Here is a 57083-nt window from a genome sequence, read left to right as displayed (position 1 = left end):
ATCCTTCGGCACCAGGCTATCGAGCGTCACCATCTCAAGAGCCGTCTGGGTGGGGGCAGGTTTCTTCAACATGTCCCAATGAATCATAAACCCCTGGACGGTGCCAGGGGTTTGTCAGCAGTCTGACTCCGCCGGAGAGGCGGAGTTCTTGTCATCAGGAGTGGTGTGTTAGGCCGAGGGTCAGTTCGGCAGGACGGTCGAGCCCATCAGTGCCTCGTCGATCGCGCGTGCCGCCTGGCGGCCCTCGCGGATTGCCCAGACCACCAGCGACTGGCCACGGCGCACGTCGCCCGCTGTCCAGAACTTGTCGATCGAGGTCTTGTAGTCGCGGTCGTTGGCGACGACGTTGGTCGAGCCGCGCTTGTCGGTGTTGAGCGTCAGCTTGCCTTCCAGTTCCTTCAGCACGCTTGTTGTGAACGGGCCGCGGAAGCCGATAGCGATGAAGGCGAGATCGGCGCGGATCACGAATTCCGTGCCCGGCACCGGACGCCGGCGCTCATCGACTTCGCAGCACTTGACGCCCGTCAGCACGCCATCTTCGCCGACGAATTCGAGTGTCGCCACCTGGAATTCGCGCACGGCGCCCTCGGCCTGCGAGGAGGAGGTGCGCATTTTCGTCGCCCAGAAGGGCCAGACGGCCAGCTTGTCTTCCTTCTCCGGAGGCTGCGGCCGGATGTCGAGCTGGGTGACCTTAACGGCGCCCTGGCGGAACGCCGTGCCGACACAGTCCGACGCCGTATCGCCGCCACCGACGACGACGACATGCTTGGCGCCGGCAAGGATCGGGTCCGACGGCCAGCCGACGCTGTCAATGTTTTCGCGCCCGACACGGCGGTTCTGCTGCACGAGATAGGGCATCGCATCATGCACCCCGGCAAGATCCGCGCCCGGAATGCCAGCCTCGCGCGGGGTCTCGGAGCCGCCGCAGTAAAGAACGGCGTCGTGATCTGCGAGCAGTTGTTCGACCTTGACGTCGACGCCGACATTGACGCCGCAATGGAAGGTGACACCCTCGCCCTTCATCTGCTCGACGCGGCGGTCGATGAAGTTCTTCTCCATCTTGAAATCGGGAATGCCGTAGCGCAGCAGGCCACCCGGCTTGGTCTCGCGCTCATAGACATGCACATCATGACCGGCGCGGCCGAGCTGCTGGGCAGCCGCCATGCCGGCAGGGCCTGAGCCGATGACGGCGACCTTCTTGCCAGTATGCACTGTGGCCGGCTGCGGCCTTATAAAACCGAGCTCATAGGCCTTGTCGGCGATCGCCTGCTCGACCGTCTTGATCGCGACCGGTGCATCCTCGAGATTCAGCGTGCAGGCTTCCTCGCAAGGAGCGGGGCAGACGCGGCCGGTGAACTCAGGGAAGTTGTTGGTCGAATGCAGGTTCTGGATCGCCGCTTCCCAGTTGTTGTTGTAGACGAGGTCGTTCCAGTCCGGAATCTGGTTGTGCACCGGGCAGCCGGTGGGGCCATGGCAATAAGGAATGCCACAGTCCATGCAGCGCGCGGCCTGTTTCTGCACTTCCGGGTCCGACATCGGGATCGTGAACTCGCGGAAATGACGGATGCGATCCGACGCCGGCTGATACTTCGCCACCTGCCGGTCGATTTCCAGAAACCCTGTTACCTTACCCATGTCTTCGTCCCTTACCCTCATGACCGCCTCGCCCGCGGCCAGTTGTCTGTCATCAGTCCCGGTATCCCGGGCGGGTTGCTTTCTCTCGACCGTCATAGGCGCATATCCCCTGAAGGATCCCGCGTGATCTGGATGGCTTTCCGCCATCGGCATGATCGTCACGGGTCATCGAGATATTCGCCATCCGTCACACCATCTCAGCAGGTGACGGATGGCACGGTGCAAATCATTCCGCCGCAATGCCCATCCGGCTGCGTTCCATTTCCTCGAGCGCACGCCGGTATTCGACCGGCATGACCTTGCGGAACTTCGGACGGTAGTCGGCCCAGTTGTCGAGGATCTGCTTGGCGCGGGCCGAGTCCGTGTAGTGCAGATGGTTGGAGATCAGCTGGTAGAGGCGCTCTTCGTCATGGCGGGTCATGTCACCGGAGACGTCGACACGCCCCTTGTGCATGAGATCGCCGCCGTGATGATGCAGCTTCTCCAGCATATCGTCCTCCTCCGGAACCGGTTCGAGCTCGACCATCGCCATGTTGCAGCGGCTGGCGAAATCGCCGGTTTCATCGAGCACGTAGGCCACGCCACCGGACATGCCGGCCGCGAAATTGCGGCCCGTGGCGCCGAGCACGACGACGACGCCGCCGGTCATGTATTCGCAGCCATGGTCACCGACACCTTCGACGATGGCGATCGCGCCCGAATTGCGCACGGCGAAACGTTCGCCCGCCACGCCGCGGAAGTAGCATTCGCCCTCGGTCGCACCGTAAAGCACGGTGTTGCCGACGATGATCGAGTTCTCGGCCACGATCCTCGAATTCTCCGGCGGCCGGATGATGATCTTGCCGCCCGAAAGCCCCTTGCCGACATAGTCGTTACCGTCGCCGATTAGGTTGAAGGTGACGCCGCGCGCCAGGAAAGCGCCGAAGCTCTGCCCCGCCGTGCCGCGAAGCGTCACATTGATCGTGTCTTCCTTCAGCCCGCGATGATTGAAGCGTTTGGCGACCTCGCCTGAAAGCATGGCGCCTGCCGAACGGTCGACGTTCCTGATGCCGACCTCGAAGGCAACGGGGGTCTTGGCGGTCAGCGCCGGCTGTGCCTGCTCGATCAGCACGCGGTCGAGAATATCGTCGATCGGATGCTGCTGCCGGCTCGTCCAGAACGTCTCCTGCTTCGGAGCATCGACCTTGTGGAAGATGCGGTTGAAGTCGAGGCCCTTCGCCTTCCAGTGCGCCAGCATCTCGTCCTTCTCCAGGAACTCCGAGGCGCCGATGATGTCGTCGAGCCGGGTGAACCCGAGCGAGGCGAGGATTTCGCGCACTTCGTTGGCGACGAAGAAGAAGTAGTTGATGACGTGCTCCGGCGTGCCCTTGAAGCGCTTGCGCAACACAGGGTCCTGCGTCGCCACACCCACCGGACAGGTGTTGAGATGGCACTTGCGCATCATGATGCAGCCGGCCGCGATCAGCGGCGCGGTGGCGAAGCCGAACTCGTCGGCGCCGAGCAGCGCCCCGATGATGACGTCGCGGCCGGTCTTGAGACCGCCGTCCACCTGTAGCGCGACGCGCGAACGCAGGCCGTTCAGCACCAGCGTCTGCTGGGTCTCGGCAAGGCCGATCTCCCAAGGACTGCCGGCATGCTTCAGCGAGGTCAGCGGCGAGGCACCCGTGCCGCCGTCGAAGCCAGCGACAGTGATATGGTCGGCGCGCGCCTTGGCGACACCGGCTGCAACCGTACCGACGCCGACTTCCGAGACGAGCTTGACCGAAATGTCAGCGGTCGGGTTGACGTTCTTCAGGTCGTAGATCAGCTGCGCCAGATCTTCGATCGAATAGATGTCGTGGTGTGGCGGCGGCGAGATCAGGCCGACGCCCGGCGTCGAGTGGCGGGTCTTGGCAACGGTCGCGTCAACCTTGTGGCCCGGCAGCTGGCCGCCTTCGCCGGGCTTTGCGCCCTGCGCCACCTTGATCTGCAACACATCGGCATTGACGAGATATTCGGTGGTGACGCCGAAGCGGCCCGACGCGATCTGCTTGATCGCCGAGCGTTCCGGGTTCATCGAACCATCGTGCAGCGGCATATAGCGGTCGGATTCCTCGCCGCCCTCGCCGGTGTTCGACTTGCCGCCGATCCGGTTCATGGCGATCGCCAGCGTCGTATGCGCCTCCCTCGAGATCGAGCCGAAGGACATCGCCCCCGTCGAGAAACGCTTGACGATATCGACCGCCGGCTCGACCTCGTCGATCGATACCGGCTTGCGGCCGAGAGCCTCGGCGCTCTTGATGTTGAACAGCCCACGGATCGTGTTCATGCGCAGCGCCGAATTGTTCACCATGTCGGCGAATTCGCGGTAGCGGTCCTCGGCATTGCCGCGCACGGCATGCTGGAGGGCGGCAACCGCATCCGGCGTCCAGGCATGGCTTTCTCCGCGCATGCGGTAGGCATATTCGCCGCCGATATCGAGCGTCGTCGCAAGCAGCGGATCCTTGCCGAAGGCAGCGGTATGACGGGCGACGGTCTCTGCGGCGATCGCTTCGAGGCCGATGCCTTCGATCATCGTCGCGGTTCCGAAGAAATACTTGTCGACGAGTTCCGATGCGAGGCCGATCGCATCGAATATCTGCGCTCCGCAATAGGACTGATAGGTCGAGATGCCCATCTTCGACATGACCTTGAGGATGCCTTTGCCGACCGCCTTGATGTAGCGGTAGACGACCTCGGAGGCATCCACTTCCTTCGGGAATTCGCCCTTGGCATGCATGTCGAGCAGCGTGTCAAAGGCGAGATAAGGGTTGATCGCCTCGGCGCCGTAGCCGGCGAGCAGGCAGAAATGATGCACTTCGCGCGGTTCGCCGGTCTCCACCACGAGACCGACCGAGGTGCGAAGCCCCTTGCGGATCAGGTGGTGGTGCACGGCAGCCGTCGCCAGCAAAGCCGGAATAGCGATCCGGTCAGGCCCGATCTGACGGTCGGAGAGCACGATGATGTTGTAACCGCCCTTGACCGCCGCCTCCGCGCGCTCGCAGAGCCGGTCGAGCATCTCAGGCATGCCTTCAGCGCCACGCTCGATGTCATAGGTGAAATCGAGCGTCTTGGTGTCGAAGCGGTCTTCCGTATGGCCGATCGAGCGGATCTTTTCGAGATCGCCATTGGTCAGGATCGGCTGGCGAACCTCGAGGCGCTTGGCGTTCGCCATGCCTTCGTGGTCGAGAATGTTCGGACGCGGGCCGATGAAGGAGACAAGGCTCATCACCAGTTCCTCGCGGATCGGATCGATCGGCGGGTTGGTCACCTGCGCGAAGTTCTGCTTGAAATAGGTGTAGAGCAGCTTCGGCTTTTCCGACATCGCCGAGATCGGCGTGTCTGTGCCCATCGAGCCGATCGCCTCCTGCCCCGTCGTCGCCATCGGCGACATCAGGATGCGGGTATCCTCGGTCGTGTAGCCGAAGGCCTGCTGACGGTCGAGCAGCGACACGTCGCGGCGCAGCGCCCGCGGCTCCACCGGCTTCAGCTCTTCGAGGATGAGCTGGGTGCGATCGAGCCAGCTGCGATAGGGATGCGCCGTCGCAAGCTGCGACTTCACCTCGTCGTCGGAGATGATGCGGCCTTCTTCCATGTCGATCAGCAGCATCTTGCCCGGCTGCAGGCGCCACTTCTGGATGATCTTTTCCTCAGGAACGGGCAGCACGCCGGCCTCCGACGCCATGATGACACGGTCGTCGTCGGTAACGAGGTAGCGCGCCGGCCGCAGGCCGTTGCGGTCAAGCGTCGCACCGATCTGCCGGCCGTCGGTGAAGGCAACGGCAGCCGGGCCATCCCACGGCTCCATCAGCGCAGCGTGATATTCGTAGAAAGCCTTGCGTTCGGCGGCCATCGACTGGTTGCCGGCCCAGGCCTCCGGGATCAGCATCATCACCGCATGCGCCAGCGAATAACCGCCGCGCACCAGGAATTCGAGCGCGTTGTCGAAGCAGGCCGTGTCCGATTGTCCTTCGTAGGAAATCGGCCAGAGCTTGGAGATATCCTCGCCGAACAGCGGCGAGGAGACTGACGCCTGCCGCGCCGCCATCCAGTTGACGTTGCCGCGCAGCGTGTTGATCTCGCCATTGTGGGCGACCATGCGATAGGGATGCGCAAGCTTCCACGATGGGAAGGTGTTGGTCGAGAAGCGCTGGTGCACGAGAGCGACCGCGCTTTGGAAACGCGGATCCGAAAGGTCCTTATAATAGGCGCCGACCTGATAGGCCAGGAACATGCCCTTGTAGACCACCGTCGCCGACGACAGCGATACCGGATAGAAATTGCTCTCCTCGCCGTCGAACTCATCATAGATGCGGTTGGAGATCACCTTGCGGAGGGTGAACAGCCGGCGCTCGAACTCGTCGTTGTTTTCGGCATCCTCACCGGCGCCGATGAAGACCTGCACGTGATGCGGCTCGGTCGCGGCGATGTCAGGCGCCTTGGAAAGCGAGGAGTTATCAACAGGCACATCGCGGAAGCCGATGAAGACCTGGCCTTCTTCGACGATGACGTCCTTGATGACCTTCTTGAAGTGCTCGATCTGCTTCTCGTCGCGCGGCATGAAGATATGGCCGACGCCATATTCGCCGACCGGCGGCAGGGTGATGCCCTGTGCGACCATCTCCTCGCGGAAGAACCCGTCGGGGATCTGCACCAGAATGCCGGCGCCGTCACCCATCAGCGGATCGGCGCCGACGGCGCCGCGATGCGTCAGGTTCTCGAGGATGAAGAGACCGTCCTTGACGATCTGATGCGACTTCTCACCCTTCAGATGCGCGACGAAGCCGACGCCACAGGCATCATGTTCGTTGCGCGGATCATAGAGGCCCTGTTTCTTCGGCAGGCCGGAGGCGGATTTGGACATATTGGCCGTCGCGCGCACCTTGGCAGCAGCAAACTGGTCAAATTCCATGGATGGCGTCTTCGTCATCGTCTTTCCTCCTGTCGAAGCCCGCGGGGCTGCGGGCGGCTTTTCGTCCGGCGCCGCAACCCGAAAATAGGTCCGGCGCATGACAGCGCTGTTGCATTGTGAAGATCGGTCGCAGACATCTGCTTGGGAAAGCAAACCGTCGCGTTCCGCGCCTGCCATTCGCCTCCGCGCGCCGCCCGTCCATGGGGTTTGGCGCTCGGAAGAACTATAGCGTGAAAGCCGTTCTGTTCCAGGGCTTTCGGCGCCTCTTCGGCCGCAAAGGCCAAAATAGGACAGCAACACTGTCCTAATTCATCTGTTCTATGCCAGAAAGCATCCAGCTCCGCAAGAGCGCGCCGTCAAAAAACGTCAATTTGCGACGGAAGATTACCGCAGCAGCGAGCGCAGCGAAATAAAATTACGAAAAACAGGATCATTTTGTTTATTGATTGCGTAGTTCAATTTCTGTGATGTGTCCGGGAAGACGACCTTGATCCTGTGAAGCTTTCGCTTAATCTCCGCTCCCGAACCCGCCCGACCCTTCCTTTCCCACGGTTTCCCCATGTTCTTTGCTTCCGATAACTGGGCCGGCGCCCACAGATCCATTGTCGAACGCCTGCTGACGGAATCGAGCGGCTTTGCCCCAGCCTATGGCGCCGGTGACCTCGACAAGAAGGTCGAAGCCCGCTTTTCCGAAATCTTCGAGCGTGAGGTTTCCGTTTTCTTCGTTGCCACCGGCACCGCCGCCAATTCCCTGTCGCTGGCAAGCGTCCAGCGCCCCGGCGGGATCACTTTCTGCCATGCGGAATCTCATGTGATCGAGGATGAATGCGGCGCACCGGAGTTCTTCTCCGGCTCCGCCCGCCTCGTTGCCGTCGACGGCGAAGCCGGCAAGATCGATCCGGCCAAGCTTTCCGCAAGGATCGCGAACTTTCCCGAGGACGCCCTCCGCCATGGCCGCGCCAGCGCGGTGACCATCACCCAGGCGACCGAGATCGGCACCGTCTATTCGCTGCCGGAGATCGGCGAGATCGCCGCCATATCAAGAAAGCGCAATCTGCCGCTCCACATGGACGGCGCCCGCTTCGCCAATGCGCTGGTGGCGCTTGGCGCAACCCCGGCCGAGATGACGTGGAAGCGCGGCGTCGACATGCTTTCTTTCGGCGGCACCAAGAACGGCTGCTGGTGCGCGGAAGCGATCGTCTTCTTCAATCCGGATCAGGCAAAGGAAATGCCCTTCATCCGCAAGCGCGCCGCCCAGCTCTTCTCCAAGTCGCGTTTCATCGCAGCCCAGTTCGATGCCTATTTCGAAAACGGCCTCTGGCTCGATCTCGCCCGCCATTCGAACAGCATGGCCGACCGGTTGCGCGCCGGCATCGGCGCGAGCAGCGCCGCCCGCCTTGCCTGGCCGACCGCATCCAACGAAGTCTTTGCCATCGTCAGCAAAAGTGCTGCAAAGACCGCGGAGGAAAGGGGCGCCAAGTTCTATGAATGGCCTATCCCCGCAGCAATGCCGGAACTCGCTTCCAAAAGTGAGGCTCTGATCCGCCTCGTCACCAGCTTCGCGACGACGGAAGCGGATGTGGACGGCTTCCTGAAGTGCCTCTCCGCCTGACCGCCAGTCGAAATGGCCTGCCGGTGCGGCAGGCCTTTCGGTGACGGCAATGCCTCACCCCGACTTCAACCTTCGCACCTTCTGCAGAATATCTTCCGAAAGCGCCGAAACCAGCGCCTGATCGGCTCCCTTGCGCGGCACCAGCACGAATTCCACATCCTCCAGCACCGGCAACTTTCCTGCGGCGATCTCCTTCAGCCCTGACGGCGCCATGCTGCGGGGCTGCACCAGCACGCCCATGCCGGCTCGTGCCGCCGCCGTCAGCCCACTCAGGCTGCCACAGGTGCAGACGATCCGCCAGGCAACACCATTTCGTCCGAGCGCCTCCAGCGCGATCGCCCGCGTGACGCTCGGCGGCGGAAAGGCGATGAGCGGTAGAAGACCGGAGGCGAGCACATGCTCCGGATCGCGCGCCAGCCAGACGAGTGGCTCGCGATAGACCAGTTTTCCGCGCGCATCGCCAAGCCGGCGCTTGGCGAGCACCAGATCGATCTCGCCATTGTCCTGCATCTCGTAAAGGACGCCGGAAAGCGCCACGGTCAGCTCCAGATCGACGGAAGGATGTGAACGAACGAAATCCTCCAGCACTGCCGGCAGCTGGCTGGTGACGAAATCCTCCGAGACGCCGAGCCGCAGGCTGCCGCGCAGGCTGTTGCTCCTGAACAGCGATTGCACCTGGCCCTCGATCTGAAGCATGGCGCGCGCATGCGAAAGCAGCGCCTCGCCGTCACCGGTCAGCATCACCTTGTGCGTGTCGCGCGCGAGGAGCCTTCGCCCGAGCGTGGTCTCCAGCCGCTGGATGTGCTGGCTGACCGTCGATTGCCCGAGGCCGAGCCTTTCTGCGGCGAGCGTGAAACTGCCCATCTGTTCGACGGCGATGAAACTGCGAAGTTGTGAAAGATCCAGCATGTCGAATCCAATTTCTCGATAACTGTTATTCCTTGCATCCTGGATCATAATGGACGACAGAACAATGACTGTTTATTACGCCGCGAGACCGCCATGCGCCGCTTTCTGCCCGATACCTTCACGATTCTGCTCGTCTGCACCGTCATTCTTGCTTCGCTGCTTCCGGCGCGCGGCAGTTTTGCAGGCTATTTCGGCATCGCCACCGATCTTGCCATTGCGGCACTGTTCTTCCTGCATGGCGCGCGCCTGTCACGAGACGTCGTTATTGCTGGCCTCCTGCACTGGCGCCTGCATCTCGTCATCCTGCTGACGACCTTCGGCATTTTCCCGCTGCTCGGCCTGGCACTCGGATTGGTCCCCGATACGATCCTGCCACAGCCGCTTTATCTCGGCATCCTCTTCCTCTGCGTGCTGCCGTCGACGGTGCAGTCGTCGATCGCCTTCACCTCGATGGCGGGCGGCAATGTGCCAGCGGCCATCTGCTCCGCCTCGGCCTCCAACATCTTCGGCATGTTCCTGACACCGTTGCTCGTCGGTCTGCTCTTTTCCGTCGGCGGCCATGGCGGCTTTTCCTTCGATGCGCTGCAGCAGATCCTCCTCCAGCTGCTTGCACCCTTCATCGTCGGCCAGATCCTGCAGCCCTGGATCGGCGACTGGATCCGCGCCAAGAAGAAGATCCTGATGCCGGTTGACCGCGGCTCGATCCTGATGGTCGTCTATCTCGCCTTCAGCACGGCCGTCGTCGAAGGGCTGTGGCACACCTTCTCGATCGCCGACATCGCCGTTGTCATCGTTGCCGACATCGTCCTTCTGGCGTTGGTCCTTGCTTTGACGATGTTCGGCAGCCGCTGGCTGGGCTTCAACAAGGCTGACGAGATCACCATCACCTTCTGCGGCTCGAAGAAAAGCCTTGCGAGCGGCGTGCCGATGGCCAACGTCATCTTTGCCGGCCAGTCGATCGGCGCGATCGTTCTTCCCCTGATGCTCTTCCACCAGATCCAGCTCATGGCTTGCGCCGTCATCGCCCAGAAATATGCCGCCGCCGCGGCCCGGCGCGCAACGGAACAGCAAATGACGGATGCCGCCAGCCCGGCCTGAGCGACTAGGCCTCCACAGCGACAATAAAAAACGGCGCCCCGATGGGAGCGCCGTTCGTTTTACCCGTAAGGGAATGAGGATCAGCCGTTGATGACCTGCGCCTCGATGGCCTTCGGAGCCTCGATGGGCTCGGCGGCAATCGCGATCTTGCGGGGCTTCATGGCCTCGGGAATATTGCGCAGGAGGTCGATGTGAAGCAGGCCGTTCTTCAGCGAAGCGGCGGTCACCTCAACATGATCGGCAAGCTGGAAGCGGCGCTCGAAGGTGCGCTTGGCAATGCCGCGATAGAGGAATTCGCCGCTTTCCGGGGTTTCCTCGTTCTTTTCACCCTTCACGGCCAGCACATGGGCATGAGCCTCGATCGAGAGTTCGGTCTCGTCGAAACCGGCAACAGCCATGGTGATGCGGTAGGTGTTTTCACCGGTGCGCTCGATATTGTAGGGCGGATAGGTCTGCGCCTGCTCCGGCTGGGCAAGGCTGTCGAGCATGGTGAAGAGCCGGTCGAAACCGACAGTAGAGCGATAAAGGGGAGAGAAGTCTACGTGACGCATAATGTCCTCCTGTGGAAGCGACGTGTTGCGATAAAATGCCCCTGAAACCCCATCTTTGGCGGCCTCGGGACGGTTGCGCAGGCCCTTTTTGGCACCTGCAGGATGGAGATGGTGATGGGATTTGACGAGTTCAAGACCTTTCCGAAATTGCCGCATCCGGCCCGGTGAACCCGGCATGAACGATCGGTTCGGAAGGCATTCAGGCGCATTCGCGTAAGAATCTGGCGTCGGGGAAAATCTGGTCCCGATGGCTGAAGTGCATCGTCCCTTCTTCTTCAGTCTCAAACTCGGCCGGCTGCGGGCACCCTCATGCTCCTGCCGGCCCTTTTCCCGCGCCACAGCGCCGCGCGTCTGAAAAGACGCGCAAAGGACGCTGTAACACTTTGAAATGCTGCATAATTTTATCCTTAAATCGATCCCGATTTAGCGAATTACGCAGCCGGCCGCGCCGGCGCCACCGCTTTCCAAGCCGGATGCCATGCGCTATCCCTGATAAGCGAAGCAGTCAGCAGCGGCGCATTGGCAAAGTCATGGATCAGGTTCTCTATTCGACGCCCGACAATCCCGCCCCGGAAAACCGCACGGAGGGGTTCTTCGAAACCCATGACGGTCACCGGCTGCGTTACGCGGTTTTCCGCGCCAGTGCCCAGGTCGCCAAGGGCACGGTCGTCATCCTCCAGGGACGCAACGAATATATCGAGAAATATTTCGAGACGATTCGCGACCTGACCGCCAGGGGTCTCTGGGTCGCGACCTTCGATCTGCGCGGCCAGGGTGGTTCGTCGCGGCTCCTCAAGCGCCGCAACCACGGCCATATCCGCCACTTCACCGACTACGAGCGCGATCTCGACACCTTCCTCGAAAAAGTGGTGCTGCCGGATACCCGCCTGCCCTTCTACCTGCTCGGTCACTCGACGGGCGGGCTGATCGCGCTGTCGGCAGCTCCCTATCTCACCACCCGCATCGATCGCATGGTACTATCAGCCCCCTTCATCGGCCTGATCGGACAGGCGGCCTCGCCCCGCGCCATCCGCACCCTTGCCGGCACGCTGACAGCCGTCGGCCTCGGCTTCATGCCACTGACATCGAAACTGAAGGAACCGGATTTCCGCGACAACCCGCTGACCTCGGACGAAGCCCGCTTCGACCGCAATGTCGCGATGATGAAGGCCCATCCGGAGCTGACGGTTGGACCACCCACAGCCCGCTGGCTGACCGAGGCCTTCCGCACGCAAGAGCGCGTCACCTCGCCCTACCATCTCTTCTCGATCACCATCCCGACCGTCGTCATCGCCCCGACGCGCGACGGCGTCGTGCCTTATACGGCGCAGGAGCGGCTCTCGCGCTATTTCCGCGCCGGCCAGCTGGTGCCGATCAACGGCGCCCGCCACGAGATCTTCCAAGAACGGGATATTTACCGCGCGGCAGCGCTCGCCGCCTTCCACGCCTTCATTCCCGGCAGCGATGCCGAGGAGAACCAGGACGTCGCAGCCCTCGGCACGTAAACGGCCTCAACGCTGCAGGATGGCGATCGCTTGCTCGTAGACTGCCCGGCTGCCGGCAGCGATGATCGAGCCACCATTTTCCGGCCGTCCGCCGTCCCAGGTGGTGATGATGCCCCCCGCCCCTTCGATAACGGGAATGATGCCGCCGACGTCATAGGGTTTGAGACTGTTTTCCACGACGAGATCGATATGGCCGGCAGCCAGCAGCGCATAGGCATAGCAGTCGCATCCGTAGCGGAAGAGCCGCACCTGGCTCTCGATCTCCCGGTATTTCTCCATCTCCTGCCCGGCGAAGAGATGCGGCGACGTCGTGAAGAGAATGGCGTTGGAAAGTGAATCGCACCGGCGCGTCGCCAGCCGTCGCTCGCCTTCCGGCCCGGAATAGATCGAACCGTTCTGGTCGGCGAAATAACGTTCGCCGGTAAACGGCTGCTCGATCATACCCATGATCGCCCGGCCTTGCTTCTGCAGGCCGATCAGCGTCCCCCATACCGGCACACCCGATATGAAGGCGCGCGTGCCGTCGATCGGATCGATCACCCAGACATAGTCGCGGTCGAGCCCGACATTGCCGTGCTCCTCGCCGAGAATGCCGTGGTCCGGGAAATTCTCCTCGATCAGCGCCCGGATGGCGAGTTCGGCCGCCCTATCGCCCTCCGTCACCGGATCGAAACCCGAGGAAAGCTTGTTCGTGACATCGAGGCCGGAGCGGAAGCGTGGCAGGGTTTCGGCCTTTGCGGCCTCCGCCAGGCGGTTGAAGAACGAGCGGTCAGGAAGCATGGTGACACCGTTTGGCTGGCGGGAATATCGCCTTCATAGCGAAAAGCGGGAGGAATGCAATTATGCCCCAAATGCCCAAAGATATCGCAGCGCAATATATTGCTTGACATTTGTGCAATGCAATAGTAGCGTCCTCAGTACAGTCTTTGACTGTAAATACCCTCCTTGGGTGTTTCCTCCCTAGACTAGCCGCGCTCACAAGCGCGGTTTTTTTTGACCAGAGGAACCGAAGGCGGAAGCGATAAGCGGCTTTATTCGGCGGCCAACGCCCGATCGCCGGCGAATTTCTCGACATATTCCGCCATCTGCCGCATGAAGCCGGTGACTGCCTCGGCCACCGCGGCGAAATCCTCGCGCTTCTCCAGCGTCACCTCATCGACATAGATCGCCCGGTTCACTTCGATTTGCAGCGCATGCAGCCCGCGCGAAGGCCGGCCGTAATGTTCGGTGATGAAGCCGCCAGCATAGGGTTTGTTGCGGATCGCCGCGAAACCCATTTCCTCGAGGATGGCGATCGCAGCGCGCGAAAGCTCGGCCGAAGCACTGGTGCCGTAACGATCGCCGATGATGAAATCGGGCCGCGCGGTGCAGCCGGCGACTCGCACGTTGCCGGGCATCGAGTGGCAGTCGATCAGCACGCCGAAGCCGAACTGCACGTGGGTTCGCGCGATCAGCCGGCGCAGCGCCGCATGATAGGGCTTGTAGACCGCTTCGACCCGGTCGAGGCCCTCCTGCACCGGCAGGCGCCGCGCATAGATTTCCATGTTCTCGGCGACGATGCGCGGAATGGTGCCGAGCCCGCCGGCGACCCGCAGCGAATTGATGTTGGCATAGGGCGGCAGCAGCCCGTCGAACATGCGAGGATCGAGCTCGTAGGGCTCGCGGTTGACGTCGAGATAGGCGCGCGGAAAGTTGGCCGCAAGCAGCGGTGCGCCGAGCGCTACGGCCGAGCCGAAGAGCTCGTCGACGTAATGATCCTCGGAACGGCGAATCGCGATGCCCTCGAGCCTGGACTGGGCGATGAATTCCGGTGGATAAATCCGGCCGCTATGGGGAGAGTTGTAGACGAAGGGAATGGTCTGCGACACGGGCTCATGAACCTCAAAAAGCTCGTATTCCCGTATTTCCGGCACTTTCGGCCCTCTTTACCATGTCATGAACTGACTGCTTCGCCCATGTTGCCAGTTGCCTCGCCTCAAGTCCATACTATGTAGAAGGGATGGCGGTCGCAGACAGGCAATTCACCGGTTGTTTACCGGGTAAAGACTAGTGTAAACGGCTGGCAGCCCACCCAAAACCTATTCATCAGCGGTCTGGATTAATGACTCAGAAGATACTTCTCGCCGAAGACGACAACGACATGCGCCGTTTCCTGGTGAAAGCGCTCGAAAAGGCCGGCTACAAGGTCCTTTCGTACGACAACGGCGCCAGCGCCTACGACCGGTTGCGCGAGGAGCCCTTTTCCCTGCTGCTGACCGATATCGTCATGCCCGAAATGGACGGCATCGAGCTGGCGCGCCGCGCCACCGAACTCGACCCGGACCTGAAGGTGATGTTCATCACCGGCTTTGCAGCCGTGGCGCTGAACCCCGATTCGAAGGCGCCGAAGGATGCCAAGGTCCTTTCCAAGCCTTTCCACCTGCGCGACCTCGTCGACGAGGTCAACAAAATGCTTGCCGCATAAGGCTTGCCGGGCGGTGCGTCACAAAACTGAAAAAAGCCTATTGACGGCTCCGAAGGTTTTGTGATCTATGCGCCGCCATCGGATGGGCGTGTAGCTCAGCGGGAGAGCACTACGTTGACATCGTAGGGGTCACAGGTTCAATCCCTGTCACGCCCACCATCCAGATTGCTTGATCTACAAGGCCTTTCGAGAAATCGAGAGGCCTTTTCACATCGTGGTTCACAGGTTTGATAAACCTGTCCGGGGTAGGAGTTCTTCAGCGTGGCACAGGTCATCAAACGACGTAAGACCCTTGTGGTTTCCAGCGACAAGATCTCCCTGGCAAAAGGTATCAGCCTTCCGCAGGGGCGTTACCCCGTCACCGCCGAATATGTCGTATCCCACATGCGCGGCAGGCCGGTCGAGCAAGCCGGCCGTGTCATGCTCCACCTGACGCGACAGAACCTCATTGACTACGGCGTCGACCTGACCGGCAGCACGATGCTCGGTATCGACATCGACGTGAGCGGCAATATTGCGCGCAAGGAAGCCACCCTGGAGTGATTTCCAGAGCATGTCGCACAAAACCGTGCTGTGGGCGATCGCGACATGCTTGAGAAGACAGACCTGAAGTGCGAGGAGCGAATCTGAAAGATTGCGACTTCCAGACCGGGATGCGTTCCCTGCTGACGAATGCGCCAAGCTCTCGTCGCCGCGTTCGACGCCGCCGGGCCGCAAGGACGAGCTTGCGGGCGGCATGCCAACGGCTCGGTCCCTTCATCTTCCCGTCTCCTGCCATGCCCGCCTGCCGCCGAACCTCATCACCTAGTCTTCCTCGATTCGTGCAGATCGCGGTCATGGCATTTTCGCGTATGAGGACATGCTCATGCGAGCATCAATTGCATATCGCAGCGAAGGTTCAGCCCCTCATTGTTCAAGCATCCGCAGGCGCGGCTTTTGGGAAGGCCAGATGACGGTTTTGTGACAAAAATCGTGTTGTTTCAGCAACATAGCGGGTGCGGCCCAATGTCACAATCGAATATCTCGTTGCAGTGCAGCATCCCCTATGTAACTTACGCGGCGAGGCAGGCATCGAGCTAAAAAGGTGCCGCTTCGATCACACGGGGTGAAGATCCGTAGGGACTGCCAATGGCAACGGTCTTCATCCTATTGCATTTGAACTGGAGGTTATTCCATGAACATCAAGAGCCTTCTTCTCGGCTCCGCTGCTGCACTTGCAGCAGTATCCGGCGCTCAGGCTGCTGACGCTATCGTTGCTGCCGAACCGGAACCGGTTGAATACGTTCGCGTCTGCGATGCTTACGGCACCGGCTACTTCTACATCCCGGGCACCGAAACCTGCCTCAAGATCAACGGCTACGTTCGTTTCCAGGTTGACGTTGCTCCGCACGCCAGCTCGATCGGCGCCGGCGGCGGTGGTGCTGTCGCCAACGACTCGGACTGGGACGCCCGCACGCGTGGTCAGGTTCAGTTCACGGCCAAGAGCGACACCGAATACGGTCCGCTGACCGGCGTTATCGTCATGCAGTTCAATGCTGACAACGCTTCTGCCCAGAAGGCCCAGCTGGACTCCGCATATCTCGATATCGCCGGCTTCCGCGCTGGTCTGTTCTACAGCTGGTGGGACGATGGTCTTTCGGGCGAAACCGACGACATCGGCTCTCCGGTAACGCTGCATAACTCCATCCGTTATCAGTACGAAACCGACGCCTTCTACGCTGGCATCAGCGTTGACGAGCTGGAAGACAGCCCGTTCTACAAGGGCGAAACCGCTAACAACTTCGGCGTTGCCGTTGGTCTCGGCGGCAAGGCCGGTATCTTCAGCTACCAGATCACCGCTGGCTACGATGTCGACAACGAAGAAGGCGCCATCCGCGCTATGGGTACGGCTGCTGTCGGCCCGGGCACGCTCGGCCTCGCAGTTGTCTACGCGACCAACCCGAACGCCTACTACAACAAGGCTGAATGGGCGATCGCTGCTGAATACGCCATCAAGGCGACCGACAAGCTGAAGATCACCCCGGCTGTTCAGTACTACGACAAATACGGCGTCACCGCTGGCGAGTTCAACGACGACGTCAACGCCTGGAAGGCCGGCGTCACGATCGACTACCAGATTGTCGAGAACCTCTCGGCAAAGGTTTCGGTTCAGTACCTCGATGCTGATAATGCCGACGACGTAACCTCGGGCTACTTCCGCCTGCAGCGCGCGTTCTGATAAAGGGCTGCCGGCCACTTTGCGCGTCTGAAAAGACGCGCTGCGCTGTAGACCGGCAGCGACCAATTCCTGATCTGACTTGACCTCCGATCGGGAACGAATGGGCCTGGACTTCCCTGCCTGGGCCCATTCCCCTTGACGAGAAGTGCATCCAAGGCGACAGGCGCTCGACGAGCGCCTGTCACGGTCATCCGCATCGATTCGTTGCCGATATCAGGCAGAATCTGCCGTTGCTGAACCTTGCAACCAGCAGGCTCAACCAGCTCATCTGCGGCCGATCGCCGAGCCCGCTTGGCTGCCGGCGAAATCTTTGTCCCACAGGAATAACGAAACCAAATTCGGACACAGAGCCATGCCATGGCGAACTGGGGGCGAGGTAGCGATTCGCCTCGCCAGGACATGGGGTTTGAGATCGAAATGAAGTTATCCGCGCTTGTTGCCGCCGCAATTTTTTCCGCCGCCTTCGCCTTGCCGGCCTCTGCCGCGCCGGCGCCTGCCCCCGAGACATTTCCCGGTGCGCCCGGCGTCATTACGCTTTCCGGCAAGTGCGCCAAGCTCGTCGTCGCCAAGTTCGATGCCACCAAGGGCTGCAAGAACGAGCTTGCCAGCGTCACGCTGGCCAACGGCACGGTGACCTTCATCTTCACCTCGGACGGCAAGGCGCTGGGCTTCCAGGGCGACGGCAGCGGCATCAAGCCCGCCTCCAACGGCAATGCCCGCCTGCCGCTGAGCCTCGTCACGACAGGTGTCGGCAACAAGATGACCGGCCAGGTCAAAGTCGCCGGTTTCTGTACCTTCGGCAATCCTTATGCCGGCAAGCCGTTCGCCATCGAATGCACCGCTGAAAGCAAGGATTCCTCCTTCACCGGCAGCTTCCGCAGCGGCGGCACACTGGTGAAAAAGGACAAGTAAGCCGGGCTATTCTGGCAAAAGCGCGAGAATAAAAAGGGGCGTTTCCCCGCATTTGCGAACCGGAAACGTTCCCGCGTCAGGCGCACCAGGCGCCGCCGGCAGCCCCCGGCTTGCGCGCCAGCCCCTCATTGATCAGTTGTGTGCCGAACGAGCGCCCGTCGCGCGAGACGACGCGCGGCGCGCCGGAGGACTCGGTCTTGCCCGCCGCATTCATGGTGAAGGGTCCGGCGTTCAAAAGCGCCAGCAGACGCGCCTTGGCAGCAAAGGCGACCCTGCGCTCATCATCGCAGCGCGCCCGGTCGACGATCGGGCTTGCCATATCAGCAATCACGATCTTTTCGCCCTTGTACCAGAAGACGCCGCCGTCACCGACGCAGTTGATATGGGCGCCCTGCCCACAATAGCCGAAAGCGGCTGTCCCGGTCTCCGGCGCGGCGGGAGAGGAAATGGACGGTGTCGCCTTGACCGGCTGGACGGTCGGCGTGGGAATAGCTGCCGGCGGCAGCGGCCCCGCCGTCGCCGGTGCGGCTTTCGGCGCCGACACGGCGAGCGCGACCTGCTTCGGCGGCACGTCCTTCCTGACGGCGGACTTCTCCTCCGTCATTTCCCGGATCACCGCGGCCGGTTGCCTGGCGAGCATCGGCTTGATGCTCTTCCAATTGTCGAAGGCGGCGATGCCGGCGATCGCGGCAACACCGATCACCGTCCATGGCAGCAGCCCGCTGCCGCTGCGCGCCCTGCTCTTTCCTCTCGCCGGCGCCTTGCGGCGGCTTCGTGTCGCTGTCTTGGCCATCTGTCCGATTCCCGTGAGGCCGGGATTATCGCCGCCCAATCCTTTCTGAAAGGTTGGCGTAGCCCATCATCTTTGAGGGCAATCGGTATGAACCTTGATAGAAAAGCAAAACGCCCGGCATTATGCCGGGCGTCCATTCATTGACTGCCTGTTGCTCATTCGGTGCGTGCGGCCGAAATTTCGCTTTTCCCAACCGACGCCGGGAGACCAATCGAGGAAGCAGGCTGCTTTGGACGCTGGCCGATATCGATGCGTTCGTCCGCCGCCTCACGGACAGCCTTCCATTCATTCTCGTGCCGGATAAAGATCTCGCGGGGCACAAAATTCACGGTCATATGTTTCTCACCCTGTTTTAAATCTGGAGACTTGCGAAAACCTGTTATTTCTTGCCCTTGATGTCGGGACCGCCCTTGGAAAGATCCGCGCCGGTGACATGGGCCGGCACATGAATGTCATGGTAGACGCCGGGCGTAAGGGTCAGGTCGACATGATGCGGCGGCAGCACCTGCGCCTTCTGCATCCGGTTCGGTCTCGCCCGCTTCATGCGGTCGGATGCCTCGGTGCGTTTGTCGGGAAGATGGGTCGAAGTGTGCATCATCGGCCTCCTTTTTTAAGCTCAACCGATGCCTAACGGACGGGCTGCCGGATGGTTCCCCAAAAAACGCCAATCTTCGTGTGGTGGGCGGCCTTGACTGGCCCGGGAAGTTGATTACGTAGAGCCTGTCCCGCAGCCTTCCAGACATCGGCTGCGGGAAACTTTGGTGCCGGGCCCCTCTGGCGAGAGTTTTTACGGCGCTCTCGTGATGTCGGTACCGCCTGCAGCTTAGCCGGCGGATTTTTCATCGATGAAACAGCTCACCATGCCTTGTCAGCATGCCCGTTGTGGCATGCCGCTTATTTCCACCTTATCGATCATCTCCAACCCGCTTTGCGGCCGCGAGGTGCGGTCATGAACCAGCCTCAGACCTCCAAATCCTCGCTCGGCTATTTCCGCTGGGCTTTCATCGTCACGGCCCTTGGCCTTGTTCTTGGCGCCCTGCTCGGCTGGCAGACCACAGGCACGATCGGCGGCATGGCGATCGTCTTCTTCATCTGCACCGTGCTTGCGGTACTGGAGATCTCGCTCTCCTTCGACAATGCCATCGTTAATGCCAACAAGCTGAAGGAGATGACGCCGGTCTGGCAGAAACGCTTCCTCACCTGGGGCATCGTCATCGCCGTCTTCGGCATGCGTATCGTCTTCCCGCTGGCAATCGTCGCGATCGCGGCGCAGATCGGCCCCTGGGACGCCCTTGTTCTGGCCGCCCGCGAGCCCGATGAATATGCCCGCATCATGAACGATGCACATCTGCCGATCGCAGCCTTCGGCGGCACCTTCCTGATGATGATCGGCCTCAGCTATTTCTTCGACCATAAGAAGGAAATCCATTGGCTTCCGGGCCTGGAAAGGGTGATGGCACGTTCCGCTACCATCAAGGGCATCGAGATCGCTTTCGTGCTCGCGCTGATGCTGGCTTTCTCCTGGCTGATCGGCGGCGAGGAAGCCACCGTCTTCGTCCATTGCGCCATCTACGGCCTCCTCACCTTCCTCGCGGTCGAAGTGGTCGGCGGGCTGCTCGATGCCTCGCAGCAGACGATGGGCGCTGCCGCCAAGGGCGGTCTCGGCGCCTTCATCTATCTGGAGGTCCTGGACGCCAGCTTCTCCTTCGACGGGGTCATCGGCGCCTTTGCGCTGACGCAGAACCTCTTCGTCATTGCGATCGGCCTCGGAATCGGCGCCATGTATGTGCGCTCGATGACGATCATGCTGGTGGAGAAGGGAACGCTTGCGGAATACCGCTACCTCGAGCACGGGGCCTTCTATGCCATCCTAATCCTCTCGGTGATCATGTATGCGCAGACCTTGGTGCATATCCCCGAGGTGATCACCGGCCTTGGCGGCGCAGCCTTGATCGGCCTGTCCCTCTGGTCGTCCATCCGCCACAACAAGCGTGAACGGGTGGACGATCAGGTCGAACGGCGGGAAGAGCTTCACGCCTGACACCCCCATGCCGCAGCGCCCGGCGTTGCGGCACCACCGCCCAGACAAAAATAAAGCCCGCGACCATCCGGTTGCGGGCTGTCTCGTTCAGGGCATGCTCGAAGATCTTAGCGGATGACCTGGCCGAAGGAGACCGGGTCGATGCCGAGTTCCCTGAGGTCGCGGGCCTGCGGACGGCGGCCGGCTTCGACAGCGGCACTGACGGCATTTGCGGCGCCGAGCGCGGCGAATGCACGACCAAGGAAACCGGTATGGATGGCACTGCGGATGGCGGACATTGTCTTTTTCTTTCGCTCTGTGATTGACCTCCTACAGGTGGGAATGCTTGGAGACCTCGACAACGCACGGAACATCACCTCAGCCATGCAAAAAGAAGAGGCCGGACCATGTTTCCATGGCCGGCCCTGAGGGAGGGGTCGGTTAGTCTTTTTAGTCTTCGTTTGCCGCCAGCTGCGACAGCACCTGGCCACGACCGCGAAGCCGCAGGATCAGCGGGATGAGGAAGGCGGCGGCCGCAACGATGAGCAGGCCCGCAGCGATCGGCGACATGACAAGCGTCGTGACGTCGCCCTGGCTGATCGCCAATGCCCGGCGCAGCTGTTGTTCGGCAAGCGGTCCGAGGATCAGGCCGACGACGGTTGGCGCGATCGGATAGCCGAAGAGCCGCATCCCATAGCCGAGCAGGCCGAAGGCCAGCAGCATGCCGAGTTCGAACACCGACGGGTTGGCGCCGATCGTCCCGAGCGTGGCAAAGAGCAGGATACCGGCATAGAGCCAGTGCTTCGGGATCGTCAGCAGACGAACCCAAAGGCCGATCATCGGCAGGTTCAGCACCAGCAGCATCGCGTTGGCGATGAGCAGGCTGGCGATCAGACCCCAGACAAGCTGCGGATTGGTGGCGAAAAGCAATGGCCCCGGCTGCAACCCGTATTGCTGGAAGCCGGCGAGCATGATCGCTGCCGTCGCGGATGTCGGCAGGCCGAGCGTCAGCAGCGGCACCAGCGTGCCGGCAGCCGAGGCATTGTTGGCGGCCTCGGGTCCGGCAACGCCTTCAATCGCACCGCGACCGAATTCCTCGGGGTTCTTCGACAGCCGCTTTTCGGCGGCATAGGAAAGGAACGTGCCGATTTCCGCGCCGCCTGCCGGCATGGCGCCGATCGGAAAGCCGATCAGCGTGCCGCGCAGCCACGGTTTCCATGAACGCGCCCAATCCTCGGCAGTCATCCAGAGCGACCCCCTGACGGCTTCCACCTTGTCCTCGCCGCGTTTGCCTTGGGCGGCGATATAAAGCGTCTCGCCGATTGCGAACATGGCGACGGCCAGCGTCGTCACCTCGATACCGTCGAGCAGGTCGGGGATGCCGAAGGAGAGCCGCGCCTGGCCCGTCTGCTGGTCGATGCCGACCATGGCGAGCGCAAAGCCGATGAAGAGCGAGGTGAGACCGCGCAGCGCCGAATCCCCGAATGCCGAGGAGACGGTGACGAAGGCGAGCACCATCAGCGCGAAATATTCACGCGGTCCGAAAATCAGCGCCAGCTTGACGATATAGGGCGCGATGAAGGCCAGCCCGAGCGTTGCGATCAGGCCAGCCACGAACGAGCCGATGGCCGCCGTCGCCAGCGCCGGTCCACCGCGGCCCGCGCGCGCCATCTTGTTGCCTTCGAGCGCAGTGACGATCGAAGCGCTTTCACCCGGTGTGTTCAGGAGGATCGAGGTGGTCGAACCGCCATACATGCCGCCGTAATAGATACCAGCGAACATGATGAGCGAGCCGCCCGGATCGAGCTTGTAGGTTGCGGGCAGCAGCAGCGCCACGGTCAGCGCCGGACCGATGCCCGGGAGCACGCCGACGGCGGTGCCGAGAGTAACGCCAACGAGGGCGTAGAGCAGGTTGATCGGTTGCGCCGCAACCAGAATGCCCTGCCAGAGGAATTCGAAAGTGTTCATGTCTTCGTCCCAAGCGGAGGTTCCTGCGGGGGAACAGACCGTCCGCGCAAAAAGCAAAGGAGCCGAAAGCGCCCGACCCGTTGAGGGCGCTATCAGAAGAACAGGTGTTCGAGCGGACCGGCCGGCAGCGTAAGCTGCAGGAGCTGCGAGAAAATTGCCCAGACGACGAAGCTCAGCACGATGCCGATGGGCAACGAGATCCAGATCTGGCGCTTTCCGAAGCCGCGCGCGGTCAGCGCGAAGAGCACGCCGGTGGCGATCGAGAAGCCCGCGATACGCAACAGCAGCATCTGCCCGGCAAGACCCGCGACAATCCAGATGACCGGCGCTACTTCCTGTTGCTCACGCTCGGGAAAATCGCCGCGCCAGGCCTCGAAAGCCGTCCAGATACCAAGACAGAAGAGGCCGAATGCAACGACTTTCGGCACCGTCGAGGGACCGATCCGATCATACTGCGCGATCGTCTTCAGATGCGACGCGTCCCAGAACACCACGGCTGCGACGGCGAGAAGGAAAACGGCAATAATCAGCGCCGCCCAATCAGGGCGGCGCTTCGTTGCCGATGATGTATCGGCTTCACTCATTGAACGAGACCGATATCTTTGAGAATGCCTTCAGTGGCGGAGACATCCTTTTCGAGCTGCGCCTTGAAGGCATCGCCGGACAGGTAGGTGTCGGCCCAGCCCTTTGTCTTCAAGGTTTCCTGCCAGGCGGCAGAGCTGTGCAGCTTCTCGAAATCGGCGGTGACGGCTGCGACCTGCTCAGCCGACAGGCCGGGCGCGGCTGCGACCATGCGCCAGTTCTGGATGCTGACATCGGTGCCGGCTTCCTTCAGCGTCGGGGCATCGATACCTTCGACGCGCTTGTCGCTGGATATGGCGAGGAGACGGAGCGTGCCTGACTTCACCTGCGATTCGAACTCGCTGTAGCTCGAGACGCCGGCCGTGACCTGGCCGCCGAGAATGGCGGCGAGCGCTTCACCGCCGCCGGAGAAGGCGACATAGTTGATCTTGGTCGGGTCGACGCCGGAGGCCTTGGCGATCAGGCCGACGGCGATATGGTCGGTGCCGCCGGCGGAACCGCCGCCCCAGGAAACCGCACCCGGATCCTTCTTCAGAGCCGCGACCAGATCGGCCATGGTCTTGATCTCGGACGAGGACGGAACGACCACGGCCTCATACTCGCCGGTAAGACGAGCGATTGGCGTGACATCCTTGAGCGTGACCGGCGACTTGTTGGTGAGGATTGCGCCGACCATGACATAGCCGCCGACGATCAGCGAGTTCGGATTGCCGGCAGCCTGGCTGCTGAACTGGGCAAGACCGATTGTGCCGCCGGCGCCCGGGACGTTCTGGACCTGCACGCTGCCGGAGATCTTCTCCTGTTGCAGCACGGTCTGCAGCGAGCGGGCCGTCTGGTCCCAGCCGCCGCCGGGTGCTGCAGGCGCGATGATGGTGTAGTCGGCCGAATAGGCCGGCAGCGCGATGGCGGCTGCGAAAACGGTTACGATGAGCGTATGCTTCACGATGTCCTCCGTGGGCGGCTGAGCGACCGCCTGTTATTCTCCAGGGAATCGGAAAGGATGGCCGGCCAGCGGACATGGTTGTCCTGAGTGACGAGCGGAACTCCTCCCAAGGCTTCAGCTCTCCGCCTCCACGGAGAAGAAGTAGCCAAAGCCACCACAACAACCTGTCATTTAGCTGACATCGGCGAGATATCCAGAAGAGGGGGACACTTTTTTGCCGTAATTGGGAGACGCCGCCCTGAATTCGGCTCTTCGCAGCTGCTTGGGGTGTAGGTTTCCCGCATCAGCCGAAAGCTGACGCGCTTCACTGCGCCCGCAGAACCTCGTTCCAATGCGCGATCAGCCGCGCCCGCTTCACCTGGTCGAGATAGACCATGAGTCCGGGACTGACCGGCACCGGCCGAAGTTGGGCGCCGAGCAGCTCCTGCAGCGTATTGGCGGTATTTTCTCCCGCCACTTCGGGGCTGACGGCCGGGATCTGCAGTTCACGCGCCATGATCGTCTGCCCCTCCTTCGACATGAAGAAGGCGAGATAGCGACGCCCGAGCTCCGGTTCGGCGGCGGCCTGCGGCACCAACCCGATCCGCGACATCACCACCGTATAATCCTTCGGCAGCACGATGCCGACATCGGGGTCGCGTGAGGCCCAGTCGGCCGCATAGGAGCCGAGAATATTGTAGCCGAGCACGAAGCGCCCGTCGGCGACACGCTCGAGGATCGCCGAGCTCGTCGAATAAAGCTTGACGCCCGCCGCCCCCATCGCCCCGATCACCGACCAGATGTCGCCGAACTGCTCCTGATCGCGCGCCATGAAGAGAAAGCCGACGCCGGAGCGCTCGATATCGTAGGTGCTGATCCGGCCATAGACCGCATTGCCCTTGCGCTTCAGATAATCCACGAATTCCGCCCGTGAGCTCGGCACCGGTTCATGCGCAAAGCTCGGCTTGTGATAGACGAATACTGCCGGCTCGAAGGTCAGCGCATAGGCAGTGTTGCGCCAGTTTGCCCATTTTGGCCATGCGGCACTCATCGGCAGGTTGCTGACCTGCGCGTATCCGTCGTTGGAAAGCTTCACCTGCAGGTCCATCGCCGAAGAGAAGGCAAAATCCGCCGTCTTTCCGCCGGCATCCGTCTCCCTGACGATCCGGTCGTAGATATCGCCGGTCAGCATGTCCTCGTATTTGACCGCGATATCGGGATTTGCCTCCTGGAACCCTCGGATCATCGGCTGCGCCAGCGGCTCGTCGAGCGAGGAGTAGACGGTCAGCACTGGCGCATCGGCATTGCCCGATTTCGCCGGATAGAAGGCCTGATCGGCGAGCGCAAAGCCCGGCCAGAACGCCAGCAGCAAGATGAAAGCTCTCCTCATCTCGCAACAATGCCTGAGCACGCCGGGGGGAGCAAGGGCGCAGCCGAGCGGCACGCATTGCATGACAGGATCAGATCTCACGCTCGAAGAAGAGCAGGATCTGTCCGAGCTCCGGCGGAACCGAATAATAAGCATCCCGCTCCCGAAAGCCGAGGCGGCGATAGAGCCCCTGCGCCGCCGTCTGGAAAATGCCGGTATCGAGCCGCATCGAGAAATAACCGTCAGCTCTCGCCTGGGCGATCGAGGCCTCGCAAAGCGCCACGGCGACACCGTGACCGCGTGCAGCCGCCGAGACGAAAAGCCTTTTCATCTCCGCAATGTCAGGCGCTTGCTCGTGATGCATGACACAACCGACCGGCTCTCCGTCGAGCCAAGCCAGGAAGATCGCGCCCTTCGGCCTTTGGTGAATCTGCGGCAGGTCGACGAGCAGTGCCTCGAATTTTTGCGGATTGTAATAGAGATCGATCACCGGCCGATGCTGGGGATAATTGTCATAGAGCCACTGCCGGAACGATCGGCAGAGATCCCGCACGGCGGCGATTTCCGCCGGGCTCTCCGCGAGTTCGACTGTCAGCTCCCCCATCTACCAAACCTCCCGCTCCCTCGTCACTTTTATCATGACTGAGCTGCGCTGGTGACGACCCACTCCATCAGAGCATTCTGCGCATGCAGCAGAAAAGCCTTGGCGGCGCGGCTCCGGCAGAGCGGATGCTCCATCGCCCCGGCCGTCACCTCCTGGCCGCGCGTCACCGGCGGGCACGGCAGGAAGATCGCATCCTCTGGCAACCGATCGAGCACATCGGTCCCGATCCGGTAACCGGTGAGTTCGTCGCCGGCAGCATCGCCCGGCCATGAATCGGTGATGACGACGTCAGCATCCAAGAGTTCGCTCATGTCGGTGCCTGCGCGGAAGCGCTCATTGAGCAGCGCGCTGTCTCGGACGTGCCAGCGTTCGGGATAGACCTGGACCACCTCGATCGGCAGCGCGATCGACGCTTCGACCCAGGAGCGGAGGATTTTCGCATCCGCCGCTACGCCTACGACCTTCAGCCTGTCGATCGAGCCGCGCCGGCTCTTGATATAGGCAAGGTCGCCGAGCGTCTCGCAAGGGTGGTTGGAGCGCGTCCGCGCGTTGATGACAGGCACGGGCGAGGCCGCAGCGACCGCCTTCAGCGTTGAAAGTTCCTTCGTGCGGATCACCAGCATGTCGAACCAATTGCCGAGATAACCCGCGAGATCGCCGGTCTCCTCTCTGGCATTGAAGCCGATCGGCACATGCACGCAGATGCCGCCCATCGCCTGAATGCCGAGATCGAAGGCGGTCGTGTTGCGCCAGCCGCCGTCATCGGCAATTAGCGCCACGCGTTTGCCCGCAAGGCTCTGCGACATGGCCCGCTCATCCCAGGCTTTGGCAAGCTCACCCGCGCGAGCAATGATCGATCGAAGTCCGGGCTCCGGAATATCGTGAAACTCCAGGAAATTCCGGGCCGAACCAGTCATCTAAATCCCCGTTGCGCGTGAAAACCGCCGCCACAATAACCCGCGCCCGCCTCACGGCAATCGCCGAAAGAACAGCCCGCTGAACCTGCCATCCGCAGCAAGCGCAAATCTCCATTCCATCGCGGCGTTTTCGAAGGCGACGTCATAGACGTCCCACCCGTCGGACGACACGCCCCTGAAGGAAATCGACCTCAACGCACCCGCCCGCTCCAGGTCCGCGCGGATCATCGGCATCTGCTCCCGTCCTGCATCGGCAAGTGCGGGAACCATCCTGTCATAGTCGACCTCACCGTTCTGATGTTCGGCGATCACACTGCGCAGCAACGCTTCGCTGTTGTCGACCGGCCGCCTGTTTTTCGTCCGGTTCTCCAGGTCGGCGACCAGCTTTGCCGCCTCCGCCAGCATCGATCCGCGGCGCCTCCTGCTCATATCCGTTCTGATGCAGCACAAGGCCATTCACCCGCCCGTCCGGTCCACGGCGGAAGCTGAGCTGCGCCGCAACCACGCGATAGAAGAATTCGTCTTCCTTCTCCGGGTAGATATCGAGGGCCTCCTGCCCGAGCACCCGCGCCGTCAGTCCGCCCTCGCGTCGGGCAATCGCGATACTGCTGCCCCAATCGAAGAGATAAGCGCCGAGATAATGATCAAGGAGTTCGGGGGCAATCTCGCCTTCCGTGCGCGGTCGCGCCTGCTCGTAGCGCCGCCAAGCGACAGCATCGGCGGATTGATCGGTCATACTAGTCTCCTTCGCTATGCTAACGAGTTCGTTGATCGAGATGGGTTCTCCCGCAGCGATCCGCTGCCGCAAGGCATTGATCCGTGAGAGACTGTCTTCCACACGGCTGCGCAGCGAGAGCAATTGCGTTTGCTGCATGACAAGCGTCCGGTCGAGATCGGTTGCCTGACCGGCCAGCAGTTCGGTGATCCTAGCCAGACTGAGCCCTAATCGCTTGAGCGCCAGGATCTCATTCAGCCGCGCGAGCTCCTCGACACCGTAGAGCCGCCAGTTCTTGCCGGTTCGCCACGGATTGATCAGCCCGCGTTTCTCATAGAGGCGAAGGGCCTTTACCGTCAGCCCGATCCGCTCGGCGCATTCGGCCGCCGTCAACCAGAGATTCTCGTTCATTCGCTCGTTCATAATGCCCTCGCGAATCGTCTTCTAGGCTATGCCCCTGGGTCCGGCTCAAGCCCTAAATCGATCGGCGATCGGTTTTTGTGGTGACGATCCCGAAAGCATCTATCGAAGCAAAAACACTCCACTTCTCCAATTGGAATCCAATTTTCATCACAAAGGATTAGTGCCGACCGTCATCCTTCACCCATTTAGAGTATTGATGAAGATCGGCGACGTTATATGGTCGCGCTGCCGCGTCAAAACGTCGAGACCGCCCGGATTTTTATTCGGGTGACGACTCTGCGCGACAAAAACTCTATAAAAAGCTAGATTAAACTGGGAAGATCCATGGGAGGGGTCATGGAACGACGACTGAGCGCTATTCTCGCTGCGGATGTCGTCGGCTACAGCCGGCTGATGGGCATCGATGAGTCAGGCACGCTGCAGGCATTGAACCGCCATCGCTGCGAGCTGGTCGATATTCGTATCTCGGACTACAAGGGCAGGATCGTCAAACTCACCGGCGACGGCATCCTTGCCGAGTTCCAGAGCGTGGTGAATGCGGTCGCCTGCGCCGCCGAAATCCAGCGCAGCATGTCGGCCCGCAACGAGAACGTGCCCAAAGACGAGCGCGTCGAGTTCCGCATCGGCATCAATCTCGGCGACGTCGTGGTCGAGAACGGCGACATATTCGGCGATGGCGTCAATCTTGCCGCCAGGCTTGAACGCATCGCCCCGCCGGGCGGCATCGCCGTGTCCGCTTCGGTGCGCGATCAGGTCGGTTCGCGCCTCAATCTCGGTTTCGAATTCATCGGCGAGCATTCGTTGAAGAACATCCGGCAGCCCGTTCAGGTCTATACCGTCACCTTCGTGCCGCCGACGTCCACCAGGTTGGTCGCGCAGAACCGCAACACCTGCTTCATCGCCGTTCTGCCCTTCACCAATATGAGCGGTGACGCCGATCAGGATTATTTCTCCGACGGCATCACCGAAGACATCATCACCGATCTCTCCAAGATCTCCAGCCTGCACGTCGTGCCGCGCAACACCATCTTCACCTACAAGGGCACATCGGTGAAGGTGAAGCCGCTCGCCCAGGAGCTCGGCGTGCGCTACGTGCTCGAGGGAAGTGTCCGCATCGTCGGCAAGCGCGTGCGAATCTCCGGCCAGTTGATCGACACCGCCAATGGTGACCACCTCTGGGCCGAGCGCTACGACCGCGACATGACCGATATCTTTGCGATCCAGGACGAGATCACCCATGCGATCGTCGGCCAGTTGAAGGTGCGCCTGCTGCCGGAGGAGAAGAAGGCGATCGCCAACGAGCCGACCGCCAATGTCGAGGCCTATACCTATTATCTCAGAGGCCGACAGCTTTCCCACACCTGGACGAAATCCTACCTCCAGCTCGCAAGACGCATGTTCTACAAGGCAGTCGAACTCGATCCCGACTATGCCCGCGCCTATGCCGGCATTGCCGATTGCGACGCCGCGATCCGCGATTGGTCGCCGGATGACGTGCCGCTGAGACGCATCCTCGACATGAGCGCCCGCGCCCTCGAGCTCGATCCGGATCTGCCTGAAGCCCATGCCTCGCGCGGCCTCGCCCTGCATCAGAGCGGCCAGGACGAAAAGGCGATCGCCGCCTTCGAGCGTGCGCTGGCGCTCGACCCGAACCTCTACGAGGCGAATTTCCACTATGCCCGCTTCTTCTTCATGCGCGGCGACTTTGCCGATGCCGTTCAATATTTCACCCGTGCCGCCGATATCCGCCCTGACGACTACGTCTCGCCTATACATCTGATGACCGCCTACCGGTCGCTCGGCCGCATGGTGGATACGGAAAACTGGGCGCGCCTCGGCCTGCAGCGCGCCGAACGCGCGCTGAACCTCAACCCGGAAAATTCAGGTCCTGCCCATCGCGGCGCGCTGGCGCTTGCCCATCTCGGCGATGCGGCAAGGGCGCGAGACTGGGCCGCACGCGCGCTCGCCATCGACCCTGACGACATCGTCGCCCAGTATAATCTCGCCTGCGTTCACTCCGTCCTCGGCGATGTCGACAAGGCGATCGACCTCCTGGAGCGGCTGCTTCCGAACAGCTCGGTCTATCATATCAAATGGTTCAACAATGATTCCGACCTCGACAATATTCGCCACGATCCCCGCTTCCAGAAGCTCCTCGCCGCCGCGATGACGCAGCGTGAACGCATCGAGAAGACCGGGAGCTGAGGTCGAGCTTTTCCTGGCCGTTCACCCAATCTGAAAATCGCTGTGACATCCCTCCGTCACCTCTGTAATCTCCCTTGAAAAATCGGGGGAACATCCGTGCGTATCCTGCTCACCGAAGACAATATCGCGCTGGCCGACGGCCTGTCGGCGATCTTGCGGGGCACGGGCCATGCCGTCGATGTCGTCCATGACGGGGCATCCGCCAATGCGGTCATCGCCGCGGAAAATTTCGATCTTGTCATTCTCGACCTCAACTTGCCCGAGATGGACGGGCTCGACGTGCTGCGCGCCATGCGGGCCCGGCAAAATCAGGCTGCCGTCCTCATCCTGACGGCGCGCGGCACGCCGGAAGAACGGGTGAAGGGTCTCGATCTCGGCGCCGACGACTATCTGATCAAACCTTTCGACATTGCCGAATTCGAGGCACGTGTGCGCGTGTTGCTGCGCCGCCAGGCCGGGTTGCGTTCTGCGACGGTCGGCTTCGGCGGCATTTCCTTCGATCTCACCTCCCGCACCTTTTCATCAGGCGCGACACCCCTCGATATTCCCGCCCGCGAGCTCGGTCTACTCGAAATTCTCTTCATGAGGGCCGGCAAGGTCGTCGCCAAGGAAGCGATCATGCAGTCGCTGACGGCCTTCGACGACGACATTTCCGCAAATGCCATCGAGCAATATGTCAGCCGTCTGAGGAAACGCCTCTCGCCGCACGGCCTGACGGTCAAGACCGCCCGCGGCATCGGCTATTATCTCGACAAGCTGCCAGAGACCCCATGAAAGCAGCCTATTCCCTCAGGCGCCGGCTGCTCTTCTGGCTTCTCGTCTCGACAGCCGTCATCGGCACGCTGGCGCTCGCCGATACCTATCGCGAGGCGGTCCAGACCTCGAACATCGTTTCCGACCGCGTGCTTGCCGGCTCGGCACTCGCAATCGCCGAACGCGTCGTCGTCGCCGAGGATGGGACGCTGCAGGTCGACATCCCCTATGTCGCGCTTGAAATGCTGACCTCGGCAGCGCAAGACCGCGTCTTCTACCGTGTTGACGGCCCGCCGGGCCAATTCATCACAGGCTATCAATCCCTGCCGGTCCTGAAGAAGGCGCCGGGCGATGCCGCCGCCTTCGCCGACGATACCTTCCGGGGCGAACCGATCCGTGTGGCGACGCTCGAACGCTCCGCCTCGACCGGTATCCGCTCCGTGCCCTTCGTCGTCACCGTCGCCGAAACCACCATCGCTCGCCGGCAGCTGGCGCAGGCGATCCTCGTCCGCTCGGCGCTACGCCTCGCCTTCATGATCGTGGGCGCGGCCGTCATCGTCTGGATCTCGGTCACGGTGGCGCTGCGCCCGCTCTACAAGCTCGGCGACGCCATCGGTGAGCGCAGCCCCGATGATCTGCATCCGATCGAGGAGACCGTGCCGAGTGAAGTCGAGCCGCTGGTCGGTACGGTGAATTCCTTCATGGTCCGCCTGCAGTCGGCGCTCGATGCACTGCGCCATTTCACCGGCAATGCCAGCCACCAGCTGCGCACGCCGCTTGCCATCATCCGCACCCAGCTCGCCCTTTCCGCCCGCGCCGGCTCGCTTGACGAGGCCCAGGCGGCGGCTCTGAAGGGCGACCAGGCCGTGGCCCATGCCGAGCGCATCCTTGCCCAGCTTCTGCTGATGGCGAAGATCGACGCCGCCACCGCCAAGGAAGCGCTGACCGCCACATCAATCGATCTCGCCGCCATCGCGCAGGAAATCACCGGCGAGCAGATCCCGACGGCCGCCGTCGCCGGCATCGATCTCGGCTTCGAGGGCGAGAGCCCAGCGATGATCCGCGCCGAATCGCTGCTGATCGGCGAATTGCTGCGCAATTTGGCGGGCAACGCCATCGCCTATGCCGGCCAGGGAGCGGAGGTCACCGTCCGCATCGTCGCATCTCCTGAGACGATCCGCCTCGAAGTCGAGGACAACGGCCCCGGCATTCCGCGCGAGAAGCTGGAGGCAGTGCGCGGGCGTTTTTCGCGCGGCAATGAATCCGGCGCGCCAGGCGCCGGCCTCGGCCTGCCGATTGTCGAAGAAATCGCCAATCTTTTCAATGCCGCCCTGACGCTGGAGCCTGGAATGGGCGGCCGGGGCCTGAAGGCCACCGTCACCTTCGCCAAGGCGGCATAAAAGCCGGAGACCTTTCCACCTTGCTTTCTTTCGCTGCATTGCACACACTGATTTCGGGAACAGCAAGCCGCACAACGATGCGCGCCGGATAAAAAGAGAAATATGTCGATCAAAGCCAGCATCTATCACCTGACGCACTACACCTACGACAAACCGGTCCAGCTCGGCCCACAGATCATCCGGTTGAAACCGGCCTCGCATTCGAAGACACGGGTGCTCAGCCACTCGCTGAAGGTCACGCCCTCCAATCACTTCGTCAATCTGCAGCAGGACCCCTACGGCAACTACCTTGCCCGCTATGTCTTCCCGGACCCGGTGACGGAGTTCAAGATCGAGGTCGACCTCGTCGCCGATATGACGGTCTACAATCCCTTCGACTTCTTCGTCGAGGAAGAAGCGACCAAATGGCCCTTCGACTATCCTGAAACGATCCGCGAGGATCTGTCGATCTATATGACACCGGAGCCGGCCGGCCCGCGCCTCAAGGCGCTGCTGCCGACGCTCGACTGGTCGCCCGGCCAGCCGACGGTCGATATGGTCGTCGGTTTGAATGCACGCCTGCAGCGGCAGATCGGCTATGTCATCCGCATGGAAGCCGGCGTCCAGACGCCGGAGGAGACGCTGGAAACCGCCAAGGGCTCCTGCCGCGACACCAGCTGGCTGCTCGTCCAAATCCTCCGCCATCTCGGCCTTGCCGCCCGCTTCGTCTCCGGTTACCTCATCCAGCTGACGCCGGATCTGAAGGCGCTCGACGGTCCCTCCGGCACCGAGGTCGATTTCACCGACCTGCATGCCTGGGCCGAGGTCTATCTGCCCGGCGCCGGCTGGGTCGGCCTCGATCCGACGTCCGGCCTCCTGACCGGTGAAAGCCATATCCCGCTTGCCGCCACGCCGCATTACCGCAACGCCGCCCCGATCTCGGGCGGTTATTTCGGCGAGGCCGAAACCGAATTCGCCTTCGACATGAAGGTCTCGCGCGTCGCCGAGCACCCGCGCATCACCAAGCCCTTCTCCGATGAAAGCTGGGAAGAGCTCAATCAACTCGGCGAAAAGGTCGACCGCGTCCTCGAAGCCGAAGACGTGCACCTGACGATGGGCGGCGAGCCGACCTTCGTCTCGATCGACGATTTCCAGTCCGAGGAGTGGAACACCGCCGCCGTCGGCCCGACCAAGCGCGAAAAGGCCGACAGCCTGAACCGCCGGCTGCATGAGCGCTTCGCCCCCGGCGGCTTCCTGCATTACGGCCAGGGCAAATGGTATCCGGGCGAAAGCCTGCCGCGCTGGACCTTTTCGCTCTACTGGCGCCGCGACGGAAAGCCAATCTGGCAGAACCTCGATCTGGTCGCCGCCGAAGGCAAGGATACCGGTGTTGCGGCCGAGGATGCAGAGAAGCTCTTGACGGCGATCGCCAAGGAATTGGCGATCAAGCCCGACATGGTGCAGCCAGCCTATGAGGATACTGCCGACTGGATCATCAAGGAAGGCAGTCTTCCTGAAAACGTCGATCCGTCGAATTCGAAATTGAAAGACCCCGAGGAGCGCAACCGTATCGCCCGCGTCTTTGCCCGCGGCCTCACCGTCCCCACAGGTTACCTCCTTCCGGTTCAGGCGTGGAATGCCAAACCGGCCGAAGCGCGCGTCTGGATCCGCGAGAAATGGCGCACCCGCCGCGGCAAGATCTTCCTCGTCCCCGGCGACAGCCCGATCGGTTACCGCCTGCCGCTCGGCACATTGCCCTATGTTCCGCCGGCACGTTATCCCTATATCCACCCGGCCGATCCGACCATTCCGCGCCAACCGCTGCCCGACGTTTTCGTGCCGGCCGGCCGCGCCATGCCGGAAGCCTCCTTCCATGCCGACGAGAGCAATCGCGGACGGATTGAACAGACGCTGGGCGAAATCGGCGGGGCCGTGCGCACCGCCATGTCGGTCGAGCCGCGCGACGGCAGGCTCTGCGTCTTCATGCCGCCGGTCGAACGCATTGAGGATTATCTCGAGCTGATCGCCGCGGCCGAAAACGCCGCCACCGAACTCAAGCTTCCCGTCCATATCGAAGGTTACCCGCCGCCGCAGGACGAGCGCATCAACGTCATCCGCGTCGCCCCGGATCCCGGCGTCATCGAGGTCAATATCCATCCGGCCTCGAACTGGAAGGAATGCGTCGATATCACCACGGCGATCTACGAAGAGGCGCGCGCCACCCGGCTCGGCGCCGACAAGTTCATGATCGACGGCCGCCACACCGGCACCGGCGGCGGCAACCATGTCGTCGTGGGCAGCGCCAATCCGAACAACAGCCCCTTCCTGCGCCGTCCCGATCTCTTGAAGAGCGTCGTCCTCCACTGGCAGCGCCACCCCTCGCTCTCCTATCTTTTCTCCGGCATGTTCATCGGCCCGACCAGCCAGGCGCCGCGCATCGACGAGGCCCGCCACGACAGCCTCTACGAGCTGGAGATCGCCATGGCACAGATCGGAGCACCCGGCCGCGGCCAGCAGCCGCTGCCCTGGCTCGTCGACCGCCTGTTCCGCAATCTGCTGACCGATGTCACCGGCAACACTCACCGCGCCGAAATCTGCATCGACAAGCTGTTTTCGCCCGACGGCCCGACCGGACGGCTCGGCCTCATCGAGTTCCGCGGCTTCGAGATGCCGCCGAACGCGCGCATGTCGCTCGCGCAGCAATTGCTGGTGCGCGCGCTGATCGCCCGCTTCTGGGTCAACCCGGTCGACGGCAAGTTCGTCCGCTGGGGCACGACCCTGCACGACCGTTTCATGCTGCCGCATTTTGTCTGGGCCGATTTCCTCGACGTGCTCGCCGATCTTGGCGAAAACGGCTTCGACCTCAGCCCGGAATGGTTCAAGGCCCAGCTCGAATTCCGCTTCCCCTTCTGCGGCGAGGTCGAATACGAAGGCTCGAAGCTGGAACTGCGCCAGGCGCTGGAGCCTTGGCATGTCATGGGCGAGGAAGGGGCGCCGGGCGGCACCGTCCGTTACGTCGACAGCTCCGTCGAACGCCTTCAGGTGCGGCTCGAGACCAACAATACCTCGCGCTATACCGTCACCTGCAACGGCCGCACCCTGCCGCTGACGCCGACCGGCACCTCGGGCGTCTCGGTCGCCGGCGTCCGTTACAAGGCGTGGCAGCCTGCCTCCGGCCTGCATCCCGTCCTGCCGATCAACACGCCTTTGACTTTTGACATTTATGATACATGGTCGAAGCGTTCGATCGGCGGCTGCATCTATCATGTTGCCCATCCGGGCGGCCGGACCTATGACACCTTCCCGGTTAACGGCAACGAGGCGGAAGCAAGGCGGCTCGCCCGCTTCGAGCCGTGGGGTCATACGGCGGGCGGTTATATCCCGCGCGCCGAGGCGGGTTCGCCGGAATTCCCGCTGACGTTGGATCTGAGGCGGCCCGCCGGAATTTAAGGCCGGGGGCTACGCCGAGGGTTAAGGTTGGAATTTGATGAGTAAGAGGCCGGCAGTGGAGCGCAGGGGAGAGGCAGAGGACCGCATCAAGGATGCGGCCTTCGACTATGCGCCGCCTCCTGGTACCGCTGACGAGATGGTCGACAACAAAGGCGTGATCCGCCCCGTCTGGCAGCGCTTCCTCTCGCATCTGAGCGCAATGCCCGAAAAGGATCTCGCCGAGCGTTTCGCCCGCGCCGACCGCTACCTGCGCGATGCCGGCGTCTTCTATCGCGCCTATGGCAGCAAGGGCACCGGCGAACGCGCCTGGCCGCTCTCGCATATTCCGGTGCTGATCGACGAGCGCGAATGGCAGGCGCTATCGGCGGGCCTCGTCCAGCGCGCCGACCTCCTGGAGGCGATCGTCGCCGATATTTACGGCGAAAACCGGCTGGTGCAGGAAGGCTTTCTGCCGCCGGCGCTGATCGCCGCCAATCCCGAATTCCAGCGCCCGCTTGCGGGCATCCGGCCGGCATCCGGCCACTACCTGCATTTCTGCGCCTTCGAGATCGGACGCGGGCCCGACGGCAACTGGTGGGTGCTGGCCGACCGGACGCAGGCTCCATCAGGCGCCGGTTTCGCACTGGAAAACCGTGTCGCAACAACCCGGGCCTTCTCGGATATCTATGCCGAAACCCCGGTCCACCGCCTCGCCTCCTTCTTCGGTGCCTTCCGCGACGCGCTTCAGGGCATGAAGCATTCGGGCGACGACCGCATCGCCGTGCTGACGCCCGGTCCCGCCAACGAGACCTACTACGAGCACGCTTACATCGCCCGTTATCTCGGCTTCATGCTGCTTGAGGGCGAGGATCTCACCGTCGTCAAGGGCCGCATCATGGTGCGCACGGTCGCTGGCCTCAAGCCGATCGGCGTGCTCTGGCGCCGTCTCGATTCGGCCTTCGCCGATCCGCTGGAGCTGAACCAGAATTCGCATATCGGCACGCCAGGCCTCGTCGAAGCGCTGCGCGCCGAAAGCGTCACCATCGTCAATGCGCTCGGCACCGGCATTCTCGAAACCCGGGCGCTTCTCGCCTTCATGCCGACCATCTGTCGGCATCTTCTGGGCAAGGATCTGCAACTGCCCTCGATCGCCACCTGGTGGTGCGGCCAGCAGGAAGAGCGCGAGCATGTCGCCGAGAATATCGAGAAGATGGTGATCGGCCCGGCCTATTCCCGCGCTCCCTTCTTCGACGACAATGGCGAATCCGTGCTCGGCTCTTCGCTGCGTGCGACCGCCAAGGATTCCATCACCGGCTGGCTGAATTCCGACGGCCCGAAACTGGTCGGCCAGGAAGTCGTGACGCTGTCGACGACGCCGGCCTGGGTGGACGGCAAGCTCGTGCCGCGGCCGATGTCGCTGCGCGTCTTCGCCGCCCGCACCACAAACGGCTGGCAGATCATGCCCGGCGGTTTCGCCCGTATCGGCTCCGGTGCCGATGTCGCGGCAATCGCCATGCAATCGGGCGGAGCGGCCGCCGACGTCTGGATCGTCAGCGACAAGCCGGTCGAGCGCCACACCTTGCTCCCGGCCGAAGGCAGCTTCACCCGCAACATGCCCGGCAGCCTGCCGAGCCGGGCGGCCGACAATCTGTTCTGGCTCGGCCGCTACATCGAACGCGCCGAAGGGGCGTTGCGCATCCTGCGCGCCTGGCATGCGCGTTTTGCCGAAGCTGCCGATCCCAGCCAGCCGCTGCTCGCCGACGTCTCCGCCTATCTCGCGGCCGTCGATATCGATACCGCCGAGCCGGTGCCGGAAACGCTGCTGCGCAATATCGACAGCGCCGTTTATTCGGCCAGCAACATCCGCGACCGTTTCTCGCCGGACGGCTGGCTGGCGCTCAACGATCTCGCAAAGACGACCCGCCGCTTTCACGTCACCGTCTCTGCGGGCGACGACGCCAGCCATGCGATGACCATCCTCCTGCGCAAGCTTGCGGGCTTCGCCGGTCTCGTGCACGAAAACATGTACCGCTTCACCGGCTGGCGCTTCCTTTCGCTCGGCCGCTATATCGAGCGCGGCCTGCATATGACGCGTCTGCTCGGCCACATGTCCGGCGCGGAAGCCCCTGACGGCGCGCTCGACATGCTGCTCGAGATCGGCGATAGCGTCATGACCCACCGCCGCCGCTACAACGTCAACACGGCGCGGCTGACCGTCACCGACCTGCTGGCGCTCGACCCCCTTAACCCTCGCTCGGTCCTTTTCCAGGTGAACGAGATCCACCACGAAGTCGAGCAACTGCCGAATGCGCTGATCAACGGCCAGATGTCGCCCTTCTACCGCGAGGCGATGCGGCTCCATTCCGGCCTGGCGGTGATGACGCCTGAAGGCATGGGGGTCGAGGTCTATCAGCGGCTCGAACGCGAATTGGAGCAGCTTTCCGATCTGCTCGCCCAGACCTATCTCGGGTGATGGCGATGCTCTACGATCTTTCCCTCCGCATGGGTTACAGCTACGACGTGCCGGCCTCCGGCGCCCGTCACATCATGCGCCTGATGCCGCTGTCGCTGGCGAACCGCCAGCGCCTGGTCGCCGGGTCCATTACCATCTCGCCGACGCCGGACGAACAGTCGCATTTCGTCGATTTCTTCGATCATCCCGCCACCTCCTTCATGCTGCGGGCGCCGCATGAGGCGCTTGATATTCGCATGCAAGCCCGCGTACAGGTCGAAAGCCAGCCGATCGCCGCCGATTTCTCGCCGCTGCTTGCCGACCTGCCGGAGGAGATATCGGGAATCTGGTCGCTGGCGCCGGATTCGCCGCACCACTTCCTCGGCAACAGCCCGCGCCTGACGCAAGCGCGCGAAATCTCCGACTATGCGCGAAGCTGCGCCAGGCCGGAGCTGACGGCAATGCAGATCGCCCATGCGCTTTGTGCCCGCGTCAACAAGGATTTCACCTACGATCCCGAGGCGACGACCGTCGACACGACTCCGCTTGAGGCTTTCAGGCTGAAGCGCGGCGTCTGCCAGGATTTCACCCACATCATGATCCTGGCGCTTCGAAGCCTCGGCATTCCGGCGGGCTACGTCTCCGGTTTCCTGCGCACCATCCCACCACCCGGCAAGGAACGGCTGGAAGGGGCGGACGCCATGCATGCCTGGGTGCGGATCTGGTGCGGCGAGACGATCGGCTGGATCGAACTCGACCCGACCAACAACATCCCGGCCGGCATGGACCACATCGTCGTTGCCTACGGCCGGGACTATTCCGACGTCGTCCCCGTCATCGGCGTCTTGAAAAGCTATGGCGGCCAGCGCGCCGTCCAGGCGGTCGACGTGATCCCGCTGAAATAATCCCAAAACTGGAAAAAACCGCCAATTCGTTAAAATTGTATTGACGCCGTAAGAACGCCGGAAAGGAGAGGCGTGCGTAAATCACCCCACAGGGTTTCCAGTTAGGTGAACATGATGAGCACCTCCTTTTTGCATCCCTGCCTGCGACGCATGTTCAGCGATCGAGGCGGTAACTTCGGCGTCATGACCGCGATCCTGATGCCCGTTCTTCTTGGCGCTGCCGGCATGGCGATCCAGGTGGGCGATATTTTGCTCTCGAAACAACAGTTGCAGGAAGCAGCCGATTCGGCTGCGCTGGCAACCGCTACCGCCTTGGCGAACGGCACGATCCAAACCTCGCAGGCTGAGACCTTCGCGCGGAATTTCGTCGCCGGGCAAATGGCGAACTACCTGCAGACTGGCGTCGATATCCAGAACGCGACCGTCGTCAATGTCCAGACGACTACATCGGGCAAGTCGACAACCTACCAGGTGACGGTTTCACCGAGCTATGATCTAGCGGTCAATCCACTCATGCAGGCGATCGGCTTCAGCACGCAGCATCTTTCAACGTCGGGCACGACGACCAGCGGCCATTCGCAAAGCCAGGGTTCGATTTCCATGTACCTCGCGCTCGATAAATCGGGGTCGATGGGAGATCCTACGGCGACCGTCAATGAGGACGATCCAACGGAACCATTCACCTATGACTGCAACGGTCACTACAATAAGAAGGACAAGTGGGTTTTCGACACCTGCACCGGCAGCCGCACAAAGTACTACACAAAGATAGAGGCGCTGAAGATCGCGGCCGGAAACCTCTTCAGCCAACTCAACAGCGCCGATCCCAACGCCGAATATGTACGCACCGGGGCCGTTTCCTACGATCTGGTCCAGTACACGCCAAGCAATCTTGCATGGGGAACCACCGGCGTCACCAGCTATGTCAACGCACTTCAGACCGGAGGCGGCACGAATTCAAGCGGCGCCGTGAGCACGGCCTATTCGTCCCTGACTGCCAAAAACGCTGCCGGCAACGATGCCGAGGACGCCGCCCACAAGCAGAAAACCGGACAAGTGCCCAAAAAATACATCGTCTTCATGACGGACGGCGATAATAACGACGATAGCCGTGGCGGCCGGTCATACGACACCTTGACCAAATCGACATGTGACACCGCGAAGTCCAAGGGCATCGAAATCTATACGATCGCTTTCATGGCGCCCGAGGGCGGACAGGCGCTGCTGCATTATTGCGCCTCCGATGACGCCCATTATTTCCAGGCGGAAAAAATGGAAGACCTGCTGGCCGCGTTCAAGGCGATCGGGGCGAAGGCTTCCGCACAGGTGACGCGCTTGACGAACTGACAACGCCGCAGTGAAAGAGCCAAACGAAAAGCCGCGCGGGAACAAACCGGCGCGGCTTTTCGTTATCACTATCCCACGCATCAGATCGAGAAAAGCGATTGGAATCAACCCCTTTGAACGACGTGAATATGAAGGTTTCGCAAATTTTTCGTTTGTCCAAATCCCTTGTTGCAAGTGCTTGGTAACGATGCATAAACTGTCGGCAGCGCAAGCGACAAATTGATTGCATCAGGCATAACATCCTGAAACCAAATTAAAATTGGCGAGATCTGACGATGAACACTGTTTCCAAGCCGGTTATCCCCTCTCCCGCTCCCCGCAGCTCAAAGCCGGAAATTCTCGCCGAAGAAATCATCGAACGCCTGACCTACCGCATCGGCAAGGATGCCAAGGTGGCAAAGCCGCATGACTGGCTGACGGCGACGATCCTTGTGGTGCGCGACCGCATCATTGACAAGTGGATGGCTTCCACGCGCGAAGTCTATGCGACCGGCGCCAAGCGCGTCTATTATCTTTCCCTCGAATTCCTCATCGGCCGCCTGATGCGCGACGCCGTCTCCAACCTCGGCCTGATGGAACAGGTGCGCGATGCGCTCGCCTCGCTCGGGGTCGACGTCAACGTCATTGCAGGCCTGGAGCCGGATGCCGCGCTCGGCAACGGCGGCCTCGGGCGTCTCGCCGCCTGCTTCATGGAGAGCATGGCAACCGTCGACGTTCCGGCCTATGGCTACGGCATCCGCTATGTCCACGGCCTCTTCCGTCAGCAGCTGGCCGACGGCTGGCAGGTGGAACTGCCCGAAAACTGGCTTGCCCACGGCAATCCCTGGGAGTTCGAGCGCCGTGAGAGCTCCTATGAAATCGGCTTCGGCGGCGCCGTCGAATTCATCACCACCCATGACGATCAGCCGCGCTATGTGTGGAAACCGGCCGAGCGCGTCATCGCCGCCGCCTTCGATACGCCGGCCGTCGGCTGGCGGGGAAAACGCGTCAATACGCTGCGCCTCTGGTCGGCGCAGCCGATCGATCCGATCCTGCTCGACGCCTTCAATGCCGGCGATCACATCGGGGCGCTGCGCGAAAGCAACAAGGCAGAAAGCCTGACCCGGGTTCTCTATCCTGCCGACGCGACGCCTGCAGGCCAGGAACTGCGCCTGCGCCAGGAGTTCTTCTTCTCGTCCGCCTCGCTGCAGGACATTCTGCGCCGCCACCTGCAGCAATATGACGATTTCACCTCGCTGCCGGATAAGGTGGCGATCCAGCTGAACGACACCCATCCGGCCGTCTCGGTCGCCGAACTGGTGCGCCTGCTCTGCGACGTGCACGGCATGGATTTCGAGCAGGCCTGGGATATTACCCGCCGCACCTTTTCCTACACCAACCATACGCTTCTGCCGGAAGCGCTGGAAAGCTGGCCGGTTCCGCTCTTCGAGCGCCTGCTGCCGCGCCACATGCAGATCGTTTACGCAATCAATGCCAAGATCCTTCTCGACGCCCGCAAGGGCAAGAACTTCTCCGATGGAGAAATTCGCTCGATCTCGCTGATCGAGGAGAGCGGCGATCGCCGCGTGCGCATGGGCAACCTTGCTTTCGTCGGCTCGCATTCGATCAACGGCGTGTCGGCCCTGCACACCGACTTGATGAAGGTGACTGTTTTCGCCGACCTGCACAAACTCTATCCCGATCGCATCAACAACAAGACCAACGGCATCACCCCGCGCCGCTGGCTGCAGCAGTGTAATCCCGGCCTCACCGGGCTGATCCGCGAGGCGATCGGCGACGAATTCCTCGATGACGCCGAAAAGCTGCGCGCGCTCGACGTGCATTCTTCCGATCCGACCTTCCAGCAGAAGTTCGCGGCGGTGAAGCGCGCCAACAAGGTGGCGCTCTCCAATCTCGTTGCCAGTCGCATGGGCGTGAAGCTCGATCCGTCGGCGATGTTCGACATCCAGATCAAGCGCATCCACGAATACAAGCGCCAGCTGCTGAACATTATCGAGGCCGTCGCCCTCTACGATCAGATCCGCTCGCATCCCGAGCTCGACTGGGTGCCGCGCGTCAAGCTCTTCGCCGGCAAGGCGGCACCGAGTTATTACAACGCCAAGCTCATCATCAAGCTGATCAACGACGTCGCCCGCACGATCAACAACGATCCGTCGGTACGCGGCCTGCTGAAGGTCGTCTTCGTCCCGAACTACAATGTATCGCTTGCCGAAGTCATGGTTCCGGCCGCCGACCTCTCCGAGCAGATCTCGACCGCCGGCATGGAAGCATCCGGCACCGGCAACATGAAGTTCGGCCTCAACGGCGCGCTGACGATCGGCACGCTCGACGGCGCCAATGTCGAGATGCGCGACAATGTCGGCGCGGACAACATCGTCATCTTCGGCCTCACGGCCGACGAGGTGTCGAAAGTCCGCAGCGATGGCCACAATCCCCGCGCCATCATCGAGAATTCTCGCGAACTCGCCCAGGCGCTCGCGGCCATCGGCTCCGGCGTCTTCTCGCCTGACGACCGAAACCGTTACACGGCGCTGATCGACGGCATCTATTCGCACGATTGGTTCATGGTTGCCGCCGATTTCGACGCCTATGCCCAGGCCCAGCGTGAGGTCGACCAGATCTGGACCAACCAGTCCGCCTGGTACACCAAGACGATCAACAATACGGCGCGGATGGGCTGGTTCTCTTCCGACCGCACCATCAGGCAATATGCAGACGAAATCTGGAGAGCCGGATGAAAACGCCGAAAACAGTCCCTGAAGTAAAGCTTTCCTGGGAAGTTTCGGCAGAAGAAATCGCGGCGATCCTTGCCGGCTCGCATTCCAATCCCTTTGCCGTCCTAGGTGTGCACCAGGCCGGCGACGCTTTTGTCGCCCGGTGCTTCATCCCGGGTGCCGAGGAAGCGACCGCCATGACGCTGGATGGCAGCGTCATCGGCGAACTGAAGCAACTCCATGGCGACGGCTTCTTCGCCGGCCCGGTTTCGCTGACCAAGCTCCAGCCGGTGCGTTACCGCGCCCGGCGCGGCGATGCCGAATGGGCCGTGACCGACCCCTACAGCTTCGGTCCGGTGCTCGGGCCGATGGATGATTATTTCGCCCGTGAAGGCTCGCATCTTCGCCTATTCGACAAGATGGGCGCCCATCTCATCAAGCATGACGGCGCCCAGGGCATCCACTTCGCCGTCTGGGCGCCGAATGCGCAGCGCGTTTCCGTCGTCGGCGATTTCAACAATTGGGACGGCCGCCGCCACGTGATGCGCTTCCGCGCCGACAGCGGCATCTGGGAGATCTTCGCCCCCGATGTCCCGCTTGGCGTTGCCTACAAGTTCGAGATCCGTGGCCAGGACGGCGTCCTGCTGCCACTGAAGGCCGATCCTTTCGCCCGCCGCAGCGAGCTCAGGCCGAAGACCGCTTCCATCACCGCCGCCGAGCTGGTGCAGGAATGGGAAGACGAAGCCCATCTGAAGCACTGGCGCGAGGCCGACAAGCGCCGTCAGCCGATCACGATCTACGAGGTGCACGCCGCTTCCTGGCAGCGCCGTCAGGACGGCACGATGCTTTCCTGGGACGAGCTCGCCTCCAGCCTCATCCCCTATTGCGCCGACATGGGCTTCACCCATATCGAATTCCTGCCGATCACCGAGTATCCCTACGATCCCTCCTGGGGTTACCAAACGACTGGCCTCTATGCACCGACCGCCCGTTTCGGCGAGCCGGAAGGTTTTGCCCGTTTCGTCAACGGCTGCCACAAGGTCGGCATCGGCGTCATCCTCGACTGGGTGCCGGCGCATTTCCCGACCGACGAGCACGGCCTTGGCTGGTTCGACGGCACCGCGCTTTATGAGCACGAAGATCCACGCAAGGGCTTCCACCCGGACTGGAGCACGGCGATCTACAATTTCGGCCGCACCGAGGTCGTCTCCTATCTCGTCAACAACGCACTCTACTGGGCCGAGAAATTCCATCTCGACGGTCTGCGCGTCGATGCCGTCGCCTCGATGCTCTACCTCGACTATTCCCGCAAGCACGGCGAATGGGTCCCGAACGAATATGGCGGCAACGAGAACCTGGAAGCCGTCCGTTTCCTGCAGGATCTCAACATCCGCATCTACGGCAAAAATTCCAACGTCATGACCATCGCCGAGGAATCGACCTCCTGGCCGAAGGTCTCGCAGCCGGTGCATGAGGGTGGCCTCGGCTTCGGCTTCAAATGGAACATGGGCTTCATGCACGATACGCTGAGCTACATGAGCCGCGATCCCATACACCGCAGGCACCATCACAACGAGCTCACCTTCGGCCTGCTCTACGCCTATTCGGAGAATTTCGTCCTGCCGTTGTCGCATGACGAGGTCGTCCACGGGAAAGGCTCGCTGATTGCCAAGATGCCGGGCGACGACTGGCAGAAATTCGCCAATCTGCGCGCCTACTACGCCTACATGTGGGGTTATCCCGGCAAGAAGCTGCTGTTCATGGGCCAGGAATTCGCCCAGTGGAGCGAGTGGAGCGAAGAGAAGTCGCTCGACTGGAACCTGCTTCAGTACCGCATGCACGAGGGCATGCGCCGCCTGGTGCGCGATCTCAATCTGACCTATCGCAGCAAACCGGCGCTGTATGAGCGCGATTGCGAGGGCGACGGCTTCGAATGGCTGGTCGCCGACGACAGCGAAAATTCCGTTTTCGCCTGGCTGCGCAAGGCGCCGGGCCAGAAACCGATCGCCGTCATCACCAATTTTACTCCCGTCTATCGCGAGAACTATTCGATACGCCTGCCCTCCGCAGGCCGCTGGCGGGAAATCCTGAATACCGATGCCGACATTTACGGCGGCAGCGGCAAGGGCAATGGCGGACGCGTGCAGGCCGTCAATGCCGGCGGCAACATCACCTGCTCGATCACTCTGCCGCCCTTGGCGACGATCATGCTTGAACCTGAAAATTAGTGACTGGTGGGAGGAGAAAATGGTAGAAAAGCGTATTCAGCCACTTGCCCGCGATGCAATGGCCTATGTTCTTGCAGGCGGCAGGGGGAGCCGTCTCAAGGAACTCACCGACCGGCGTGCCAAGCCCGCCGTCTATTTCGGCGGCAAGGCGCGCATCATCGATTTCGCGCTCTCGAACGCGCTGAATTCGGGCATTCGCCGCATCGGCGTCGCCACGCAATACAAGGCGCATTCACTGATCCGCCACATGCAGCGCGGCTGGAACTTCTTCCGCCCGGAACGAAACGAAAGCTTCGACATCCTGCCCGCCTCGCAACGCGTTTCCGAGACGCAATGGTATGAAGGTACCGCCGACGCCGTCTATCAGAATATCGATATTATCGAGGATTACGGCGTCGAATACATGGTCATCCTCGCCGGCGACCATGTCTACAAGATGGACTATGAATGGATGCTGCAGCAGCACGTCGATTCCGGCGCCGACGTCACCATCGGTTGCCTGGAAGTGCCGCGCATGGAAGCGGTGGGCTTCGGCGTCATGCATGTCGACGCAAAGGACAATATCATCGCCTTCGTCGAGAAGCCGGCCGATCCGCCAGCCATTCCCGACAAGCCGGATTTCGCGCTCGCCTCGATGGGCATCTATGTCTTCCACACCAAGTTCCTGCTCGATGCGCTGCGCCGCGATGCCGCCGATCCGAACTCGAGCCGCGACTTCGGCAAGGACATCATCCCCTATATCGTCAAGAACGGTAAGGCGGTCGCCCACCGCTTTGCCAAATCCTGCGTCCGCTCCGATTTCGAGCACGAGCCCTACTGGCGCGACGTCGGCACGATCGACGCCTATTGGCAGGCCAATATCGACCTGACGGCGATCGTGCCGGAGCTCGACATCTACGACAAGTCCTGGCCGATCTGGACCTACGCCGAGATCACTCCGCCGGCGAAATTCGTCCATGACGACGAGGACCGCCGCGGCTCGGCCACGTCCTCGGTCGTGTCAGGCGACTGCATCATCTCGGGCGCCAGCCTCAACAAGAGCCTGCTCTTCACCGGCGTCAGGGCCAATTCCTTTTCCAAGCTGGAAGGGGCGGTCATCCTGCCGAACGTGAAGATCGGACGGCGCGCACAGCTCAAGAACGTGGTGATCGACCACGGTGTCGTCATTCCGGAAGGCCTTGTCGTCGGTGAGGATCCCGAGCTCGACGCCAAGCGCTTTCGCCGGACGGAAAGCGGCATCTGCCTGATCACGCAACCGATGATCGACAAGCTGGATATCTGATTTATGAAAGTTCTTTCGGTTTCATCCGAAGTCTTCCCTTTGATCAAGACAGGGGGTCTGGCCGATGTGTCCGGCGCCCTGCCCATTGCTCTGAAAGCCTTCGGGGTCGAGACCAAGACCCTTCTGCCCGGCTATCCTGCCGTCATGAAGGTCATTCGCGATCCCGTCGCGAGACTCGAATTCCCCGATCTGCTCGGTGAGCACGCGACCGTGCTTGAGGTCCAGCATGAGGGCCTCGATCTGCTCGTCCTCGATGCGCCCGCCTATTACGACAGACCTGGCGGACCCTATCTCGATCCGCTCGGCAAGGATTTTCCCGATAACTGGCGCCGTTTCGCGGCTTTGTCGCTCGCCGCCTCCGAGATCGCCGCCGGCCTGTTGCCCGGCTGGCAGCCGGATCTGATCCACACCCATGACTGGCAGGCAGCGCTGACATCGGTCTACATGCGCTACCATCCGACCCCAGAACTGCCGAGTGTGCTGACCATCCATAACATCGCCTTCCAGGGCCAGTTCGGTCCCGAGATCTTTCCCGGACTGCGTCTGCCCGCCCATGCCTTCGCCGTCAACGGCATCGAATATTACGGCACTGTCGGCTTCCTCAAGGGCGGCCTCCAGACCGCCCATGCGGTCACGACAGTCAGCCCCTCCTATGCCGATGAAATCCTGACGCCCGAATTCGGCATGGGGCTCGAAGGCGTCATCGCCAGCCGCATCGACCATCTTTCCGGCATCGTCAACGGCATCGATACCGATATCTGGAATCCGGCGACCGATCCTGTCGTCCACACCCATTATGGTCCGACGACGCTGAAGAACCGCGAGGAGAACCGTCGGTCGATCGCCGAATTCTTCCACCTCGACAATGACGATGCCCCGATCTTCTGCGTCATCAGCCGCCTCACCTGGCAAAAGGGCATGGATCTTGTCGCCAACGTCGCCGACGAGATCGTCGCCATGGGCGGCAAGCTCGTCGTGCTCGGCTCCGGCGAAGCGGCCCTTGAAGGCGCCCTGCTGGCCTCCGCCACCCGCCATCCCGGCCGCATCGGCGTCTCGATCGGCTATAACGAGCCGATGTCGCATCTGATGCAGGCCGGCTGCGACGCGATCATCATTCCCTCGCGCTTCGAACCCTGCGGCCTCACCCAGCTTTATGGCCTGCGTTACGGCTGCGTGCCGATCGTCGCCCGCACCGGCGGGCTCAACGACACTGTCATCGACGCCAATCATGCCGCACTTGCGGCGAAAGTGGCAACGGGCATACAATTTGCGCCCATAACCGAAACGGGCATGCTACAGGCAATCCGCCGTGCGATGCATCTTTATGCGGATCGAAAACTCTGGACCCAATTGCAAAAGCAAGGCATGAAATCGGATGTCTCCTGGGAGAAGAGCGCCGAACGCTACGCTGCCCTCTATTCAAGCCTCGTCTCGAAAGGCATGTGACCTAAAATGAACAAGTCCGTACCCACCACGCCCTATCTGGACCAGAAACCCGGCACATCGGGTCTGCGCAAGAAGGTTCCGGTCTTCCAGCAGCCGAACTATGCGGAGAACTTCATCCAGTCGATCTTCGATTCGCTGGAAGGCTATCAGGGCAAGTGCCTCGTCATCGGCGGCGACGGACGCTACTACAATCGCGAAGTCATCCAGAAGGCGGTCAAGATGGCCGCCGCCAACGGCTTCGGCAAGGTCATGGTCGGCAAGGGCGGCATCCTGTCGACGCCGGCCGCTTCCCACATCATCCGCAAGTACAAGGCCTTCGGCGGCATCATTCTCTCGGCCAGCCACAATCCCGGCGGCCCGACCGAAGATTTCGGCATCAAATACAACATCAACAATGGCGGCCCGGCGCCGGAAAAGATCACCGACGCTATCTATGCACGCTCCAAGACGATCGACAGCTACAAGATCGCCGATTTCGCCGACGTCAATCTCGACCGCATCGGCAAGGACGAACTTCCCGGCGGCATGATCCTGTCGGTTATCGACCCGGTCGAGGACTATGCCGCGCTGATGGAAGAGCTGTTTGATTTCGGCGCCATCCGCAATCTGATCAGCCTCGGCTTCCGCATCGCCTTCGATGGGATGAGCGCCGTCACCGGCCCTTACGCGAAGGAAATCTTCGAAAATCGCCTCGGCGCTCCCTCGGGCTCGGTGCGCAACTTCATGCCGCTGCCGGATTTCGGCGGCCATCATCCCGATCCGAACCCGGTTCACTGCAAGGAACTCTTCGATGAGATGATGGGCGACGACGCGCCCGATTTCGGCGCCGCCTCTGACGGCGACGGCGACCGCAACCTGATCATCGGCCGCGACATCTTCGTGACGCCTTCCGACAGCCTCGCGATCCTTGCCGCCAATGCCAACCTCGTTCCCGGCTATTCCGGCGGCCTCGCTGGCATTGCCCGCTCGATGCCGACATCAGGCGCTGCCGACCGCGTCGCGGAAAAGCGCGGCATCGGCATGTACGAGACGCCGACCGGCTGGAAGTTCTTCGGCAACCTGCTCGATGCCGGCATGGCGACGATCTGCGGCGAGGAAAGCTCCGGCACCGGTTCCAATCACGTGCGCGAAAAGGACGGTCTCTGGGCCGTGCTGCTATGGCTGAACATCCTTGCCGTGCGCGGCGAGAGTGTCGCCGACATCGTCACCCAGCACTGGCAGACCTATGGCCGCAACTATTATTCGCGCCACGATTACGAAGGTCTCGATACCGATGCGGCGAACGGCCTGATGGACAATCTCCGCAGCCAGCTTTCTACCCTGCCCGGCAGGACCATCGGCAATCTGAAGGTCGAGAAGGCCGACGATTTTGCCTATCACGATCCGGTCGACAAGTCGGTGAGCGAGCATCAGGGCATCCGCGTGCTCTTCGAGGGCGGCTCCCGCGTCGTCTTCCGCCTGTCCGGCACCGGCACGTCTGGCGCAACCTTGCGTGTCTATATCGAGCGCTACGAGCCGGATTCGACTCGTCACAACATAGAAACGCAGGAAGCGCTCGCCGATCTCATCGCCGCCGCCGAAAGCATTGCCAGCATTCGTGAGCGCACGGGACGCGATGAGCCAACTGTGATCACCTGATCCGGGGGGAACATGCGGGGTCACAATTCGGCGCAAGGCGGCGCAATCGTCTTCGAGACCGGCGTCGAATTTGCCGTGTGGTCGCATCATGCCGCACAGATCGAACTCTGCCTCTTCGAGGATGACGGCAACAGGGAATTCGCGCGCCTGCCCATGGCGCGCGACAGCAATCACATTCATCGCCTTTTCGTCGACGGCCTCAGGCAAGGCGCCCGCTACGGCTATCGCGCCGACGGCATCTATGCGCCCGACAACGGCCTCTGGTTCGATCCCTCCAAACTGCTGCTCGACCCTTACGCCAAGGAAATCGACCGGCCGTTCCGCTACGATCCCCGCCTCGGCATCTATGGCGAAGACAGCCAGGATCTGATGCCGAAGGCGATCGTCACTACCGATACCCCGGCGGCAATCGGCAAGCCGCTCTTCAAACCGGGCGGCTTTATTTACGAGGTGGCGGTGCGGCCGTTCACCATTCTCCACCCTGATGTTCCGGAAGCCGAGCGCGGCACGGTTGCAGCTCTTGCCCATCCCTCCATCATCGCGCATCTGAAGCGGATCGGTGTCGATGCCGTCGAATTGATGCCGATTACCGCCTGGATCGACGAACGCCACCTGCCGCCGCTCGGCCTCACCAACGGCTGGGGCTACAATCCCGTTGGCCTGATGGCGCTCGACCCGCGGCTTGTTCCGGGCGGCATGGCGGAATTGCGCCAGACAGTCGCGGCTCTCCACGCCGAAGGCATCGCGGTCATTCTCGACCTCGTCTTCAACCATTCCGGCGAGAGCGATCGGTACGGTGCGACGCTGTCGCTGCGCGGCCTCGATAACCTGCACTATTACCGCCATGCCGAGAACAGCCCCGGCGAGCTCGTCAACGACACCGGCACAGGCAATACGATTGCCTGCGATCATCCGGAGGTCCGGCGCCTCGTTATCGACAGCCTGCGCCACTTCGTGCTCAATGCCGGCGTCGACGGTTTTCGCTTCGATCTCGCTCCCGTGCTCGGCCGCACCGCGACGGGCTTCCAGCGCGACGGGGGAACGCTTGCCGCGATCCTGGCGGACGATGTGCTTGCCGACCGCATCATGATCGCCGAACCCTGGGATATCGGTCCCGGCGGTTACCAGCTCGGCAATTTCCCCAGTCCCTTCCTCGAATGGAACGACCGGGTTCGCGACGACCTGCGCTGCTATTGGCGCGGCGACCAATGGAAGACCGGCTCGCTCGCGACGGCGCTTGCCGGTTCTTCCGACATCTTCTCCCGCAACGACGGCAAAGGGACGCGCAGCGTCAATTTCCTCGCCGCCCATGACGGCTTCACGCTGATCGACCTCGTCTCCTACGCCGGAAAGCATAATGACGCCAACGGCGAGCACAATCGCGACGGCCACAACGAGAACCATTCCTGGAACAACGGCGTCGAGGGCGAAACCCTATACCCGACAATCCGCAAGCGCCGGATAAACGACGTGATGGCGCTGATATCAACGCTCTTTGCCACTCGCGGCAGCATCATGCTGACGGCGGGTGATGAGGGAGGCCGCAGCCAGCGCGGCAACAACAACGCCTATTCCCAGGACAACGAGATCACCTGGCTGGACTGGAAGGCGCTAAACGAGGACCTCGTCGCCCACACCGCCTTTGTGGCAGAGCTGCGCCGCCGCTTCACCGTCTTTTCGGAAACAGGCTTCCTCTCTGGAGATGGCGACGTCGAATGGATTTCGCTCTCCGGCGAAACGATGACCGTCGCTGAATGGGAGACACCGTCGCTCTCGACCCTCGGCATGCTGCTTGCGACGGGCGACCGCTCCTCTCGGGGCAGGCAGACCAGGCTTGCCGTGCTCTTCAACCGGTCGGACAGCCGCCAGATCTTCACGCTTCCCTCGGACGGCGAGGCGAGTTGGCGCCAGCTGGCACCGGAGGGGACGAAAAAAGCCGGAGCCGGCGTTACCGTCGAGCCACGCTCAGTCGCCTTTTTCGTGGAAAAATGACCCCCTTGGTCCGCCTGGGCAAATCCTTGTCGCAATCGTCATAAATGCACGATAAGGCTTTGAAGCGGCGCGCTTATCTCACGAGGAATGCATGGGCACGGAAATTTCACTCTCCGACGTGCGGGGATTGATCGGCATGGAAACGGGCCTTTCGGATTGGATCACCGTCGATCAGACGATGATCGACGCCTTTGCGGGAGCAACCAACGATCACCAGTTCATTCATGTCGATCCCGAGCGCGCGGCGGCCGAGAGCCCCTTCGGCGGCACCATTGCTCATGGCTTCCTGACACTGTCTCTGCTGTCGGCGATGAACTACAACTGCCTGCCGAAAGTGCGCGAGCAGACCATGGGCATCAATTACGGCTTCGATCGCGTCCGCTTCATGACGCCGGTGAAGAGCGGCGCCCGCGTCCGCGGCCGCTTCCTGCTCTCCGAGGCGCGCTTTCGTGGCGGCGGCATGCTGATGACCACCTATGACGTGACCATCGAAATCGAAAACGAGAAGAAGCCGGCACTGACGGCAAAATGGATCACCATCATCCAGTTCGACCCGAAGGATCGCCCTGAGGACGTCTGAGCGAAACGTCGCTCTTGTTATACTGGCGAATTGATCACCGCTTCGAGGGCATGCCCATCTGGGTCCACGACGAAGGCGGCATAGTAGTGTTCGCCGTAATCGGGACGCAGGCCGGGACGGCCATTGTTACGGCCGCCATGCGCGATTGCCGCCGCATGAAACTCATCGACCGCCTGCCGGCTCGGCGCGGCAAAAGCCAGATGAAAACCCGGACCGGGTGGACGCTGGCCGTCAGGACGATGCTTGATCGCCAGCTTGTCGCCGCCGCCCCGAGGGCCGCAGCCAATTGCCTGTCCTGTTTGCCCAGGCCTGATGTCGTCCCAGACCCTGACATACCCGAGCGCGGCAAGGGCGGCGTCGTAAAATGCCGCCGACCGTTCGATATCGGAAACACCGAGGAAAGCATGGTGCAGCATCCGCCCATCCTTTGAACAGAGGACTATGCAGGAATTGCCCCGGCCTCAATGTCCCGCATCACCGGCCGCTTCGGCCAACAGCCCGAAAACGAAGTCCGAAAACGACCGCCAGCACTCGACCCGGAACGTGTCCTCTTCGGTGCGCAACAGCACGATCTCCGCCTTGCCGAAGATCGTGCGCGATGCGGCGCCGACCGGGAAGGAAAACAGCGACAGATCCTGCGGGCAACCGGCCGAAAGCGTATTCTCCGCACCAGGTCCCGAGACGATGATCGCGACATTGCGATGGGAAACGTCGGTCGCCGAATGCAGCGCTCCGGCGCCGGCAAATACCGCCATCAGATCGGCGCCAGCCTCATCGATCACCAGCCACTCATCCGGCCCGATCCAGAGTACCGATCGGACACCGGCCCGGCTCGATGTCTTCGGGGCGGTCGGCACGGACAGGCCGAGAGCGGAGGAAAGTGCTGCAAGCGATTCCGCCGGCGCGCGCAGCGCCACCCGGCTCGCGACCGGGGCCACCGTGAGCCGCACGTTTGCGGAACCGCCGAGACGGCCGTCAAGCACCGGCTTGCGAATTGCGACATCAGCCATGGATGCGGCCTCCTTCCTTGTCAAAGAACACCAGATCCGTCACTTCGACGGGAATCGTCCGGTCCGGCATCGGCACGTAGAGCGTCTCGCCCATCCGCGCCCGGCCGCCGGCGACAAGCGCGAAGGCGATCGACCTGCCGCAGCTTTCGGACCAGTAGGCCGAGGTGACATGACCGAGCATGGTCATCGGTTTCGGCTCGTTCGGATTGGCAACGACCTGCGCGCCTTCTTCGAGCACCAGCTTCGGATCCTTGGTGACGAGACCGACAAGTTGCTTGCGTCCCTCCTTGACGAGGTCCGGCCGCTGCAGCCCGCGAATGCCGACGAAATCCTTCTTTTTCTTGGAAACCGCCCAGGCAACGCCGGCGTCATCGGGGGTCACGGTGCCGTCAGTATCCTGGCCGACGATAATGTAGCCCTTCTCGGCGCGAAGGACGTGCATTGTCTCTGTGCCGTAGACGCAAGCGCCGAGCGGCTCGGCATTGGCCCAGACGGCTTCGAGCACCGACTGGCCGTAGTCGGCCGGCACGTTGATTTCGAAACCGATTTCGCCGGTGAAGGAGACGCGGAAGAGTCGCGCCGGCACGCCGCAGACCGTGCACTCGGCAACGCTCATATGCGGGAAGGCTTCGTTCGAAAGGTCGACCCCTTCGACCAGCGGCGCGACGATCTCGCGCGCCTTCGGCCCCTGCACCGCGATGACAGCCCATTGTTCGGTCACCGAGGTCAGCCATACCTTCAGATCCGGGAATTCCGTCTGCAGGTAATCCTCCATGTGATGGAGAACTCGCGGCGCGCCGCCGGTCGTCGTCGTCACGTGGAAACGGTCCTCCGCGAGACGTCCGACGACACCGTCGTCGTAAACGAAGCCGTCCTCGCGCGTCATGATGCCGTAACGGGCCTTGCCGGGCTTCAGCGTGTCCCAGGCATTCGTATAGATGAGGTTGAGGAATTTCGCCGCATCCGGCCCCACCACCTCGATCTTGCCGAGCGTCGAAGCGTCGAAGATGCCTGCAGACTCGCGTGCCGTCCGGCATTCGCGCGCGACCGCCTGGTGCATGGTTTCGCCGGCCCGGGGATAGAACCAGGCGCGTTTCCAGTTGCCGACATCTTCGAAGACTGCGCCGTGGGCTTCTTCCCAGGCGTGCAGCGGCGTCTTGCGTGTCGGATCGAACAGTTCACCGCGCGAATGGCCGACCAGCGTGCCGTAGCTGACAGGCGTATAGGGCGCGCGGAAGGTGGTGAGCCCGACCTGCGGGATTTCCTTACCCAGCATTTCGGCGGCGATCGCCAGGCCGTGCATGTTGGAAAGCTTGCCCTGGTCCGAAGCCATGCCGTTGGTCGTGAAGCGCTTGATATGCTCGATCGAATGCATGCCTTCGCGCACCGCAAGGCGGATATCCTTGGCACAGACGTCGTGCTGGAAATCGATGAAGGCCTTGGCGTTCGTCTTCGGCCCGGCGCCTTCGGCAGCGCCGATCATGCCGCCCGTCCACTCATAGGCCTGCTCACCCGAGAGGGCGATCTTCTCGCCACCGCTCTTGCCGCTGGCCTTCGCCATCAACTCGCCGGCGGCAAGCGACTCCTCGATCGTCCGCTGCAGGTCGTCGGTACCATTGCAGGCGCCGACCGAGAGGCAGTCCTGCGCATAGGTTCCGGGCAGGAAGCGTTGGCTTTCGGCATCGAATGCCACCTTGCCGCGCGACTGCGAGAACAGATGGACGGACGGCGTCCAGCCGGCCGAAACCAGCAGCGCATCGACCGCAATCTTGCGCTGCGAACCGCCGCCGTTGCGCGCCACCGTCATCGATGAGATGCGCAGCCGCCCTGCCGTGTTGACGACCGACTGGCCGACGAGGACATCAATGCCGAGCGCGCGCGCCTCTACCAGGACCGCCGCACCCGGAGCCTGCCTGACATCGATGATGGCGGCGATCGAAACGCCAGCCCGCTTCAGGTCGAAAGCCGCCTCGTAAGCCGAGTCATGCGCCGTATAGATGCCGACGTTCTTGCCGACGGCAACGCCGTAATGGTTGAGATAGGTCCGCGCCGCCGAGGCCAGCATGATGCCCGGCCGGTCGTTGTTCGGGAACACCATGTGCCGTTCGATCGCGCCGTTGGCGAGGATCACCCGCTTGGCCCGGACCTGCCAGAGCCGTTCGCGCGGAAGATCATGGGCGGGATTGGCGAGATGATCGGTGACGCGTTCGGCAAGGCCGACGAAATTGTGGTTGTAGTAGCCGAAGGCGGTCGTGCGCAGCAGCACTTCGACATTGTCCATCGCCTTCAACTGCGCCACGGCCTTCTGCGCCCAGGCGAAGCCTTCCTGCCCGTCGATTTTCGCGCCGGCATCGTAGCGCAGCGCCCCGCCGGCTTCCGCCTGCTCATCGCAGAGGATCACCCTGGCGCCGGTCTGTGCCGCGGCCAGCGCCGCCGAGAGACCAGCGATGCCAGCGCCGACCACCAGCACGTCGCAATGGGCATAGCGGCTCGCATAATGATCCGGATCGCCTTCGGTCGGCGCAACGCCGAGGCCGGCGGCGCGACGGATGAGCGGTTCGTAGACATGCTTCCAGGCGGCGCGCGGCCACATGAAGGTCTTGTAGTAGAAACCGGCGGCGAAGAACGGCGACATCAGATTGTTGATGGCGCCGACATCGCGGGCGAGCGAGGGCCAGCGGTTCTGCGACTTGACGATCATGCCGTCGAAAACTTCCTGCACCGTCGCGCGCACGTTCGGCTGCTTGCGCGCCGCATCGCGGGCGACGTCGATCAGCGCATTCGGCTCCTCGGCGCCCGCCGAGAGAATGCCGCGCGGGCGGTGATATTTGAACGACCGACCGACGAGATGCACGCCGTGGGCGATCAGCGCCGAGGCGACGGTATCGCCTTCAAGCGCCGCATAGGCCTGACCGTCGAAGCTGAAGCGCGCAGTCTTGGCCGGCGTCAGGCGCCCCTTGCCGGCGATACGGTTGACGCCGCTCATTGGGCCTCTCCTTCCAGAGCTTCGTATGTCTCGACAGGCTCGTGCTGCTCGGCTTCCGCGCCGATCCGCGGCCTCGGCTCACCCGCCTTGTAAGTCGCGATGAACCTGTCGCTCACCGTGTCGCGCGCCGCATTGAAGAAGCGCCCGCAGCCGTGAATATGCCGCCAGCGTTCGAATATCAGCCCTTTCGGGTTGTCACGCAGAAAGAAATAGGCCTCGAATTCCTCGTCCGAGATCGCAGCGATATCGGCGGGCCGCACGATATGCGCGTCACCGGCGCCGCGGAATTCGAGTTCGGAGCGCTCTTCCTGGCAATAAGGGCAATGGATCAGCAGCATGTGGAAATTCCTTCTCCTCCCCTTCTCCCCAGCGGAGAGAAGGTGCCTGCAAGGCGGATGAGGGGGTGAGCAACGAAAGGAGCAAGCATCTGAGCGGAAGCACTCATCATCAGTGCGCCACCGCCGCTGCCGCCGCCTCGTCGATCAGCCGGCCGCTGCGGAAGCGTTCCAGCGTCAGGCCGGCGTTGAACTTATGCGGCTCGTCGCGGGCGATGAGGTGCGCGAAGAGATTGGCCGCGCCCGGCGTCGCCT

Annotated in this window: 46 protein-coding genes and 1 tRNA gene (1 of these 47 only partly in view); 24 read left to right on the top strand and 23 right to left on the bottom strand. The window is 62.2% G+C overall.

The window, feature by feature from the left end; translation table 11 throughout:
- Window positions 1–180: 180 nt before the first annotated feature.
- Both EFD55_RS25535 and gltB read right to left on the bottom strand, forming a co-directional pair.
- The gene (locus EFD55_RS25535; protein ID WP_125848689.1) at window positions 181–1635 is read right to left on the bottom strand and encodes a glutamate synthase subunit beta; all 1455 of its coding nucleotides are present in this window, start codon (window positions 1633–1635) and stop codon (window positions 181–183) included.
- Between the two features lie 226 nt (window positions 1636–1861).
- The gene (gltB, locus tag EFD55_RS25530; RefSeq protein ID WP_125848677.1) at window positions 1862–6583 is read right to left on the bottom strand and encodes a glutamate synthase large subunit; all 4722 of its coding nucleotides are present in this window, start codon (window positions 6581–6583) and stop codon (window positions 1862–1864) included.
- A 541-nt stretch (window positions 6584–7124) separates the two neighbouring features.
- Here gltB and EFD55_RS25525 point away from each other — a divergent pair.
- On the top strand, window positions 7125–8177 hold the full coding sequence (locus EFD55_RS25525) for a threonine aldolase family protein (protein WP_125848675.1): 1053 nt from the start codon (window positions 7125–7127) through the stop codon (window positions 8175–8177).
- Window positions 8178–8231: 54 nt separating this feature from the next.
- Here EFD55_RS25525 and EFD55_RS25520 read toward each other — a convergent pair whose 3' ends face one another.
- Window positions 8232–9086 carry a LysR family transcriptional regulator gene (locus EFD55_RS25520; protein ID WP_125848673.1) on the bottom strand — a complete coding sequence of 285 codons (855 nt, stop codon included), beginning with the start codon at window positions 9084–9086 and terminating at the stop codon, window positions 8232–8234.
- Window positions 9087–9179: 93 nt separating this feature from the next.
- On the opposite strand from EFD55_RS25520, the gene EFD55_RS25515 reads away from it, so the two are divergent.
- The gene (locus EFD55_RS25515; RefSeq protein ID WP_125848671.1) at window positions 9180–10184 is read left to right on the top strand and encodes a bile acid:sodium symporter family protein; all 1005 of its coding nucleotides are present in this window, start codon (window positions 9180–9182) and stop codon (window positions 10182–10184) included.
- 80 nt (window positions 10185–10264) lie between these two features.
- On the opposite strand, the gene EFD55_RS25510 is transcribed toward EFD55_RS25515, so the two are convergent.
- The gene (locus tag EFD55_RS25510) at window positions 10265–10735 is read right to left on the bottom strand and encodes an Hsp20 family protein (protein ID WP_125848669.1); all 471 of its coding nucleotides are present in this window, start codon (window positions 10733–10735) and stop codon (window positions 10265–10267) included.
- 530 nt (window positions 10736–11265) lie between these two features.
- Here EFD55_RS25510 and EFD55_RS25505 point away from each other — a divergent pair.
- Complete coding sequence (locus tag EFD55_RS25505) at window positions 11266–12240, top strand: alpha/beta fold hydrolase (RefSeq protein WP_125848667.1); 975 nt, start codon at window positions 11266–11268, stop codon at window positions 12238–12240.
- A gap of 6 nt (window positions 12241–12246) precedes the next feature.
- On the opposite strand, the gene hisN is transcribed toward EFD55_RS25505, so the two are convergent.
- Complete coding sequence (gene hisN / locus EFD55_RS25500; protein ID WP_125848665.1) at window positions 12247–13020, bottom strand: histidinol-phosphatase; 774 nt, start codon at window positions 13018–13020, stop codon at window positions 12247–12249.
- 251 nt (window positions 13021–13271) lie between these two features.
- Complete coding sequence (locus EFD55_RS25495) at window positions 13272–14153, bottom strand: N-formylglutamate amidohydrolase (protein WP_125848663.1); 882 nt, start codon at window positions 14151–14153, stop codon at window positions 13272–13274.
- Between the two features lie 188 nt (window positions 14154–14341).
- Here EFD55_RS25495 and cpdR1 point away from each other — a divergent pair, with 188 nt between their 5' ends.
- The 6 genes from cpdR1 (at window position 14342) to EFD55_RS25470 (ending at window position 17834) form a co-directional block, all read left to right on the top strand.
- Window positions 14342–14704 (top strand): response regulator CpdR1, encoded by a 363-nt coding sequence (gene cpdR1 / locus EFD55_RS25490; RefSeq protein ID WP_003542883.1) that lies wholly within the window; start codon window positions 14342–14344, stop codon window positions 14702–14704.
- An 84-nt stretch (window positions 14705–14788) separates the two neighbouring features.
- A tRNA-Val gene (locus EFD55_RS25485) sits at window positions 14789–14863 on the top strand.
- A gap of 102 nt (window positions 14864–14965) precedes the next feature.
- Window positions 14966–15247: a hypothetical protein gene (locus EFD55_RS25480; RefSeq protein WP_245438547.1), complete on the top strand. Its 282-nt coding sequence runs from the start codon at window positions 14966–14968 to the stop codon at window positions 15245–15247.
- A gap of 91 nt (window positions 15248–15338) precedes the next feature.
- Window positions 15339–15512, top strand: coding sequence for a hypothetical protein (locus EFD55_RS33300; RefSeq protein ID WP_165504916.1), 174 nt, complete (start codon window positions 15339–15341; stop codon window positions 15510–15512).
- Between the two features lie 366 nt (window positions 15513–15878).
- Window positions 15879–16922, top strand: coding sequence for a porin (locus tag EFD55_RS25475; protein WP_125848661.1), 1044 nt, complete (start codon window positions 15879–15881; stop codon window positions 16920–16922).
- 417 nt (window positions 16923–17339) lie between these two features.
- On the top strand, window positions 17340–17834 hold the full coding sequence (locus EFD55_RS25470; protein WP_245438546.1) for a hypothetical protein: 495 nt from the start codon (window positions 17340–17342) through the stop codon (window positions 17832–17834).
- Between the two features lie 76 nt (window positions 17835–17910).
- Here the strand turns inward: EFD55_RS25470 and EFD55_RS25465 are convergent, their stop codons facing one another.
- From EFD55_RS25465 to EFD55_RS25455, 3 genes are all read right to left on the bottom strand, one after another.
- On the bottom strand, window positions 17911–18627 hold the full coding sequence (locus EFD55_RS25465) for a hypothetical protein (RefSeq protein ID WP_125848659.1): 717 nt from the start codon (window positions 18625–18627) through the stop codon (window positions 17911–17913).
- Window positions 18628–18782: 155 nt separating this feature from the next.
- Window positions 18783–18962 carry a hypothetical protein gene (locus EFD55_RS33890; RefSeq protein ID WP_125848657.1) on the bottom strand — a complete coding sequence of 60 codons (180 nt, stop codon included), beginning with the start codon at window positions 18960–18962 and terminating at the stop codon, window positions 18783–18785.
- A gap of 44 nt (window positions 18963–19006) precedes the next feature.
- Entirely contained in the window at window positions 19007–19225 is a 219-nt protein-coding gene (locus EFD55_RS25455; protein ID WP_125848655.1) for a hypothetical protein, read from the bottom strand.
- 351 nt (window positions 19226–19576) lie between these two features.
- Between EFD55_RS25455 and EFD55_RS25450 the strand changes: the two genes are divergently transcribed.
- Entirely contained in the window at window positions 19577–20668 is a 1092-nt protein-coding gene (locus EFD55_RS25450; RefSeq protein ID WP_125848653.1) for a DUF475 domain-containing protein, read from the top strand.
- A gap of 107 nt (window positions 20669–20775) precedes the next feature.
- Here EFD55_RS25450 and EFD55_RS33295 read toward each other — a convergent pair whose 3' ends face one another.
- From EFD55_RS33295 to EFD55_RS25410, 9 genes are all read right to left on the bottom strand, one after another.
- Entirely contained in the window at window positions 20776–20946 is a 171-nt protein-coding gene (locus EFD55_RS33295) for a hypothetical protein (RefSeq protein WP_165504915.1), read from the bottom strand.
- 151 nt (window positions 20947–21097) lie between these two features.
- The gene (locus EFD55_RS25445; protein WP_125848651.1) at window positions 21098–22615 is read right to left on the bottom strand and encodes a tripartite tricarboxylate transporter permease; all 1518 of its coding nucleotides are present in this window, start codon (window positions 22613–22615) and stop codon (window positions 21098–21100) included.
- A 92-nt stretch (window positions 22616–22707) separates the two neighbouring features.
- Complete coding sequence (locus EFD55_RS25440; protein WP_125848649.1) at window positions 22708–23199, bottom strand: tripartite tricarboxylate transporter TctB family protein; 492 nt, start codon at window positions 23197–23199, stop codon at window positions 22708–22710.
- Window positions 23196–24140, bottom strand: coding sequence for a Bug family tripartite tricarboxylate transporter substrate binding protein (locus EFD55_RS25435; RefSeq protein WP_125848647.1), 945 nt, complete (start codon window positions 24138–24140; stop codon window positions 23196–23198). The genes EFD55_RS25440 and EFD55_RS25435 overlap by 4 nt, the downstream gene beginning before the upstream one ends.
- A 304-nt stretch (window positions 24141–24444) precedes the next feature.
- The gene (locus EFD55_RS25430) at window positions 24445–25491 is read right to left on the bottom strand and encodes an ABC transporter substrate-binding protein (RefSeq protein ID WP_125848645.1); all 1047 of its coding nucleotides are present in this window, start codon (window positions 25489–25491) and stop codon (window positions 24445–24447) included.
- 88 nt (window positions 25492–25579) lie between these two features.
- A complete protein-coding gene (locus EFD55_RS25425) occupies window positions 25580–26092 on the bottom strand; it encodes a GNAT family N-acetyltransferase (RefSeq protein ID WP_125848643.1) in 513 nt (170 codons plus the stop codon).
- Window positions 26093–26124: 32 nt separating this feature from the next.
- Window positions 26125–27009: an ornithine carbamoyltransferase gene (locus EFD55_RS25420; RefSeq protein ID WP_125848641.1), complete on the bottom strand. Its 885-nt coding sequence runs from the start codon at window positions 27007–27009 to the stop codon at window positions 26125–26127.
- 51 nt (window positions 27010–27060) lie between these two features.
- A complete protein-coding gene (locus tag EFD55_RS33885) occupies window positions 27061–27333 on the bottom strand; it encodes a hypothetical protein (protein WP_125848639.1) in 273 nt (90 codons plus the stop codon).
- Window positions 27296–28135 carry a MerR family transcriptional regulator gene (locus tag EFD55_RS25410; RefSeq protein WP_125848637.1) on the bottom strand — a complete coding sequence of 280 codons (840 nt, stop codon included), beginning with the start codon at window positions 28133–28135 and terminating at the stop codon, window positions 27296–27298. Before EFD55_RS25410 ends, EFD55_RS33885 begins: the two co-directional genes overlap by 38 nt.
- A 348-nt stretch (window positions 28136–28483) precedes the next feature.
- Between EFD55_RS25410 and EFD55_RS25405 the strand changes: the two genes are divergently transcribed.
- From EFD55_RS25405 to EFD55_RS25340, 14 genes are all read left to right on the top strand, one after another.
- Window positions 28484–30352: a TPR end-of-group domain-containing protein gene (locus tag EFD55_RS25405; protein ID WP_125848635.1), complete on the top strand. Its 1869-nt coding sequence runs from the start codon at window positions 28484–28486 to the stop codon at window positions 30350–30352.
- Window positions 30353–30448: 96 nt separating this feature from the next.
- Window positions 30449–31126 (top strand): response regulator, encoded by a 678-nt coding sequence (locus EFD55_RS25400; RefSeq protein WP_125848633.1) that lies wholly within the window; start codon window positions 30449–30451, stop codon window positions 31124–31126.
- A complete protein-coding gene (locus EFD55_RS25395; RefSeq protein WP_125848631.1) occupies window positions 31123–32505 on the top strand; it encodes a sensor histidine kinase in 1383 nt (460 codons plus the stop codon). Before EFD55_RS25400 ends, EFD55_RS25395 begins: the two co-directional genes overlap by 4 nt.
- 102 nt (window positions 32506–32607) lie before the next feature.
- Window positions 32608–35934: a transglutaminase family protein gene (locus EFD55_RS25390; RefSeq protein ID WP_125848629.1), complete on the top strand. Its 3327-nt coding sequence runs from the start codon at window positions 32608–32610 to the stop codon at window positions 35932–35934.
- Between the two features lie 37 nt (window positions 35935–35971).
- On the top strand, window positions 35972–38386 hold the full coding sequence (locus EFD55_RS25385) for a circularly permuted type 2 ATP-grasp protein (RefSeq protein WP_125848627.1): 2415 nt from the start codon (window positions 35972–35974) through the stop codon (window positions 38384–38386).
- Window positions 38387–38391: 5 nt separating this feature from the next.
- On the top strand, window positions 38392–39270 hold the full coding sequence (locus tag EFD55_RS25380; RefSeq protein WP_125848625.1) for a transglutaminase family protein: 879 nt from the start codon (window positions 38392–38394) through the stop codon (window positions 39268–39270).
- Between the two features lie 114 nt (window positions 39271–39384).
- Window positions 39385–40617, top strand: a complete 1233-nt coding sequence (locus tag EFD55_RS25375; RefSeq protein WP_125848623.1) for a vWA domain-containing protein — start codon at window positions 39385–39387, stop codon at window positions 40615–40617.
- Window positions 40618–40892: 275 nt separating this feature from the next.
- A complete protein-coding gene (locus tag EFD55_RS25370; RefSeq protein WP_125848621.1) occupies window positions 40893–43355 on the top strand; it encodes a glycogen/starch/alpha-glucan phosphorylase in 2463 nt (820 codons plus the stop codon).
- Window positions 43352–45559 (top strand): 1,4-alpha-glucan branching protein GlgB, encoded by a 2208-nt coding sequence (gene glgB, locus EFD55_RS25365; RefSeq protein ID WP_125848619.1) that lies wholly within the window; start codon window positions 43352–43354, stop codon window positions 45557–45559. Before EFD55_RS25370 ends, glgB begins: the two co-directional genes overlap by 4 nt.
- 19 nt (window positions 45560–45578) lie before the next feature.
- Window positions 45579–46841, top strand: coding sequence for a glucose-1-phosphate adenylyltransferase (gene glgC / locus EFD55_RS25360; RefSeq protein WP_125848617.1), 1263 nt, complete (start codon window positions 45579–45581; stop codon window positions 46839–46841).
- Between the two features lie 3 nt (window positions 46842–46844).
- On the top strand, window positions 46845–48287 hold the full coding sequence (glgA, locus tag EFD55_RS25355) for a glycogen synthase GlgA (RefSeq protein ID WP_125848615.1): 1443 nt from the start codon (window positions 46845–46847) through the stop codon (window positions 48285–48287).
- A 6-nt stretch (window positions 48288–48293) separates the two neighbouring features.
- On the top strand, window positions 48294–49925 hold the full coding sequence (locus tag EFD55_RS25350) for an alpha-D-glucose phosphate-specific phosphoglucomutase (RefSeq protein ID WP_125848613.1): 1632 nt from the start codon (window positions 48294–48296) through the stop codon (window positions 49923–49925).
- Window positions 49926–49937: 12 nt separating this feature from the next.
- Window positions 49938–51917 carry a glycogen debranching protein GlgX gene (glgX, locus tag EFD55_RS25345; protein WP_125848611.1) on the top strand — a complete coding sequence of 660 codons (1980 nt, stop codon included), beginning with the start codon at window positions 49938–49940 and terminating at the stop codon, window positions 51915–51917.
- A 91-nt stretch (window positions 51918–52008) separates the two neighbouring features.
- Window positions 52009–52497, top strand: a complete 489-nt coding sequence (locus tag EFD55_RS25340; protein WP_125848609.1) for a MaoC family dehydratase — start codon at window positions 52009–52011, stop codon at window positions 52495–52497.
- Between the two features lie 17 nt (window positions 52498–52514).
- Here EFD55_RS25340 and EFD55_RS25335 read toward each other — a convergent pair whose 3' ends face one another.
- The 5 genes from EFD55_RS25335 to EFD55_RS25315 all read right to left on the bottom strand — a co-directional run.
- A complete protein-coding gene (locus EFD55_RS25335; protein WP_125848607.1) occupies window positions 52515–52913 on the bottom strand; it encodes a VOC family protein in 399 nt (132 codons plus the stop codon).
- 45 nt (window positions 52914–52958) lie between these two features.
- On the bottom strand, window positions 52959–53507 hold the full coding sequence (gene soxG, locus EFD55_RS25330; protein WP_125848606.1) for a sarcosine oxidase subunit gamma family protein: 549 nt from the start codon (window positions 53505–53507) through the stop codon (window positions 52959–52961).
- Entirely contained in the window at window positions 53500–56493 is a 2994-nt protein-coding gene (locus tag EFD55_RS25325; RefSeq protein ID WP_125848604.1) for a sarcosine oxidase subunit alpha, read from the bottom strand. The genes soxG and EFD55_RS25325 overlap by 8 nt, the downstream gene beginning before the upstream one ends.
- Entirely contained in the window at window positions 56490–56831 is a 342-nt protein-coding gene (locus EFD55_RS25320) for a sarcosine oxidase subunit delta (protein ID WP_125848602.1), read from the bottom strand. The genes EFD55_RS25325 and EFD55_RS25320 overlap by 4 nt, the downstream gene beginning before the upstream one ends.
- A gap of 109 nt (window positions 56832–56940) precedes the next feature.
- Window positions 56941–57083: the 3' end of a sarcosine oxidase subunit beta family protein gene (locus EFD55_RS25315; RefSeq protein WP_125848599.1), read on the bottom strand. 1111 nt of this gene lie beyond the right edge of the window; only the last 143 of its 1254 coding nucleotides appear in the window; its start codon lies off the right edge, out of view; it ends in the stop codon at window positions 56941–56943.

The organism is Rhizobium pisi (genome assembly GCF_003938655.1).
Lineage (GTDB): Bacteria > Pseudomonadota > Alphaproteobacteria > Rhizobiales > Rhizobiaceae > Rhizobium > Rhizobium pisi.
Note: the sequence above shows the minus strand (reverse complement) of the source record. Positions and strands in the feature narration are given on the sequence as shown.

What these genes read in the sequence shown, in the direction of transcription:
- EFD55_RS25535 (WP_125848689.1), bottom strand. Translation starts at nt 1,635, where the DNA reads ATGGGTAAGGTAACAGGGTTTCTGGAAATCGACCGGCAGGTGGCGAAG.
- gltB (WP_125848677.1), bottom strand. Translation starts at nt 6,583, where the DNA reads ATGACGAAGACGCCATCCATGGAATTTGACCAGTTTGCTGCTGCCAAG.
- EFD55_RS25525 (WP_125848675.1), top strand. Translation starts at nt 7,125, where the DNA reads ATGTTCTTTGCTTCCGATAACTGGGCCGGCGCCCACAGATCCATTGTC.
- EFD55_RS25520 (WP_125848673.1), bottom strand. Translation starts at nt 9,086, where the DNA reads ATGCTGGATCTTTCACAACTTCGCAGTTTCATCGCCGTCGAACAGATG.
- EFD55_RS25515 (WP_125848671.1), top strand. Translation starts at nt 9,180, where the DNA reads ATGCGCCGCTTTCTGCCCGATACCTTCACGATTCTGCTCGTCTGCACC.
- EFD55_RS25510 (WP_125848669.1), bottom strand. Translation starts at nt 10,735, where the DNA reads ATGCGTCACGTAGACTTCTCTCCCCTTTATCGCTCTACTGTCGGTTTC.
- EFD55_RS25505 (WP_125848667.1), top strand. Translation starts at nt 11,266, where the DNA reads ATGGATCAGGTTCTCTATTCGACGCCCGACAATCCCGCCCCGGAAAAC.
- hisN (WP_125848665.1), bottom strand. Translation starts at nt 13,020, where the DNA reads ATGCTTCCTGACCGCTCGTTCTTCAACCGCCTGGCGGAGGCCGCAAAG.
- cpdR1 (WP_003542883.1), top strand. Translation starts at nt 14,342, where the DNA reads ATGACTCAGAAGATACTTCTCGCCGAAGACGACAACGACATGCGCCGT.
- EFD55_RS25475 (WP_125848661.1), top strand. Translation starts at nt 15,879, where the DNA reads ATGAACATCAAGAGCCTTCTTCTCGGCTCCGCTGCTGCACTTGCAGCA.
- EFD55_RS25470 (WP_245438546.1), top strand. Translation starts at nt 17,340, where the DNA reads ATGAAGTTATCCGCGCTTGTTGCCGCCGCAATTTTTTCCGCCGCCTTC.
- EFD55_RS25465 (WP_125848659.1), bottom strand. Translation starts at nt 18,627, where the DNA reads ATGGCCAAGACAGCGACACGAAGCCGCCGCAAGGCGCCGGCGAGAGGA.
- EFD55_RS33890 (WP_125848657.1), bottom strand. Translation starts at nt 18,962, where the DNA reads ATGACCGTGAATTTTGTGCCCCGCGAGATCTTTATCCGGCACGAGAAT.
- EFD55_RS25455 (WP_125848655.1), bottom strand. Translation starts at nt 19,225, where the DNA reads ATGATGCACACTTCGACCCATCTTCCCGACAAACGCACCGAGGCATCC.
- EFD55_RS25450 (WP_125848653.1), top strand. Translation starts at nt 19,577, where the DNA reads ATGAACCAGCCTCAGACCTCCAAATCCTCGCTCGGCTATTTCCGCTGG.
- EFD55_RS33295 (WP_165504915.1), bottom strand. Translation starts at nt 20,946, where the DNA reads ATGTCCGCCATCCGCAGTGCCATCCATACCGGTTTCCTTGGTCGTGCA.
- EFD55_RS25445 (WP_125848651.1), bottom strand. Translation starts at nt 22,615, where the DNA reads ATGAACACTTTCGAATTCCTCTGGCAGGGCATTCTGGTTGCGGCGCAA.
- EFD55_RS25440 (WP_125848649.1), bottom strand. Translation starts at nt 23,199, where the DNA reads ATGAGTGAAGCCGATACATCATCGGCAACGAAGCGCCGCCCTGATTGG.
- EFD55_RS25425 (WP_125848643.1), bottom strand. Translation starts at nt 26,092, where the DNA reads ATGGGGGAGCTGACAGTCGAACTCGCGGAGAGCCCGGCGGAAATCGCC.
- EFD55_RS25420 (WP_125848641.1), bottom strand. Translation starts at nt 27,009, where the DNA reads ATGACTGGTTCGGCCCGGAATTTCCTGGAGTTTCACGATATTCCGGAG.
- EFD55_RS25410 (WP_125848637.1), bottom strand. Translation starts at nt 28,135, where the DNA reads ATGAACGAGAATCTCTGGTTGACGGCGGCCGAATGCGCCGAGCGGATC.
- EFD55_RS25405 (WP_125848635.1), top strand. Translation starts at nt 28,484, where the DNA reads ATGGAACGACGACTGAGCGCTATTCTCGCTGCGGATGTCGTCGGCTAC.
- EFD55_RS25395 (WP_125848631.1), top strand. Translation starts at nt 31,123, where the DNA reads ATGAAAGCAGCCTATTCCCTCAGGCGCCGGCTGCTCTTCTGGCTTCTC.
- EFD55_RS25390 (WP_125848629.1), top strand. Translation starts at nt 32,608, where the DNA reads ATGTCGATCAAAGCCAGCATCTATCACCTGACGCACTACACCTACGAC.
- EFD55_RS25385 (WP_125848627.1), top strand. Translation starts at nt 35,972, where the DNA reads ATGAGTAAGAGGCCGGCAGTGGAGCGCAGGGGAGAGGCAGAGGACCGC.
- EFD55_RS25380 (WP_125848625.1), top strand. Translation starts at nt 38,392, where the DNA reads ATGCTCTACGATCTTTCCCTCCGCATGGGTTACAGCTACGACGTGCCG.
- EFD55_RS25375 (WP_125848623.1), top strand. Translation starts at nt 39,385, where the DNA reads ATGAGCACCTCCTTTTTGCATCCCTGCCTGCGACGCATGTTCAGCGAT.
- EFD55_RS25370 (WP_125848621.1), top strand. Translation starts at nt 40,893, where the DNA reads ATGAACACTGTTTCCAAGCCGGTTATCCCCTCTCCCGCTCCCCGCAGC.
- glgB (WP_125848619.1), top strand. Translation starts at nt 43,352, where the DNA reads ATGAAAACGCCGAAAACAGTCCCTGAAGTAAAGCTTTCCTGGGAAGTT.
- glgC (WP_125848617.1), top strand. Translation starts at nt 45,579, where the DNA reads ATGGTAGAAAAGCGTATTCAGCCACTTGCCCGCGATGCAATGGCCTAT.
- glgA (WP_125848615.1), top strand. Translation starts at nt 46,845, where the DNA reads ATGAAAGTTCTTTCGGTTTCATCCGAAGTCTTCCCTTTGATCAAGACA.
- EFD55_RS25350 (WP_125848613.1), top strand. Translation starts at nt 48,294, where the DNA reads ATGAACAAGTCCGTACCCACCACGCCCTATCTGGACCAGAAACCCGGC.
- glgX (WP_125848611.1), top strand. Translation starts at nt 49,938, where the DNA reads ATGCGGGGTCACAATTCGGCGCAAGGCGGCGCAATCGTCTTCGAGACC.
- EFD55_RS25340 (WP_125848609.1), top strand. Translation starts at nt 52,009, where the DNA reads ATGGGCACGGAAATTTCACTCTCCGACGTGCGGGGATTGATCGGCATG.
- EFD55_RS25335 (WP_125848607.1), bottom strand. Translation starts at nt 52,913, where the DNA reads ATGCTGCACCATGCTTTCCTCGGTGTTTCCGATATCGAACGGTCGGCG.
- soxG (WP_125848606.1), bottom strand. Translation starts at nt 53,507, where the DNA reads ATGGCTGATGTCGCAATTCGCAAGCCGGTGCTTGACGGCCGTCTCGGC.
- EFD55_RS25325 (WP_125848604.1), bottom strand. Translation starts at nt 56,493, where the DNA reads ATGAGCGGCGTCAACCGTATCGCCGGCAAGGGGCGCCTGACGCCGGCC.
- EFD55_RS25320 (WP_125848602.1), bottom strand. Translation starts at nt 56,831, where the DNA reads ATGCTGCTGATCCATTGCCCTTATTGCCAGGAAGAGCGCTCCGAACTC.